This is a genomic window from Paenibacillus sp. 8b26, from assembly GCF_050626875.1.
In the GTDB taxonomy this organism is placed as follows: domain Bacteria; phylum Bacillota; class Bacilli; order Paenibacillales; family Paenibacillaceae; genus Paenibacillus.
Genome location: NZ_CP192445.1, coordinates 5,854,460 through 5,912,130, shown reverse-complemented (window position 1 = coordinate 5,912,130; position 57,671 = coordinate 5,854,460). Strand labels below are relative to the sequence as shown.

At 47.8% G+C, this 57,671-nt stretch carries 36 protein-coding genes (2 of these 36 running past the window's edge); 7 read left to right on the top strand and 29 right to left on the bottom strand.

The annotated features are described in order from the left end of the window. From ACQ4MX_RS27410 to ACQ4MX_RS27360, 11 genes are all read right to left on the bottom strand, one after another. Positions 1–674, bottom strand: partial view of a YdcF family protein gene (locus ACQ4MX_RS27410; RefSeq protein WP_431088414.1) — the 5' portion only. 22 nt of this gene lie to the left of the window's left edge; only the first 674 of its 696 coding nucleotides appear in the window; its start codon is at positions 672–674; its stop codon lies off the left edge, out of view. Continuing rightward, a complete protein-coding gene (locus ACQ4MX_RS27405) occupies positions 671–1,228 on the bottom strand; it encodes a DUF402 domain-containing protein (RefSeq protein ID WP_354453162.1) in 558 nt (185 codons plus the stop codon). The genes ACQ4MX_RS27410 and ACQ4MX_RS27405 overlap by 4 nt, the downstream gene beginning before the upstream one ends. Positions 1,229–1,395: 167 nt before the next feature. Next, a complete protein-coding gene (locus ACQ4MX_RS27400; RefSeq protein WP_431088413.1) occupies positions 1,396–4,041 on the bottom strand; it encodes a PBP1A family penicillin-binding protein in 2,646 nt (881 codons plus the stop codon). Positions 4,042–4,229: 188 nt separating this feature from the next. Continuing rightward, positions 4,230–4,475 (bottom strand): RNA chaperone Hfq, encoded by a 246-nt coding sequence (hfq, locus tag ACQ4MX_RS27395; RefSeq protein WP_023989043.1) that lies wholly within the window; start codon positions 4,473–4,475, stop codon positions 4,230–4,232. Between the two features lie 20 nt (positions 4,476–4,495). Continuing rightward, positions 4,496–5,476, bottom strand: coding sequence for a tRNA (adenosine(37)-N6)-dimethylallyltransferase MiaA (miaA, locus tag ACQ4MX_RS27390; RefSeq protein WP_431088412.1), 981 nt, complete (start codon positions 5,474–5,476; stop codon positions 4,496–4,498). Next, a complete protein-coding gene (locus ACQ4MX_RS27385; RefSeq protein ID WP_431088411.1) occupies positions 5,460–6,311 on the bottom strand; it encodes a class I SAM-dependent methyltransferase in 852 nt (283 codons plus the stop codon). Before ACQ4MX_RS27385 ends, miaA begins: the two co-directional genes overlap by 17 nt. 12 nt (positions 6,312–6,323) lie before the next feature. Further along, positions 6,324–8,513 (bottom strand): DNA mismatch repair endonuclease MutL, encoded by a 2,190-nt coding sequence (gene mutL / locus ACQ4MX_RS27380; protein WP_431088409.1) that lies wholly within the window; start codon positions 8,511–8,513, stop codon positions 6,324–6,326. A 60-nt stretch (positions 8,514–8,573) separates the two neighbouring features. Further along, a complete protein-coding gene (gene mutS, locus ACQ4MX_RS27375) occupies positions 8,574–11,318 on the bottom strand; it encodes a DNA mismatch repair protein MutS (RefSeq protein WP_431088408.1) in 2,745 nt (914 codons plus the stop codon). Between the two features lie 108 nt (positions 11,319–11,426). Next, the gene (locus tag ACQ4MX_RS27370; RefSeq protein WP_431088407.1) at positions 11,427–12,650 is read right to left on the bottom strand and encodes a putative amidoligase domain-containing protein; all 1,224 of its coding nucleotides are present in this window, start codon (positions 12,648–12,650) and stop codon (positions 11,427–11,429) included. Between the two features lie 133 nt (positions 12,651–12,783). Next, positions 12,784–13,341, bottom strand: a complete 558-nt coding sequence (locus tag ACQ4MX_RS27365) for an outer spore coat protein CotE (RefSeq protein ID WP_014281435.1) — start codon at positions 13,339–13,341, stop codon at positions 12,784–12,786. 126 nt (positions 13,342–13,467) lie between these two features. Further along, on the bottom strand, positions 13,468–14,364 hold the full coding sequence (locus tag ACQ4MX_RS27360; RefSeq protein ID WP_431088406.1) for a LysR family transcriptional regulator: 897 nt from the start codon (positions 14,362–14,364) through the stop codon (positions 13,468–13,470). A gap of 115 nt (positions 14,365–14,479) precedes the next feature. Here ACQ4MX_RS27360 and ACQ4MX_RS27355 point away from each other — a divergent pair, with 115 nt between their 5' ends. Then, the gene (locus ACQ4MX_RS27355; RefSeq protein ID WP_431088405.1) at positions 14,480–15,790 is read left to right on the top strand and encodes an amino acid permease; all 1,311 of its coding nucleotides are present in this window, start codon (positions 14,480–14,482) and stop codon (positions 15,788–15,790) included. 30 nt (positions 15,791–15,820) lie between these two features. Here the strand turns inward: ACQ4MX_RS27355 and ACQ4MX_RS27350 are convergent, their stop codons facing one another. From ACQ4MX_RS27350 to ACQ4MX_RS27330, 5 genes are all read right to left on the bottom strand, one after another. Then, positions 15,821–16,777: an aromatic acid exporter family protein gene (locus ACQ4MX_RS27350; protein ID WP_149094966.1), complete on the bottom strand. Its 957-nt coding sequence runs from the start codon at positions 16,775–16,777 to the stop codon at positions 15,821–15,823. 111 nt (positions 16,778–16,888) lie between these two features. Next, positions 16,889–17,722 carry an ABC transporter permease gene (locus ACQ4MX_RS27345; protein WP_431088404.1) on the bottom strand — a complete coding sequence of 278 codons (834 nt, stop codon included), beginning with the start codon at positions 17,720–17,722 and terminating at the stop codon, positions 16,889–16,891. An 8-nt stretch (positions 17,723–17,730) separates the two neighbouring features. Further along, positions 17,731–18,543, bottom strand: a complete 813-nt coding sequence (locus ACQ4MX_RS27340; RefSeq protein ID WP_431088403.1) for an ABC transporter ATP-binding protein — start codon at positions 18,541–18,543, stop codon at positions 17,731–17,733. Next, positions 18,540–19,628, bottom strand: a complete 1,089-nt coding sequence (locus ACQ4MX_RS27335) for an ABC transporter substrate-binding protein (protein WP_431088402.1) — start codon at positions 19,626–19,628, stop codon at positions 18,540–18,542. Before ACQ4MX_RS27335 ends, ACQ4MX_RS27340 begins: the two co-directional genes overlap by 4 nt. Positions 19,629–19,773: 145 nt before the next feature. Beyond that, positions 19,774–21,291 carry a carboxypeptidase M32 gene (locus ACQ4MX_RS27330; RefSeq protein ID WP_431088401.1) on the bottom strand — a complete coding sequence of 506 codons (1,518 nt, stop codon included), beginning with the start codon at positions 21,289–21,291 and terminating at the stop codon, positions 19,774–19,776. A gap of 258 nt (positions 21,292–21,549) precedes the next feature. Here ACQ4MX_RS27330 and ACQ4MX_RS27325 point away from each other — a divergent pair, with 258 nt between their 5' ends. From ACQ4MX_RS27325 to ACQ4MX_RS27310, 4 genes are all read left to right on the top strand, one after another. Continuing rightward, positions 21,550–22,113 (top strand): beta-class carbonic anhydrase, encoded by a 564-nt coding sequence (locus ACQ4MX_RS27325; RefSeq protein WP_431088399.1) that lies wholly within the window; start codon positions 21,550–21,552, stop codon positions 22,111–22,113. A gap of 248 nt (positions 22,114–22,361) precedes the next feature. Beyond that, positions 22,362–22,928 carry a PadR family transcriptional regulator gene (locus tag ACQ4MX_RS27320; protein ID WP_044647777.1) on the top strand — a complete coding sequence of 189 codons (567 nt, stop codon included), beginning with the start codon at positions 22,362–22,364 and terminating at the stop codon, positions 22,926–22,928. A 156-nt stretch (positions 22,929–23,084) separates the two neighbouring features. Beyond that, positions 23,085–23,540, top strand: a complete 456-nt coding sequence (locus ACQ4MX_RS27315) for a hypothetical protein (RefSeq protein ID WP_044647776.1) — start codon at positions 23,085–23,087, stop codon at positions 23,538–23,540. 3 nt (positions 23,541–23,543) lie between these two features. Then, positions 23,544–23,822, top strand: a complete 279-nt coding sequence (locus ACQ4MX_RS27310; protein ID WP_134914723.1) for a YxcD family protein — start codon at positions 23,544–23,546, stop codon at positions 23,820–23,822. A gap of 105 nt (positions 23,823–23,927) precedes the next feature. Here the strand turns inward: ACQ4MX_RS27310 and ACQ4MX_RS27305 are convergent, their stop codons facing one another. From ACQ4MX_RS27305 to ACQ4MX_RS27245, 13 genes are all read right to left on the bottom strand, one after another. After that, the gene (locus ACQ4MX_RS27305) at positions 23,928–24,806 is read right to left on the bottom strand and encodes an STM4011 family radical SAM protein (RefSeq protein WP_431088398.1); all 879 of its coding nucleotides are present in this window, start codon (positions 24,804–24,806) and stop codon (positions 23,928–23,930) included. After that, positions 24,803–26,227, bottom strand: a complete 1,425-nt coding sequence (locus tag ACQ4MX_RS27300) for an STM4012 family radical SAM protein (RefSeq protein ID WP_431088397.1) — start codon at positions 26,225–26,227, stop codon at positions 24,803–24,805. Before ACQ4MX_RS27300 ends, ACQ4MX_RS27305 begins: the two co-directional genes overlap by 4 nt. 69 nt (positions 26,228–26,296) lie before the next feature. After that, positions 26,297–27,079 carry an STM4013/SEN3800 family hydrolase gene (locus ACQ4MX_RS27295; protein WP_431088396.1) on the bottom strand — a complete coding sequence of 261 codons (783 nt, stop codon included), beginning with the start codon at positions 27,077–27,079 and terminating at the stop codon, positions 26,297–26,299. After that, positions 27,076–28,413 (bottom strand): STM4014 family protein, encoded by a 1,338-nt coding sequence (locus ACQ4MX_RS27290; RefSeq protein WP_431088395.1) that lies wholly within the window; start codon positions 28,411–28,413, stop codon positions 27,076–27,078. The genes ACQ4MX_RS27295 and ACQ4MX_RS27290 overlap by 4 nt, the downstream gene beginning before the upstream one ends. Positions 28,414–28,471: 58 nt before the next feature. Continuing rightward, the gene (locus tag ACQ4MX_RS27285; protein ID WP_431088394.1) at positions 28,472–29,314 is read right to left on the bottom strand and encodes an STM4015 family protein; all 843 of its coding nucleotides are present in this window, start codon (positions 29,312–29,314) and stop codon (positions 28,472–28,474) included. 248 nt (positions 29,315–29,562) lie between these two features. Then, a complete protein-coding gene (locus tag ACQ4MX_RS27280) occupies positions 29,563–31,029 on the bottom strand; it encodes an efflux RND transporter periplasmic adaptor subunit (RefSeq protein WP_431088393.1) in 1,467 nt (488 codons plus the stop codon). A gap of 70 nt (positions 31,030–31,099) precedes the next feature. Beyond that, positions 31,100–32,617 carry a DHA2 family efflux MFS transporter permease subunit gene (locus ACQ4MX_RS27275; protein WP_431088392.1) on the bottom strand — a complete coding sequence of 506 codons (1,518 nt, stop codon included), beginning with the start codon at positions 32,615–32,617 and terminating at the stop codon, positions 31,100–31,102. A gap of 15 nt (positions 32,618–32,632) precedes the next feature. After that, the gene (locus ACQ4MX_RS27270) at positions 32,633–33,286 is read right to left on the bottom strand and encodes an HlyD family efflux transporter periplasmic adaptor subunit (protein ID WP_431088391.1); all 654 of its coding nucleotides are present in this window, start codon (positions 33,284–33,286) and stop codon (positions 32,633–32,635) included. Between the two features lie 361 nt (positions 33,287–33,647). Then, complete coding sequence (locus tag ACQ4MX_RS27265) at positions 33,648–34,466, bottom strand: hypothetical protein (protein WP_431088390.1); 819 nt, start codon at positions 34,464–34,466, stop codon at positions 33,648–33,650. Between the two features lie 20 nt (positions 34,467–34,486). Continuing rightward, a complete protein-coding gene (locus ACQ4MX_RS27260) occupies positions 34,487–34,945 on the bottom strand; it encodes a flavodoxin (protein WP_043922447.1) in 459 nt (152 codons plus the stop codon). Between the two features lie 207 nt (positions 34,946–35,152). Further along, complete coding sequence (gene araA / locus ACQ4MX_RS27255) at positions 35,153–36,634, bottom strand: L-arabinose isomerase (protein ID WP_431088388.1); 1,482 nt, start codon at positions 36,632–36,634, stop codon at positions 35,153–35,155. Positions 36,635–37,010: 376 nt separating this feature from the next. Continuing rightward, a complete protein-coding gene (locus tag ACQ4MX_RS27250) occupies positions 37,011–38,276 on the bottom strand; it encodes an MFS transporter (RefSeq protein WP_431088387.1) in 1,266 nt (421 codons plus the stop codon). Between the two features lie 12 nt (positions 38,277–38,288). Next, positions 38,289–55,154: an amino acid adenylation domain-containing protein gene (locus tag ACQ4MX_RS27245; RefSeq protein WP_431088386.1), complete on the bottom strand. Its 16,866-nt coding sequence runs from the start codon at positions 55,152–55,154 to the stop codon at positions 38,289–38,291. 1,103 nt (positions 55,155–56,257) lie between these two features. Between ACQ4MX_RS27245 and ACQ4MX_RS27240 the strand changes: the two genes are divergently transcribed. Continuing rightward, positions 56,258–57,121 (top strand): class I SAM-dependent methyltransferase, encoded by an 864-nt coding sequence (locus ACQ4MX_RS27240; RefSeq protein ID WP_014281993.1) that lies wholly within the window; start codon positions 56,258–56,260, stop codon positions 57,119–57,121. Positions 57,122–57,129: 8 nt separating this feature from the next. Beyond that, positions 57,130–57,671: the 5' portion of an RluA family pseudouridine synthase gene (locus ACQ4MX_RS27235; protein ID WP_431088385.1), read on the top strand. It continues 205 nt past the right edge of the window; only the first 542 of its 747 coding nucleotides appear in the window; it begins with the start codon at positions 57,130–57,132; its stop codon lies beyond the right edge, outside the window.

Below are 57,671 nucleotides of genomic sequence, written 5' to 3'. Positions count from 1 at the left end.
CCAAGCCACCAGCGTTGCAGCGTCCATTTGGTGTAAGCCAGCACCTCTCTTGACTGGTGAAGCGGCATATTCAGTACTTTGGATTCCGCCAGAGCCATCTGGGGATGATCTAAATTCAAAAATCGGGCAATCTCCAGCGCCCGTGGACCATGATAGCTATGTGTAATAATCACGGTTGAGGTCCAACCATACTTCTTCATGATACGCTGGCTATATAACAGGTTTTCGTAGGTGCTAGTTGCATGATTTTCCAAGACAATATGCTGCGCTGGAACACCTCTGTCGACCAAATAGCGTTGCATCCCCTCAGCTTCCGTATAGGGGTAAGTTGGTTTGTCCAATCCCCCGCTTACAATCAGATGCTTCACTGTCCCGTTGCGGTATAGCTGCAAGGCTTCGTTCAACCTCTCCTTCAGCCCAGGACTTGGCTCTGCTCCCCACATGGACGCCCCAAGTACAATACCTACCTGCGCCTGCTGAAGCGGAGTGGTAGAGGCTGCGTTATTCATATTCCAAAATCGAATACCCACCCATACCAAACCGATGATAAAGATGACCAGCAGACAAAGTATAAGACGTTTGGCTACTGTAAACTTTTTCTTCGGGCGGCTCAGCCCGCTTTTTAATTCAGATTCTTTTCGCCCGGTGCTTCTCATCCACTGCAAAACCTTCACCGATCCCTCTTAAAATCACCATTGTGAAACCATTCTTCCCGGTGTTTCAGCGACATTTTAAAATAGGGGAATGTATGGGCATCTATTCGTCGTAAAACGTCAGCCGCCGTACGATTAGCCAATTCTGCCTCCTGTGCCGAGATATGCCCGCGCTGTAACGCATCCTCCAGCTCATCCTCGTCCACCAAAAAGATTTCGCCATTTTTAAGTACCACCACATCCAAATACAAATCGTCAAACCAGGGAACTCCCTGATCGGTCACACCCTGATTACGGCAGGTATCAATATACCATTCCACAATCTGCTCCCGATTGTCGAACATAGCAGTCACAACATAATGCTCACCCTTCGGATAATATTGCAACCAGGAATAACCTTTATCCGCTATGCAAAACGTATGACCGCCGTAGCTTTTCCATAACGGCTCCTTGAGACTCAAAATGGTATACAAGGTCACATATCCTGTAAACACGTCACTTTCCACATACCGGCAAGCAAACTTGCGGTTCGTTATTCTGCGCCAGTTGGCCCGGTCTCCGAATTTGCGCTTCATATATGATGTTCCTCTCCAACATTGGTAAAACCAGCTTACCATATTTAAACTGTACACTCAAAAATAACACTCTTCATCACAGCAAAAAAGGTATTCTCAGACCATGAAATGGTCCGAAAATACCTTTGGTTTGAGACAAATTCAACTTTGCATACAACATACGCCTTCTAATTTCGATTGCGATGTCCACGATTGGAGTTCGGCTGACCGTTGGAATTGGTTTCCTGACTTCCATCCGTTGTGGTTCCTGTGGTAGGTGAATCCGTGTTATCTGGATTCACCGTTGTATCACTATTGAAGGTACCTGCATCCGGTGTTGTTGTCTGGCCATTCCCCTGACTCGGGTCACTTCCGGTGCCAGAGCTACCAGTATTATTACCTGTACCGCTAGTGTCTCCAGGAGTCGTGGGAACCTGTCCCGGGCTGGTGCCATTATCGGTACCTCCAGGGAATGTATTCCCCTGATCGGTGCCGTTCTGACCATCTGTAGTCCCGCTGTTATCCGGTAATGTTCCATTCTGATTCGGATCGGTTCCCTGCTGAGGATCTACCGGAGTGGTCTCTGCCGGAATTTCCACACGGATTGTATTCGATGGACCAGACTCCTTACCATCCGCTCCATAAGCCGTTACATAATAATCATACTTGGCTCCGGCTAATGGAGATGTATCTTCACCGCTCGTGCCTTTCATCGCCTCCATAATCGCCGTAAAGCCCCCTTCGGAAGCCTCCTTGCGATACACACGGTATTGCATATTATCTCCCGCCGCGGCATTCCAGGACAGCGATACAATTTGGGTGTCCTGACTATAAGACCCGCTCAGTCCGCTTGGAGCGGTAACCTGAACTGGCTCATCTGGCTTCTGCTCAACTGGCGGTTCATATCCCTTCGGCTGGCTGAATTGCGTAACCGGGTGCCCCTTGAGGGCTTCACCCATGACCCTTCCGAAAAAGGCTGCCGACTGCCCACTGTAATTTCTCAGCATATGCTTGCTGTCCGGCTTGTCATAGCCCATCCATACCGCACCAGTATATTCCGGCGTATAACCGACAAACCAGATATCACGGTTGCCACTGTTACCGCTGATTCCACTCTGGGTTGTACCCGTTTTACCGGCTACAGGCCAATCAATACGGGCTTTACGACCAGTACCGCTATTGACGACATTTTGCATCATCTGCGTCATTTCATAAGCTGTTTTCTCACTCATTACGGTTTTAAATTCTTCTTTGTGAGTGTAAACCGTTTTGTCATCACTATCATTAATTTGCTTGATAGAATAAGCCTTTTGGAACTGTCCGTTATTGGCAAAAGAGCTGTACGCCTGTGCCATTTCAAGGGTATTCGTTCCTTTGCTTAATCCACCTAAAGCGATAGCGAGCGAGTGATCATTTTTGTCCATCGGAATTCCTACGCTCTCTGCGAATTGAACTCCTTTTTCCACACCAATTTGGTTCAGCAGCCATACTGGCGGGATATTTTCAGACTTGGTAATCGCATCAGTCATACTGATGGTCGAAGAGTAACCGTGCAAGTTTTTCGGGCTGTACCCGTTAAAACTCTGTCGCTCATTACTCAAAGGTGTATCCATTGTAAATTTGCCAGATTCGAGAGCCGGCGCATACGCCGCAATAGGTTTAAAGGCCGAGCCTGGCTGTCTACGGCTTTGTGTTGCGCGGTTAAAGGTTCCCTTTTTGTAATCCCGTCCGGGTGCCATCGCGGCAATTCCGCCCGTCTGGTTGTTAATGATGACCATGGAGCCCTGAACAGGCTGATCGTCCGGACTTTTTTCGAACATATCATCATCTGCCATCGCCTGATCCAACGCATTTTGGGCCTGGGCATCCATCGTCGTATGAATTTTATATCCACCAACGATCAAGTCGTCTCCGCTGACTTCTGGCAGGGCTTCCTCCGCCTCATTCATCACATATTCCATAAAATTCTGATACTTTTGAACTTTTTCCGGCTGCTTGTAATTATAATCTATAGCCTTGGCTTCTTCCATTTCCTGCTTGCCAATCATTCCCTGCTCGAACATCAACTGGAGAACCACTGCACGTCGTTCCTTTGAGTTTTCCGGATTACTAATTGGATTATATTTGGAAGGCCCTTTTGGAATAGCTGCCAATGTAGCGATCTGCCATAACTTTAATTTATTTAAGTCTGACACTCCAAAATAACCTTCCGACGCCGCCTTGATACCAGAGTAAGAGCGACCAAACCAAATACGGTTCAGATAAAGCGTAATAATTTGTTCTTTATTCAAATTCCGCTCCAGGGCCATCGCAATGGATACTTCGGTCGCTTTACGGAAAAAGGTCTTGTCACGCGTCAAAAACAGGTTTTTCGCCAACTGCTGGGTCAGCGTACTGCCGCCCTCAACTGCCGAACGGGCTACGATGTCCTTAACAGCCGCCCGGCCAATGGACCAAATATCGACACCCTGATGCTCATAAAACCGTTTATCCTCAGTTGCCACAAAGGCCTTTTTCAGCAGGTCTGGTATTTCTTTACTTGTGACAGGATCACTTTTTTGTACGGATAGCTCGCCCATGAGCACGCCGTTACGATCGTAAACCTTCGATGTCTCATTCACTGTAATTTTGTCTTGATTGGCCTTATAGATTTTTTCACCATTAACCATGACAAACAAATATCCACCAAGTGCGCAAAATATGGCTAACGCCGCCGTAATAAACAGTGTCCATCCAATTTGCTTACCTGTAATTTTCTTTTTCTTGCCCTTCGGCTTCTCTTTAGGTGTGTTTCTATTGCGATTGCCGGATCTGGACAATGAATCGTTTGGCATTCCCCTGACTCCCTTTCGCGAATAATCATATGTTGCCGAAAGTATATATTGCTTGCTGTCGGCAGCATGAAAGCAAACGGAATGAAAAGAACAACCCTGTTCAGGTTGCTCCCGGTCACATTCCTATACGGTTAGACGAGACGGACGCTTGAAAAGTTTCATCAACCCGGGCGACCGTCAGGCCGTAATCAGTTATCGCTTGCGTTATCTTGTTGCTGCACAAGCGACACATTGCGCTGCGGTGTAAAAGTGGAAATAGCATGCTTGTAGATCAACTGTTGCTTTCCATCCGAGTCGATAACAATTGTGAAGTTGTCAAATGCTTTAATCGTTCCCCGCACCTGAAATCCATTGATCAGGTACACCGTTACCGGTATAGAATCCTTGCGCAATTGATTCAGAAACGTATCTTGGATATTAATGGACTTGTTCATTTTAGCCGTACCCCCAATAATCATTTGGATTGTTTTGAAGTATATTCAAGGTCTGTCCGGAACTTTCCTGCTATAATTTCGTGTATTCGGGCTGCATGAGCAGAAAAATTTCCGAAATCGGTGACATCTACCCACTGGATATCCTTCATATGGCGAAACCACGAGAGCTGCCGCTTCGCAAAATGACGCGTATCCCGTTTTAGCCAAGTCACCGCCTCTTCCAAAGACACCTCTCCTCGCAGGTAGGAGGATATCTCTTTATAGCCTAGACCTTGCATGGAGATGGCATCGCTTCGCACTCCCCGTTCCATTAAGGAGGTTACCTCAGCAACAAGCCCTTGATCGAGCATCCCGTCAATTCGGTCTTCAATACGTTTATATAGCATTTGCCTATCCATTGTCAAACCTACGATGCATAGCTGATAAGGAGATTCCTTTTTTTGATTGGCCAATTGCGAGCTAAGAGTCGTTCCGCTAACATGATAAATTTCCAATGCTCGAACGACTCGGCGACGATCATTGGGATGCAGACGACGTGCACTTTCGGGATCAACCGCCTGTAGTCGCGCATGAAGCGCCTCGGCTCCAAATTTCTCGGCATAATCAAGCTGTTCCTGACGAAAAGCTTCATCAGCTCCAACCTCGGAAAACTGGTATTCATAGCAGACAGACTCCACATACAAACCAGTCCCACCTACGATAAACGGTAGTTCTCCTCTGGCATGAATATCCGGTATAAGGCGACGGCAATCTTCCTGAAATGCAGCTACCGAATATGGGTATTCCGGCTCATGAATATCAATCAAATGGTGCTTAATTCCTTCCATTTCCTGTTCGGAAATTTTGGCAGTTCCAATATCCATATGACGATACACCTGCATGGAATCTCCGGAAATAATTTCCCCGTCAAATTGCCGTGCCATCTCGATGCTTAATTTTGTCTTGCCGACCGCTGTCGGGCCAACAAGAACAAGTAGTTTAGGCTTAGATGCCGCTGTCAATATCAATCACTCCGTACACTGTTTTCGTTGTGCCCCGTTGCTCCACACGGAAGCCGAGGCGGGCAAATTCCCCGCTGCCCCGTTTTTCCTTCAATACAATTGTTTTCCTTGCAATCCGTTTTGCCTGAGCAATACTTTCCTCATCCAGCGCATCCGGGTTAGCCAACCCTCTCAATGGACCGATGGCACTGGAATCGAGCAACGGATCACGGAACATCGGGTCAAAATAGATAATATCCACACTGCGATCCTGCAAGCTCCGCAAATAGTCCAAATGATGACCAAAACGAACATCAATGCCGGAAAATGCCGCATCTACCGCTGCGTTACCGGAACGGTAATGCCTCATTCCATCCTTGATTAAAGCATAGACAGGAAAAGAACTTTCCACAGCAATTACTTGTCCAGAGCTTCCTGTTCCAATTGCAAACAGGAGGGAATCCGTTCCGAGTCCTGCGGTGCAATCCAGCACGGTGTCCCCCGGAACGAGCCGAGCGGCGGTCAACATCGGATCAGGCTCCCCTTTCAACACCCGCTTGGCGCGGATGAAGCCCATACTTGGGTGAAAAGTCATCGGTGGTTGTTCCGGACTAATCAGCCTCACCCCGCCCTGCACTAGCACCAGTGCCTGACGAACTTTATGAGCAGCAGTCAGCCTTGCTACCGATATACCACGACGGGGGGCGTACAACACCCCCAGCTCGGCTGCAAGCATTTCCGCCCGCTGCACAACCTCAGCCGAGGGAGAATCCCCCGTCGTCACCAGTAAATCGGCTTGTTCCTTCCGAAGCCTTGCCTGCTTTTCTTCTTCACGGTTTTCCCGATCCTGCAACATATATAAACTCCCTTACATTACTCTTTTAAACAGCTTCTCCAAATCATATGTGGAAAAGGATACAACGATAGGTCGCCCATGCGGGCAGGTGTACGGCTGTCTGCACGCTGCCAAACGCTCCAGCAATACGACAGCCTGTCGGTCGGTCAGCTTCTGGTTCGCTTTAATCGAAGCCCGACAGGAGCACATGATCGAGGCTGCCTCCCGTAGCTTGGCAAGATCAATTGCTTTTTCATCCAGTACCCATCCTGCCATTTCCTCAATAACATCCGATTCTTCTCCTTGAGGAAGCCAGTAAGGATAAGAGCTAACCCGGAAGGTTTGACCACCAAAATGCTCCAAATACACTCCCGCCTGCTCAAACCAGTGTAGCCTTGTTTTCAGCTTTTCCGTCTCTGAAGGCGTAAACTCTAATGTAATCGGCAGCAGTAGCTCCTGCGATACGGCCTCGGGATTTCCAAATTTCTCATAATAAAATTCGTAGTTAACCCGTTCATGCGCTGCATGCTGGTCAATTAAATACAGCCCCTGATCGTTCTGCGCAATCAAATAGGTTCCATGGTGCTGACCGATCAAATTTAGCTCAGGAAAAGCGGGCAGTTCGGGAGCCTCACCCGATACCACCGCCAACTGCTCTGCATTCAGTCGTGACTGACGTGGCTTCTGATCCGTGAAATAGCGGGAATCTACAGCGTTTCCTGCACCCGGTGAAGCAGAAGGCCGATATGCCACAGAAGCTGCCGCTTCCTGTACTCCGCCGCTGTACAAGGAAGATGAGCCCGATCCGGCTCTACTTCCTTGTATTTCTTGAGTATTGAGCGTCTGCCCGGCAGCACCATCAGGCAATGGAGCGCTCCCTCTAACGCCATTTCCATCGTTTCCATCCACAAAATCTGCATCTAGCTCTTCGTCACTGGCACCTTGCCCAGAAGGCGGGTTCACCCGACCAATGCCAGGGAGCCTCTCCCTATCTTGACGTTGCTCACGATCCGCCCCATGCCCACGGTTCTCCTCATTTCCATCCAACCGAATAGATTGGCGAGGGTCACGGCCCTCTGGGTAAGCTCCGGTAAGCGGCTGTGCCTCCACTCGGCTCTCGGCAGCAGAAGAATTTCCTTCCATACCGTTTCCCTTCGAGAAATGAAACTGCTCCTGCACAAACGAGCCGCTATCCTTGCCGCCGATTTCGCGCTTGACTGCCTTCGGAATCAGCACCTGCTGTCCTAGAACAGCTTTTACCGAATCCTCAATCAACTGAAACAGCTCTGCTTCTTTGCTGAAACGCACCTCCAGCTTGGCGGGATGAACGTTAACATCCACCAGTGAAGGATGCATCTCCAACTGGATCACAGCCAGTGGAAAACGATTGATCGGCAGCAGCGTATGATACGCCTTAAGCAACGCCTGATTCAGCCCATAGCTGCGCACAAAGCGTCCGTTCACTACCGTCGAGATGGCGTTTCGATTCGATCTGGTCCACTCCGGGCGGCTGACATAGCCGCTAATACGGTAATCGAGACTTTCTCCTTCCAGCAGCAGCATGGATTTGGCCGCAGAAGTTCCGTAAACAGCAGCAATCACCTGAAGCAAATCACCATTACCCAGCGTTTGAAGCAATGTATTCCCGTTATGTCGTAAAGTGAAGGCAACTTCCGGGTGCGAAAGCGCCATTCGGTAAAGCACATCCGAAATGTGCCCCAGCTCCGTCTGGATCGTTTTCATATATTTCAGTCTTGCAGGTGTATTATAAAACAGCTCCCGGACGGTAAAATCCGTCCCTTGCCGGGCGGCTGCATCCTCGTGCAGTACCAGCTTGCCGCCCTCAATAATCAATTTGCGGGCACGTCCGTCATCTGCGGCTGCTGTGAGCAGCTCCACTTTCGATACAGCCGCAATACTCGGCAGCGCTTCTCCACGGAAGCCCAGGCTCGTGATCTGGAACAGATCGCGTCCATGTCCGATTTTGCTTGTCGCATGCCGATAGAACGCCGTTTCCACATCTTCAGGCTCAATGCCACTGCCATTATCCGTCACCCGGATGCTTTGCAGCCCACCTTCTTCCACCCATACATCTACGCGCGTACCGCCCGCATCAATCGCATTTTCCACCAGTTCCTTCACGACGGAGGCTGGACGTTCCACAACCTCACCGGCAGCAATCTGGTTGGCAATATGCTCATCCAGTACCCGAATTTTAGACATCCTTTTAACCTCCCCCTGACCTCAAAGTGTGATGAAAAACTAGTAGTATAATATTGTTACCTACAGGCCGTTAGCCTTGTTTTTCAGTTCATTTAACAACTGCATCGCCTGCAAAGGTGTCATGTTCATGACATCGGCATTTTTCACCTTGCTCAAAATCTGGCGTACAATCGGATTAACCTCGGCCGTCTCCGGCTGCGGCTTGGCAGGAGCAAGCTCTTGCTCTCCGAAAATGGACAGTTGTACGACTCCGGTAGCCGTATGGTCCAGCACACTGGAGTCTTCCACAGCCTGCTGAGTGTCTTCTTTTACAACGGTGGCTTGCTGTGACACAAATGGAGCCTGCAATGCAGCTTCTCTTACAACGTTTTCCCTCGCTGCTGCAACAACCTCGGTGCCTGCCGTCACTTGGGCAGCCGCGTGCTCAAAGCCGTGCAACAGCCCGTTCGCGCGTTCAATGATATTATCCGGCAAACCTGCAAGACGGGCACAATAAATACCGTAACTGCTACTGGCCGCACCCGGTATGAGCTTGCGCAAGAAATTCACCTTGTCGCCGCTTTCCTGTACTGCCATAGAGTAATTCCGCAGCGAGGACAGGCTTTGCTCCAAATGAGCCAGCTCATGAAAATGCGTAGACACTAGCGCCTTACAGCCGATCGTATCATGCACAAACTCGATGACCGCCTGCGCAATCGCCATCCCTTCACTGGTGGACGTACCGCGTCCCAACTCGTCAATAATGATGAGACTTCGCGGAGTCGCCTTGTCTGTCATGACCTGAATATCAGCCATTTCCACCATGAACGTACTCTGTCCACCGATCAGATCATCCGCTGCACCAATGCGCGTAAAAATGCGATCCAGCATCGGCACTTTGGCATGTGCAGCCGGAACGAAGCAGCCGATCTGCGCCATGATTGCGATAAGCGCGACCTGACGCATATACGTGCTTTTCCCGGCCATATTCGGACCGGTGATCAGCAAAATATGCGCATCTTTTTCTTCCAGTGCCGTACCATTGGCGATAAAGCTGCCATCCTTCATCACGGCTTCCACAACGGGATGCCGCCCCTGCTCCACCACGAAATCATATCCCGTGTTCAGTTCAGGCTTCACGAAGCCACGCTCTGCGCTGACCGATGCCAGTGACTGGTACACGTCAATTTCAGCCACCCGCTCTGCCAGCTTTTGCAGACGTGGAATTTCAGTATTTAGTTTACTGCGAAGCTCGGAGAAGAGAGAGTATTCCAGATCTACCATCTTATCCTCGGCTTCCAAAATCAGAGATTCCTTTTCCTTCAGCTCCGGTGTAATATAACGTTCCGCATTCGCCAGCGTTTGCTTGCGTTCATATCGTCCTTCCGGCAATGAAGCCAGATTGGATTTGGTTACCTCGATATAATAACCAAACACTTTGTTGTATCCGATTTTGAGCGATCGAATGCCAGTCGCTACACGTTCCTTGGCCTCCAGCTCGGCGATCCAGCGCTTGCCGTTCACACTAGCTTCCCGTAACTCGTCCAGACGCTGATGGTAGCCTTCCTTAATGAGGCCGCCGTCCCTTACGGAAATAGGCGGCTCATCCGCCACGGCTTCCTCAATCAACGCGCACAAGTCTGTACAGCTATCCAGCGTTTGGGCAATTCGGCGCAGTGTCTCCGATTCCGATTCTGCGCATAACTCACGCAAAGCCGGAATCCGGGTCAATGACAGCTTGAGTGCAATCAGGTCGCGTGCATTGGCGCTGCCAAAGGCAATTCGCCCAACCAAGCGCTCCAGATCGTAAATTTCCTTGAGCTGTGCACGCACATCCTCCCGAAAAATAAACTGATGGTACAGCTTGTCTACCGCTTCCAGCCGTTCCTCGATCAGATTACTGCTAAGCAGCGGCTTGTCGATCCAGCGTCGCAGCAACCGCGCTCCCATCGACGTCTCCGTCCGATCCAGCAGCCACAGCAACGAGCCCTTCTTAGAGCGCTCACGAACCGTCTCCACCAGTTCCAGATTACGGCGGGTAAATGGATCAAGAATCATAAAATGGTTCGGCTCATAAGCAGAAATCTGTGTCAACTGGCCTAACGATCTTTTTTGCGTTTCATTCAAATAAGCAATCAAACGCGATACACAATGCCTACGTTCCTCGTTGAGTCTGGCCCACGTTGCTTCACCAAATTGCCCACGCACAAGATCATCCTTAGACTTGTCCCAAGCTGTGTATACAACACGCCGTCCTACGGGTGACATTCGGGAGGTCACAAAATCGAGCAGATGACCATCCCCTAGCATTTCTGATGGCTCATAAATATTAATTTCATCCAATAGCCATTCCTTCGAATCCGGTACAGAGGTCACATACAGCTCACCTGTGGACAAATCGCAAGCCGCCAGTGCCAGCATCCCGTCCGTCTCGGTGACACATACCATGTAGTTGTTGGATTTGTCACCCAGCACCTTGCCTTCCATTACCGTACCCGGAGTGACGACACGGACAATATCTCGCCGTACCATCCCCTTCGTAACCGAGGCATCCTCCATCTGTTCGCAAATGGCAACTTTATAGCCCTTTTCTATAAGGCGCTGTATGTAATTTTCCGCCGAATGATAAGGCACGCCGCACATCGGAATTTTTTCCGTGCCGCCACCCTCACGTCCGGTAAGTGTAATCTCCAGCTCCTTGGATGCAAGAATCGCATCATCAAAAAACATCTCGTAAAAATCCCCCAGGCGGAAAAACAAAAACGCATCCTGCGCCTGATCTTTTATCGATAAATATTGCTCAATCATTGGTGTATATTTGGCCATACCTTTTACTAACCCCCATACATTGTTCCGTTTAAACTTACATTACCTTTCATTATAGCAAAAATGACAGTCGATAACATGAAAGCATCGCAGACAACGTTACACATTTTACGAAAGCTTCCAGAACGGGCGCAAATCCCGCGATTCATCCCATTGTTTTCCCTGACGCAGGCTGTCCAGCAATGGACCGACATAAGCTTCATATTGAGGATATACATCCAGTGAAACGATATCCAAAATAAGAGGTTTCATATACTCCCCCAGCACGATCCGATTTCCTTCATAAAACGCTCTATGAGCCTCTTCCTCATCCAGCGGCCTGCGCTGCAAACGCGGATATTGAGACGCGATGAGAAATGCCATTCCAATCACGCCCTTCGCAAGCTGCGGCGAAACGAGAAAGCTGGGTAGCGTACGGTATTCAAAACCTCCGTACGGTTGGCGACGAAAATCGCCCAAATTGCCGTAATTCGGTCTGCGCCGAGCTGCTCGTTTATCTTCTAACAACGCCAAAGGCAGCGCTAAATAATTGTCCAGCGCACGCAACAGTGCCCCGTTCAGCGGAATTCCGCTAAAATGCAGATGCCCTCCCAGCGGAAGACCCGACTGCGGCATCCCGCCCGCTTGCCAAATCAGCGTACGGTCGGCAATGCGCCGGGCTGCCGCCGCAAAGGCATGGCGTAAATGTGTCAGTAAAAGGGCCGGATCGCCACTTGGCGTGGGTCGAAGCTCAGCGACCGGGTATAATGTCCGCCCCCGGCGCGTAACCGCATCGCATCCTGCCACGCCAAGGCGGCCCAAATATTGTGAAGCCGGTACGACCCGTCCTTCCGGCATGCGGACCAGCACAAATTCAGGGTCCATCCCGATTAGCAGCTGTTTATCCCCTTGTGCTGCTGGAGGGTCTTGTTCTTCACGAGCTGCGGCTTCATATAGCGTGTCTAGGCGTCTATCATTTAGCCATGGCTGCGCCACGACTTCACGTACCTGACAACTGCGCTCGCCCAGCAGTGTCAGCGCCACTTCACCGCTGTCGAGGCCGAGTGTGTACAAAGTACGTACAGCCAATCGCTCCATTCTGATGGACAGTTGAGAGCTGCTATCCAGCGCAGTCGGATCATAAGCGCGGACTTTGGAGTGTCCTTCAATTGTGCGTCTTCGAATTTCCAGCATTCGCAGTTGATGGATTTGCACTGCATAGCCTACCGCAAAATCTGCTGCGTTGTCGTCAATCCAGCGAACCGATATGCCGGAACGTTCCAGCCTGCGCTGCTTTTCATCATCCGGCATCTGTCTGAAGCGTCTAAACGCCCGTCCCGCCTGCTGCATCATCTTACCCCTCCCTACCAGATTACGGACGACTGGAAAATTCCCCTTCCCTATAACAAGAAAAAGGAGGGCCTTTGCCCCTGCGCAGTCTCAGCCGGCGCAAAGAGTAAAGCGGCCCTCTTTTTGGTTACTTCCGTCAGAGCTCGTCGTCGATGAGGTCGGGGTCGAGCTCCTCATAGTCCCCTTCTTCCGCTCCAAAATCATAGTCCTTGTCAAAATCGTCACTGCTGCCATTCGGGAATACTTCTACAACAATCTTCGTTTCCGCCACCAGCTCCACCGCAAATTCCCGCTCGACCCGGATAATTACGCTACCGCCCCCTGAAGACACACTGGCCTCAACGCAGCTTGGCTCCTGTGTCGCCTCGGCGGATACTTCCACTGTAGACGCCCGGTGTTTCGGATCAAGATACGAGAGCGGCACATTTTCCACATACGACACCGTTTCCTTAGCCACATCGGTCTGCGAGTTTTTATCGTATGAGTACCAGATATTGATATCATACGTCCCCACGACCTCAATGCCGTCTCCAGCCGCCACAGCCTCATACTGGTGGTTAATAATCCACGCCCCCAAAATGCTGGTCGGATTATTAGGCGGAGTTACGGTATGGGTTACGGTAGAGAATTTGCGACCTTTACCGCAGATCGCTTTTGTAATAATCTCTCTACGATTTTTATGACTCAATGCCATTCTTGAACCTCCTCCATACAATCAATCATTCCATACATATGTATGCAGTAAGTAGGCGAATGTTGAGTGAATAGGCGAAAAGGAAAAAATATTATTTGTATAAGCTTATGCTCTAACGGCTTGAACTCATGCACGCCAATGTGTTACATGCTGCTCGACAATCCGCAAAAATTCGCTGAGCACCGGGGATTTCCACTTTTTCGTGTGATAGGCGACCTGGGTAGCCACCTGCTGTTCGCTGTCATCCCAGCTTAAACGCGCCATCTTCCCTTCACGCAATTCATTTTGCACCGTAACCAGCGGAAGCAGCGCAACGCCCAATCCGGCCATGACACATTGCTTGATCGCTTCAATACTCCAAAACTCCAGACTCGGGTCTGCAAAAATACCGTGTCTATTCAAATATTGCTCAAAAAGGATACGATAGGTGCAGCCCGCCTCTGTGTGCAAAATGGTTTCGTCCTTTAAGTCAACGGGCTCCACGTTATTATAGGAAACTAATGGATGACCCAGTGGCGCGACCAATGCCATCGGCTCGTGAATGAGTGTAGTGACATGCAGTTCTCTATCCTCCGTCTCCGGCTGAAGCAAAAAGGCCAAATCCAGCTCACCTGAGCGGGTCATATCGCGCAATTCCCAGCATTCTCCCGGTTTAAGCACGATTTTCACCTTTGGGTACCGTTCCCTGTACTCACGGATCAGGCTCGGCAGGCGGAAAGCCGCCAGCGACTCTGGCGCTCCGATTTTCAGCGTGCCCGTCAGCACGGTTTCCGAACGTAGCGCATCCTTGGCAAGGGCATGCATCTTGGAAATTTCCTGCGCATAGGGCAGCAAGCGTCGTCCGGCATCTGTCAGCATGATTTTCTTACCTATGCGGTCAAAAAGAGGTGTGCCCAGCTCCGTCTCCAGCGTCTGAATTTGGGCAGTTATACTTGATTGTGCATAGTCTAATATACGCGCCGCCCGGGTAAAGCTGCCTGCCTCAACCACATTTAAAAACGTAAACAAATGCCGTGATTCCATAAATTGCTCCTTCGATCGTTTTTTTCGATACAAGCCATCGTTATATTCCGTTTTTCCGATAGATTGATTATCTGATAAGCTGAAGGAAATGACAAGAGAAAGAAGGCTTACCTGAATGACAAATGAACATAAACTGCAATCTACCATTGGTCTTCCACAGGCCATTGCGCTATATATCGGGGCGGTGCTGGGTTCGGGGATATTGATTGTGCCCGGTCTTGCCGCCGAAATGGCGGGTCCGGCCTCCCTATTGGCGTGGGGCTTTATGACCCTGCTCATCTTGCCGATGGCTCTATCTATGGGACTGTTGTCCGCCAAATTCCCGAACGCTGGAGGAGTATCGCATTTTGTCTCGCTGGCTTTTTCGCCGCGTGCAGGCTCTTATATCGGATGGTTTTTTCTGATGTCAGTTCCGATTGGGGCGCCTGTTGCCGCACTCACCGGAGCTGGCTATATGACCGCCGCCATGGGCTGGGGAGAGGGAAGCCGGATGGGATTGGCCGCCGCCATGCTGGCGGTTGGACTGATCATTAACTGGATCGGTATGAAGGTTGCGGGACGTATTCAGATCGCCGTTGTCATTGCTATCGTTGCTGTCCTTATCTTCGCCATTGTCGCAGCGCTGCCACAAATGAAATCGGTACACTTCACACCGTTTGCTCCGCACGGCTGGCTTCCTGTTGGTCAGGCGGCAGCAATTCTGTTCTGGTGCTTCATCGGTTGGGAGGCTGTCTCCCATTTGTCGGAGGAATTCACCAATCCACAACGGGCGGCTGTTAAGGGTGTCACCGTTGCAGCCGTTATCGTCGGCTTGCTTTATTTTCTTACTGCACTGGCTACAGTCGGGACGCAAAGCTACCTTGCAGGCGGATCGGACGCTTCGCTCGTATGGGTGATTAGCCGGGCCATTGGTCCGTGGGGCGCGGTGATAGCCGGCTTGACAGGCATCTTTATATGTACAGCTACGATTATTGCTTATGTGGGTGCTGCTTCACGCGTCGCGTATGCTTTATCCCGGCAAGGCCATGCCTTCCGCTGGATGGGTCTCTTGTCCCGGCGCTTTCATACGCCAATTGGGGGTATCGCGTTTCTCTTCCTTTGTTTCGTCGTCATTATGTCCTTTTACGGTAGCGGTACTGTTTCACTCACCAACCTGATTCAGTTCCCGAACGCCACTTTTATCCTGACCTATCTGGGCGGGTGTGCTGCGGGTATCAAGCTGCTACGAGGTAATCGCTGGGGTGTAGCCATCAGTTGGGTGTCGTTCATCTCGACTGCGGTGGTGTTTCCTTTTGTCGGCTGGGCCATGCTTTATCCTTGCCTGATCACCGTTGCCTTATGGATCGCAGGTCGAATTCGGCACAAACGCCCCCTTCCTGCTCCGCCCGTCATCACTGAACAAAAAAAAGCTACTGTCCATCGTTAGACAGTAGCTTTTTAGTTGGGGCCCTAGACTCTAAGCTTTGACTGGAGTGGGGGCCTTGTCCTTTTTGGCGATTTTCAAATACTGATGTAATTCATGTGTAAGCTGTAACAATGCCGAACGAATTTCGAATTCCTCCCGGGTTGAGGGGAGCTCCATTTTTTTGAATTCCTCACGTACCTGCTCCAGCAGCTTCTCCGTCTGTCCCGTATAATGTCCGGCCAGAACGTCATTGCTGAGCTGATCAAATAGCTCGGCCAAAAGTTTGGCCTGCGGCATATGCTGGTACATCTGCGAGATCAACTGCATCATATTTTGAATGGATTCCAGCTGCTCCCTGCGCATATAAAAGTACACATTCCAGCCCTCTTGCGGACGAAGCATCTGGTTTTCCAATGAACGCCCTGCCTCGGTCACCCCTCTGGCTATGACGCTGTTTGCCTCTATAACTTCCTTGCCATCCCATATGTATGCCGGACTGCGTAATGTATTGGCCATATTTCTGAATATAATGGAAAACGTCCGGTCTACCTCCTGCCGGATTTGCTGCATGGTGTTATCGGAGCGCGGCATGTAGGCCAAATTGACAACCATCGCGGACCCTAATCCGATGACCAGCAGACACAGTTGGGTCAGCAGCACCTGCATATCAATCACACCACCGCTGAACACGCGGAAAACCACGACCGAACCCGTGACGATTCCTTCCTTAAAGCCCACCCGTACAATGACCGGAAACGCCGTTAAAATATATAATGCCAGTACCCAATCATGGAATCCGAATACAACAAACAAAACACAAGCAAAAAGAAGCCCCACGACGGATGCAAAAAATCTCGCCGAAATGGTACGGAGGCTTCTCTTGCGCGTGACATCCACCCCCAAAATAGCCAAAAGCCCTGCCGAGGTGGCTCCATGAATGCCAAAACCATCCGCAATGAGTACGGCCATTAATGCGGCAATAGCCGTTTTAATCGTACGAAAGCCCATGAAAAAATTCTGTCCTCTCTGGATGAAATCTGTTTTCGTAAATTTTGAATCATTTTCATTTTCATGGTACTTTATTTTCACGTTTTACACAAATGTATAGAAGTTTGATTTCTATCGCTGAGGACGATCAGACAGCAACAGACGCTCGACATACACGACCGCCTGATACATCAGTGTCGCTACGACCGCAATGATAAGCAGACTGGACATCACCAGGGTAAAATTAAATACCTGGAAGCCGTAGATGATCAAATAGCCCAACCCGTTTTTAGCCACCAGAAATTCACCGACGATCACGCCAACCCAGGCCATGCCGACATTCACCTTCAGTGTAGAGACGATAGCCGGAAAGGATGCAGGCAGAATCACCTTGCTAAACGTATCACGCCGCGATCCACCAAATGTGCGAACCACCTTGATCAAATTCGAATCGACTTCCTGAAAGCTGTTATACACGACTAACGTCGTAATAATGACCGTAATTGAGAGGGTCGTCATTAGAATAGCGGTAAATCCGGCACCGAACATGACGATAAAAATCGGTCCCAGTGCCACCTTGGGCATACTGTTGAAGACGACCATATAGGGGTCCAGTACCTTCGACAAAAACGGTGACCACCAGATCAGCACAGCCAGCAGTGTTCCCAGCAACGTCCCGAGTAAAAAACCCGCTAGCGTCTCTCCTACCGTGACACCGACATGCCCCCACAGCTCGCCGCTGACCGCATCCTTGCCAATTTGGATAAATATTTTGCTTGGATAGCTAAACAGCAGTACATCAATCCATTTCATCCGACCCGCAATTTCCCACAACACGAATAAAAACACTAAAATAGCTGTCTGTACACCCGTTACCAACCGCCGCTCCGAACGCCTTCTGCGTCGATACTCCTGATACAGCCCTTGAATCCAGTGCTGTCCAAGCCGGTCCGCTTCGTCCTTCATCCTTTGATTCACTCCTTTGCTCCCGAAGCCTCCAGTTCACCCCATATTTCATGAAAAAGCTCATTAAAGCCCGGCTGCTCGCGCGCATAAAAAGGCTGAACTTCCCGGATCGAATCCGGAATTTCAAAGGTACGCCGGATGTGGCCCGGATTTCGGCCCAACACAATTATCCGGTCGCTGACCGCAATCGCCTCGGCCAAATCATGTGTGACCAAAATAGCCGTCTTCCCCCGCTCACGCAAGGTTTCGGCAATCAGATCTTCCAGTTGGAGCTTGGTCTGATAATCCAGCGCGGAGAACGGCTCATCGAGCAGCAGCAGCCCTGGATTGGTCGCCAGTGTCCGTACCAGTGCCACACGTTGGCGCATCCCCCCGGATAACTGGGACGGATGCAGATGCTCCTTTCCTCCCAGCCCCATGCCTTCCAGCAGCAGTCGGGTCCGTTCACGCGAGTCCTCATCTACCCGGTTGCCCAGCTCCAGACCCAGCAACGCATTATCCATGATCGTACGCCACGGAAACAGATAATCCTGCTGCAACATGTAGCCGACCTCCGTACTCGGACCGCTTACAGGTCGGCCTTGCAGCAGCACCTGACCCGCCGCCGGGCGCAATAGACCGGCGATCATGGACAGGATTGTCGTCTTTCCGCAGCCGCTCGGGCCAACCAGACTGATAAACTCCCCTGACCCTACCGCAAAGTCTATATTCTCAACCGCCAGCGACGCCTCACGGTCCGTTACATACACATGCGTCACTTGCTTCAGCTCCACAACCGGGACCGTTGCAGCCGAAGTGAGACTACTCCGTTCTTCGATCATGGCGAGCCTCCGGCATCTACGCCTGTATCTGTGACTCCACTTGTTCCCGCTTTTGCAGGCTGGTCAGCGTTCCCCGATGAGTCTGTTGCAATCGCCTTCTCTGCAAAGCTCCGATTCACCAGTTGATCCAGCGCAACCGGACTTTTCAATTCACCCGCCGAAGCCATAACACCCTGCAAATTTTCCCATTCTTTTTCCTCAATTATCGGGTTCACAGCATAGGTGCCTTGTTCCTTGTAACGCTTGACACTACTGGTCAGGACAGCCAGATCTGTATCCTTGAAATAGGGCGTAATGGCTTCGGCAATTTGCTCCGGTGAATGCGTAGCAATCCACTGTTGTGCCCGGTATACAGCCTTTGTAAATTTTTGCGTGGCCTCACCATTTTCGTTTAGATAGCTTTGTTTCGCCATATATACGGTATAGGGTAGCTCGCCGCTCTCCACACCAATGGAGGCCACTACCCGTCCCCGACCTTCTTTTTCGAAAATAGATGCCTGGGGCTCGAATAACTGCACATAATCCCCCGTACCGGAACCGAAAGCAGAGGCAACATTGGCAAAATCAATATTTTGAATCAGCTTCAAATCCTTGTGTGGATCAATGCCGTGTTTGCGCAGCGCAAATTCCAACGACATTTGTGGCATTCCGCCCTTTCTTTGTCCAAGAAAATTTTGTCCTTTCAGCTCTTCCCAGTCAAAGCTACCCTGCGTTTGCCGGGCAAACAGAAAGGTTCCGTCCGTCTGCGTCAGTTGGGCAAAATTAATGATGGGGTCCTCTGCCCCTTGCTGGTACACATAAATAGATGTTTCCGCACCGATAAGCGCGATATCCGCCTGATTGGACAACAACGCCGTCATCGTCTTGTCACCACCGGGAATCGTCGCCAGTTGGACATCCAGTCCCTCCTGAGCAAACATCCCCTGGCTCAAGGCTACATACTGTGGCGCATAAAAGACCGTTCGGGCTACTTCGCCCAGTCTGATCTCAATCGTTTGCCCCCCTTTGGGTGCGCACCCACCGAGCAGCAGCAATCCGAGCAGTGCCGCAGCCGCCACAGCTTTGAAACGAGCGCCGATGTTCATCCCTGTTCCCTCCCCACCTTTTTGCATTATAGACTTCATATATTGTTATGCGGCTGCCTACTCAATGGTTAATCGCACACAAAAACCCCACGTTCGCCCAGGAACGCGGGGTAGATGCACAAATGATGATGTTATAGCTTGTAAATCACAGCTTGTAAATGGAGGTATATTTTTCTTCCAGATAATCAGCCAGATAATCCGGATTCAGATCCTCACCTGTAATGGCTACAATCAGCTCGGACGGCGTCCGGCTCTTGCCGTAACGGTAGATCCGTTCAGTCAGCCATTGCTTGATCGGCTCCAGCTCGCCGGCAGAAATCAGCTCATCCAGATTTGGCAGCTCCTTGTGCAGTGTCGCCAAAATTTGTGCTGCATACATATTGCCAAGCGAGTAAGAGGCAAAATAACCAAAATCACCACCGGACCAGTGAACATCCTGTAAAACGCCATGCCCGTCATCTGGCGGGAGAAGTCCCAGATATTCCTTATATTTTGCATTCCATACTTCTGGAAGACGCTTCACATCCAGTTTTTCGTTAAACAGCATTTTTTCAATTTCATAGCGGATAATGATATGTAAGTTATATGTCAACTCATCCGCTTCAATACGAATCAGTGAATTTTCCACACGGTTAACGGCCAGGTAGAATTGCTCTGCTGTAACCTTCGCCAGACGGTCTGGAAAATGCTTTTGCAAGTCAGCATAATACCGATCCCAAAAAGCACGGCTGCGTCCAATCATATTTTCCCACAAGCGAGACTGGGATTCATGAATCCCCATGGAGGTTCCTTCGGAAAGCAGCGATCCTGCCAGCTCAGGCGCAATATTTTGCTCATACAGCGCATGACCACCTTCATGCAATGAGCTGAAAATTGCGCTAGTCACATCATTTTGCAAATAATGTGTTGTTATGCGCACATCACCCGGATTTAAACCTGTCGCAAAAGGGTGCACGCTCTCATCCAAACGACCTGCGTCGAAGTCATAGCCCATCTGTCTCAGAATGAACAGGCCGAACTTCTCTTGCTGCTTCACATCAAACACACCGTCCAGAAAGCTCTTATCCGGCTGGTTTGGTGAAGCCTGGATTTTAGATAATAGCGGCACAAGACGCTTTTTGAGACGATCAAACACAGCATCCAGCTTCTCTACCGTCATATCCGGTTCATATTGATCCAAAAGCGTATCGTATTCCGTGTTCTTGACTCCCCAATAACCGATAAACTCTCGCTTCATCTCTACGATTTTAGACAAATAAGGCTCGAATCCGGCAAAATCGCTATGTTCCTTGGCATCCTCCCATTTGCTCTCCGCCTGAGCAGCGAGTACGCTGTATTCCCGATAGCGGTCAGCCGGAACCGAGCGGTTCAGCTCATAATTTTTGCGGCATTCCTCCACCAGTCTGCGATCATTGTCCTCCAGTTGCTCCAGTTTGTCTTCTGCGGCAAAAAATTGCAGCAATTGCCCCATTTCATCCGAAATAACCAGCTTGAACATTTCAGTAGACAGCATCCCCAATGTTTCCGAACGAATATCAACGCCCTTGCGCGGAGCACCTGTCCGTAAATCCCAATGTAATAAGCCTACGGCTTCACCATAACTTCTGATTTTGTGTGCTAATTCTTTTAAAGCCGCCAATTGATTCAACATCTGTTGCGCCATAATCGAGGTCACCTCTTTATCTTAAAATGGATAAAACTTTATACTTCTTAATACTTGATGATACTTATATTAAAAAGTATAATCAACACACAACTTGTACGACCAGCTCCTGGAGGCTTTGGAATCCGTCGGATTGTACATATTTTCCAAGGAATAAAGCCTGATTGTCGGTCTGTGTGGATCGGAATTAGGCTTCTTCCATGCTGGTCTGCTACAAAAAAATGGTTCAACATTAAATAGTATACGGAGGGAACAATCGTGGATCACATCAAAGAGATTTTGGAATACAACCGCGTTTTCGTGGAAAACAAAGAATACGAAGCCTATCGTACAGGCAAGTTCCCCAATAAAAGAATGGTCATCATTACCTGTATGGATACGCGTCTGACCGAACTGCTGCCCAAAGCCATGAATCTGCGCAACGGCGATGTCAAAATCATTAAAAATGCGGGTGCAATTATTTCCCAGCCTTTTGGAAGCGTTATGCGTAGTGTGCTCGTTGCTCTGTATGAGCTGGAAGCAGATGAAGTGCTTGTCATAGGCCATTACGAATGCGGTATGGCCGCGCTGAATGCCGACCACATGGTCAATGAAATGCTGGAGCGTGGGATTTCACAAGAGGTACTAAGCACTTTGGAAAATTCAGGGATTAAACTAAACAAATGGCTGAAAGGTTTTGATAACATCGAGGAAGGGGTTAGAAGTACCGTAAAGCTTATTAAAAACCACCCTCTTCTCCCGCCTAATGCACCTGTACACGGTATGGTCATTCATCCGGACACTGGGGAGTTAACGCTGATTGTTGATGGAAATAAGCAATAAAAGTCCCATAATTAACATTAAAGAGGGTATCTTTAGGTCGTAATATACGACCTGGAGGTACCTCTTTTTTATGAAAATAAGCACATATGAGTGTATGTTGACCAGATCTAATTTTGGCTAACCTGTGAACGGCCTATCTGAAAGTTGTCAAACCATACAGTTTCAGTGTACACTTTTCATGAAGCGGCAGAACACCTGCCGTAGAGCCGCTATAACCGTTACTAAGATGGATGAAGGAGATAAAATCTATGAATTTACTATCGTATGGTCTGTTGGGCCTTCTCGCCAGAGAAGAATCCTCCGGCTATGATCTGATGCTGCGTATCCAGCCTTTTTGGCAGGCTAAGCACAGTCAGATCTATCCACTGCTAGCGCGTATGGAAAGCAAGGAATTGCTTGCTTCCCGCTGGATTCAGCAGTCCGACAAACCTGATAAAAAAATGTATACCATTACAGACAAGGGAATTCATATGCTTCAGCAATGGTCCCAGGAATCACTGGCCGCTCCGGTCACACGGGACGAATTAAGTCTTCGGCTGTTCTGTCTCTGGCTGACGGACAAAAGCAGTGCCAACCGTATGCTGGAGGAACGCAAGCGTCATTTTATTCAGCGAATACGGCACCTTGAGGATATTCTGAACGACATTCCCGACGAGGATCTGCATTTTGGCAGCAAAAACTTCGGCGATTACATTCTCGTGCAAAAAGGGCTTATGAATGCAAAAGCGGGTCTGGAGTGGTGCCAAATGGTACTGCGTATGTTGCTTGCTGGCGATGTAAGAGCGGACACTAATCCATTTTCACTTAAACCATAAGACTGAATGCTTTAGTCCAATCATGCATAGGCTTTATATATCAATAAAATTTGAATGTTTTAAATTTTTTGAAACCCTTTTCTATCCGTTTCGTATTACTGGTAAGCGGCTGTTTGACCTATATCAAACCAACATACCAAGGGGGATTATATTTACATGAAAAAAACATTTACTTTGAAAAATATGATGATGCTGATGATGGCTTTTACCCTGCTGATTGTTATGGTCGCACCATCTACAGCCGACGCGAGGCGAGGCGGCGGATTTAAATCCGGGCAAAAAACGTACCAATCTACACCGAGCAAGGCCACTAACAGCAACGGTGTCAATAAGTCCGATAGCGGCACCAAATCCAGTGCAACTGCGGGTAATACAAGCAGAACGGGTGGATTCCTTGGCGGTGGCGGCGGATTCCTGAAAGGCATGATGCTGGGTGGTTTGGCAGGTATGCTCTTCGGCGGATTGTTCGGCAACATGGGCGCACTGGGAAGCTTGCTTGGCCTTGCGGTCAACGTTCTCGCTATATACGTCCTGATCATGGTTGGAGTAGGTATCTACCGTGCCATTAAAAATCGTCGCAGACCTGATGATTCCCGTGGAGGACGTTACTAAGCTATGATTTTAAGTATGGATGAAATTGTAAACGCCATCTGTCTGCATATGGCTGAACGCAAAGGCGTCCAGCCCACTGATGTGACAGTAGAATTAAGCTGGGAAGAGGATACAGGATACTCGGCAGAAGTCCATGTACAGGGTCGCAGCCAGTATCTGGTGGAAGCCAACATGATCGAAGCTATCCTGAGATACCTGCATTCCGAGTACAATATCCGTGCCTATCGCGAGCAAGTCAGACTGGATCTGGACGAAGAAATCACTGCCATTGTCCAAACTTGATGGAATAACGCATAGGGACATCTAACAGAATATGCAGTGAAACGGAAGAACCGACCTTCGCTTGATGCAAGGGTCGGTTCTTTTTTTGCGTTCTATAGGACATAGCTAAATGTGTGGAACTGAGAATACCGGAACCTGGGGCGCCCTTTCAAGCAGACCACTGCCGTACATTTCCCGAAATGGCTGCTCCTCCATATGAATGTACCCAATATAACAGCCGCATTCCTTCATCCGGCACGGACGCTTGGCACTTAGTCCTTCAAGGCCATCTCTGTACAAGTGACCCAGCACTCGCCGATCCTGATAGCAATGTTTTACACGCCCATCACCCTGTACGTAAAATACATCCTCTCCAGCGCGACACGCCCGTCCCTGACTACTATAATCATGCAAATTCCATTGGAAATAGGGATCTATAGCCGTTAATTCATCAATCTCGGCTTCGGTATAATAATGTGGTCGATCTTTATAGGCGTTAACCCACAAATAAACATCCTTCGGAAGCTGTGATCTCAAGGAATGGATAGCGGGAAAAGCCTGTCTCAGTCCCACGGTGCCGACACTATAGGAAATACCAAGTTCATATAACTTCATTCCTTGAGATATAAAAACCTGCTCCTTCGTCTCTCCCGGATGATACGTCGCCCACAGCGCAGCCGTCTTCGGATTCAGTTCCCTGGCCCAATCCAGCTTAGTGGACAGATTCGTCTGTACAGCCACTTTATCCACATGCGCCATATGGGAAAACTCAATCATGGTCTTGCGGTACCAGGAATGAATGAGAGCTTCTCCATACGGATTAAAGAATACGGATAGTCGATGCCCCAAAGTTCCCTGCTCCCGTACCCAATCGGAAAAACGCTCCAGTTGCGCCCGATCCTTGTCCAATGTTTCACGACTATCCACGTTTTTGCTGAACGGGCAGTAAAGGCAAGCATAGTTACAGGAAGTCAACGAGCCACGATAATACAGGGTTGCTCTCATGCGCCTACGTAGCCTTCCATGCGCTCCCGTACTGCCGTGGAGATCATCCAATCGCCAATCGCATCGGAATAAGCCATTCCTTCCTCGGTCAGTCGCAGTGTGCCATCCACAACCAGCGCCATACCAGATTCCAATAGCAAGGACATTCCTGCAAAATCGTCCGCCAGAGACGCATCGAAGCGCGCCGCATAAGCAGCTAGCTCCAGACCTTCCCGATGGAGAAGCGCCTTAAGAATAAAGCGCCGCTTGCTCTCCTCCACATTTAAAATAAAGCCGTAGTCAGCCAGATCATGACGCTCCGCGGCGACATAATCAGCAATAATGCCACGCGTTGCCGCTGCACTAACACCGTATCGACTGGCATAATGGAAATTACGCGTATAAGAACGCGCACCGCAGCCCAGACCGGCCATGCCTTCCTCCTGACAGCTATATGGCAGCAACTCCTTGCCGGGTGCATCCTCATTTTTGGCAAAACGGCGCATGGAGTACTGCACATATCCCGCCTGTTGGAGTCTTTCACGTGCTACTTCGTACAAGCTCAGACGAATATCATGCTCCAGCCCGGTATAGCCCGGCTTTAAAATCGTATTTTCCCGAATGTATAATGGATAAATAAAAATTTCACCCGGTTCGTATGATAACGCCTCTTCCAGAGAATACAGCCAGGTTTCTGCCGTTTGACCGGGGAGACCATAGATTAGATCTACGTTCAACAGCGGAAAATCGTACTCTACCAGCCGCGCAAGCGCTTCGCGTACCAGCTTGGGCTTCTGAGGCCGGTATATGGCCGCACTCTCCGACTCCACAAAGCTCTGGATTCCCATGCTGACACGGTCCGTTCGGCGGCGCTTGAGCACCTCCAGCCGATCTTCGGTTACCGTATCCGGCGACGTCTCCACCGAAATGGAAGCATGTTCCGGGTCTAAGCCCATTATATTCTCAGCAATATCAAACAATCGTTCGACCAAAGGAGCCTCCAGCAAGGTTGGCGTACCGCCGCCGATCGCAAAGCGTGAAAACGGCCGACCGCCCATAATTGGTGCCCATTGCCTAGCTTGTCTTTCAAGCGCATTCACATACTCCTTATGCACATCCAGCCGCTTGTCCGGCAAAGTGAACAGATTACAAAACCCGCAACGAGCCGCGCAAAACGGAATATGCATATACAAAAAATAGCTCTCCAGCTCCTCCTTCTCCCACAATTCTTGCAGTGAGAGCGGTGTATCAAACGACCGATAGGCCGTTTTATGCGGGTAAGAGTACAAATAGGAGCGGTAGGGAGCTTCACGGATCGTGCGTGCCCATTCAACAGGGTTCTCAGGCCATGAAGACCTTGATTTCGAGTTTGTGTCCAGCCCCGCAGGGGTATTGGCTCCTGCTCCCGTTAGAAGCGAATGATTCAGATTCATGGCTTTCATTTCTGCTCCCTCCTCGCGCTGGATTGATTTCTTTACATTTTACCAGTGCAGTCTGTCATTTCTTTTTCCCTACAATACAAATTCGCGATAAGGTACATTCCATACTACCTCATGCGCCAGACGATGCCCTTTGTAGCCGTCTTCCCCATAAGCCGTACCATGATCGGAAAAGGCCATGCAAAACGTCTTTCCCCGTTCTCGTAATGCGTCGAACAAACGTCCAAGATGCCCATCCACATAACGCAAGGCTGCGCGTTGGGACTCCACCGAATCCTTGGCTGAGCCCTCCAGAAAATAGTGATTAGGGCCATGAATAGCTGACACATTCAGGAACAAAAACAGCCGCTGCGCCGGGTCTGCCTTCTCCAGCAGCTTTAGGGCATGATTCACCTGATGCTCGGTTGAACGGTGATTCGTAACGCCGAAGGTCATACGCCAGTAGCTTTCCTGAAAATACCCCGGCAGCACCTTAGCAAGCTTGTTTTTTTTCGTAAAAAAAATAACACCGCCGATGCAAATAGTCCGGTAACCTTCACACGCCAGCCCGGATACAATATCCGGTGCATCAAACAGCCACGTATGCGGATGTGTACGCAGTCCCGTATCTTTAGTATGAAACAGCCGTATGTGAGAAGCCTTATCCGTATTAGCCGGTGTAGGCAAGAATCCGCCAAAAAACGCATGATGTGCAGCATAGGTAAAGCTGCCCGGCGTATGGCGTTTTTCCCACGGCCCGGAGCCACACAGGTTCGGGCAGTTTTCTTCCTCCAGCTTGGCAACATCGTAACGCAGCGTGTCAAGCGTAATCATGACAATATCATGAGAACCGACAATCTGGTTCATATCGGTCATAATAAGCCTTTCCTTTCCAAAGTTGCAGTCCCATTGGCGAGATGCAACATTTCCCATTCATATGGATTCCACCCCTGATGTTTCACCCGGTATAACAGATCGCCGAACGGATTTACATCCAGCACGTAGGGACGACCACCATGCGCAGGAACCAGCACATCCAGCCCGGCAACCATAGAGGCCGGAAAAGCGCTCATCGCGGCTTCCGCAATTTGCCGAACCGATTCTACCGTATCCTGCAGCAACCCGGCGTCCTCCAGCAACAGCCGTTCATTGCGCAAATGCAGATTCGTAATTGGGCTTCGGCTTAAACGTAAAACGGCATGACAAGCCTCTGATCCGCAAACAAGCTGGCGTACATCGTAAACACGTCCGTTCAGACTCGCTTTAGGTATCCAGCGTTCCACATGCACCCCTTCCGAGCATAGCCAGCCCAGGATAGCATGAATATCCTGCTTGTCCGTATAACGGCGCAAGCGTCCCGCATTGTAATACACACGCTGTCCGTGTACGATTTCCGTTCCAATGGTGGTCACTGCCAGCTCTGCCCGTGTCCGCGGATGTACCTGATAGGCCATTACACCGGAAGCACCGGACCCGCAAAATATTTTCACAAACAGGCGGTGAATCCCGCTCTCCTTCATCGCCGCGTGCAGATCAGCAACATCACGAAAGGTACCCTCTGATGATACAAGCACAGGTGGTACCCTTATACCCGCCTTGTCCAATACGATGCTGCAACGCCGTTTATCGAACATCACAGCCACTTCCGCCGGGTCATTCATCCAGCGCGAGGAGGGCCATAGCAGGGCCGTTTCATACCGCAGCCACGCCAGCAGACGGCAATAGCCCCGGAACCATTGGGCCGGGTGCCAAATACGACCGTGCTGCTCCAGCAGGGCTCGCGCTTCTGCCGAAGATATACTTGTGCCATGTGCTGATTCTGCACACAGAAACAAAGAATCGTCTCCTTCTGCATCCGAGGCGCCCAAAGCGATCAATTCACGCTCTACCTCAAAGCTTTCACCGGGTGCATCCAGACGAAGCAGCGGACTAATGTCCGCCCTTCCCGTCTGTAACTGGCGAATGCTCTCTTGCACATAAACAGTAGCATTTACGCTGTCTGGCGCAGCCTGTGCAGCTATTCGGGCCAACAACTCCCCCAGACTTTGCTTCTCCCGGATGGCTTCCAGCACATTTTTATAGGAAATCTCAACAGCGGGCGGCAGCTTCAATCTACTTCGCGCCTCCTGTAATCCTGTGGTCCGCCGATTTCCCGGATTGCCAAACAAAATAAACGGCTCGCTGATATTGCTGTCTGATATCCCAACCATAAAGACGCCTCACTTTAATTTTTGAATAAGCTTGATCGTAAAGAGTCCTTTTTATGGATTACTCGGTCAACGATGGATAACGCCAATCATCTTCCTCGTCCGCTTGCTGCTGATCTTCTACATTCACAGACAGTCCGGAGTCTTTCCAACGTTTTACCATTTCATCCGACATATAATGATAGCTCAAATCCAGATGCTTTAGCCCTTTGATACTTTCACTAGCGAGCAGTGCCTCAGCCCCTTTATCAGACAACGTGCCTTGAGACAGATCCAGTACCTCCAGTTGTCCAATCACAGGTGCGTTTGCCGCAGCAATCGCGATTTCATCCTGTATTTCACTATCCTTCAGCCCCAAATAGGTCAGCTTTGGAAAAAGATTGTCATTCAGAAACGGTAATACATCCTTCATACCACCGTCAAAACCGTATTGATCCACGCCCAAATACAACTCCAGCTTGCGCAGCTCAGGCAGCTCGGCATTACGAATTTCCTGAAGGACACTCGCAGGTAAACCTCCGCAAATAATAACCAATTCCTGAAGGTTTTTATGCCGTAACGGCTCCAGGCTCAGGTCCTGACTTCCTTTGACATAAAAGGATTCCAAAGCTGGAAACGCCTCCAACAGCGGAGACAGATTCGTCTGGTTAATCCACGAAACCTCACACTCATCATATTCCATATCCCCGATAAACAGCTTACGCAGCTTCGGAAATTGATCTTTGTGCTTTACCAATACCGGAATAAAATCCTCCGGTGATTGTTCATAGGCTCCGCCCCAGTCTCCAATAATCAAATCTGTAATTTCCGCGCTCTCTGGCTTACCTGCCTGTTCTTCAATAGACTTAGCCATCGTTTGACCATTCTCATAAGCTTCATAATCCACAACCAGCTTTACTTCCATCTCGTAATACCTCCGATCACTGATCTGAAAATGTAATAAATCCCTATCTCGTAAACTATCTATTTCCAGTTTAGTCTATCCTATCATACCAATGTTCGTCAAAAATAGACCCCTGACGACATCAATCCTATGTAAAATGTAAGCGATGAAATTAAACAAGGCAGCCCGGTAAAACTGCTCCGGTCTGCCCTGCGCTTATACTCCCTAATAAATCTCTACTATATAATACAAGAGATTTTGAAGCCGAATTATTGGCTAATGGTGATCGGTGAGTTATCAGACAGCAACGCCAGATTATTCACGATTACATTCTCTTCGTTGCTCAAGCCACTGGTAACCAGTGTTTGTGAGCCTGTCGTCTGAACCGTCTTCACTTCCTTGCGTTTCGCATGGTCACCATTCACAACGTATACATATTGTTTACCTTGATCCTTTTGAATCGCTGCGGTAGGAACGACAATACCTTCTTGCGCATTTGCAGCGACAAAGCTGATATCAGCCAGCATACCGGATTTCAGTTTCACGTCCGGATTAGCCACCGAAATTTTCACAGGATATCCTTTTCCACTTGCGTCCAACGGGCTTACATTTTTAACGGTACCTGTTGTCACAATATTGGAAGCTGCTACACGTACCTGTACCTTGTCGCCTGCTTTTACATTGTTGATTTGCTCAGCCGGTACATAGATCAGTGTATTAACTGTACTCAGGTTGGCAATGACCAGCGCAGGCGCCTGTGCGGATACCATTTCGCCTACTTCTGCATTTTTCGTACCTACTATACCGTTAATCGGTGATGTAATTACTGTATCGTCAAGTGCGTCCTGAGCGATGCTCACATTTAGCTGAGCCTGATTGAGAGACTGTTGGCTGGACTCGATAACCGCTGTATTTTGAGATACCTTCAGTTGATTTTGTGCATTGCTGTAGCCGCTGTTAGCATTACTGTAGCTGTTTTTTGCTGAATCGTAGCTGTTACGGGCCGTAGTGAGCGCCTTCTGAGCAGCTATCAGTTGGTCCTGGGCATTAGCCTGTGCGTTTTGCGCATTATTGTATGCCGCTTCAGCGTTCACAACGGCTGTTTTTGCTTGTTCCAATTGTGCTTGAGTACTCGCACCCGCATCAAACAGGCTTTGAGTACGCGTTACATTTTTCTGAGCATCCGCCAGCGCTTGCTGCGTTTGCTTCACTGTATTGGCGGCCGAGGAGACGCCGTGTGTCGCCTGTTCTACGGCTGTAGTAGCCTGATTAATGGCTCCCTGCGCCTGATTGATTGCGCTTTGGGACTGAATCACGCCGCCTTTGGATTGTACTACGCCCGAGTTGGCTTGAACCATCGTCGATTCGTGAGACGCCTGAGCAGAGCTCACTCCTGCTGCTGCCGCGGCTGCGGCGGCGCGGGCTTTCGCTACATTATTCCGCATGTCCTTGTCATCAAGCTTGAACAGCACTTGACCTTTTTTGACCTCTGAGCCAATATCCACAGGCAGTTCAACTACTTTACCACCCACTTTTGGCACAATATTCACCGTCTCCGAAGGTGTTACCGTTCCTGTATAAATGTTCCCTTGCCCAATGATACCCTGCTGCGCTTGGCTAATCTTGACAGGCACGACCATATCCTGCGCCGCTCCGCTATTACTGGAGCAGCCTGCCAGCACTGCGCCGCCGAGCACCAAGGCCGCTAATGTACTTTCTACTCTCAATATTTTCATGATAGTTCCCTTTCTTTCTGTCCGTGGAAATAATGTAAGCCATCCAGTCGATATTTTGTAGTTCTTTTGATTAAGCCTCCGGCTGTGTCTTTGCTTTCTTCCTTTGAATAAACAAAAAGATCAGTGGAATCGTGCAAAACAGCGGTATGGATGAAATGAGGAACGTATCCCCAATCCCTCTCGATGTGGCATCCAGCGTGATTAAACCACTTATAGATGACATCCATGAGCTGCCCAACGACGCTTGCAGCGCATGAGCCGCGTCCGGTGTAACAGTCTCCGAAATTTGTTGGGCATGAGCTGCCGAACGGCTTTGCATGATCGCGGTCAGCACCGCAATAGCCATAGCTGAAGCAACAGTACGTACCAGATTAGATGCAGTAGATGCATTGCCTACCTTGCTCGGATGAACAGCGTTCATGCCGACCGTGGACAATGGCATCATACAAATACCAATTCCCAGCCCCCGTAATGACATTACGATTTCCAACCAAGCATGCGAAGTATCTGGCGTAAGCTGATGAAGATGATACGTCATAAAGCTGGTTAGTGTCAGACCGACAAGTCCCAGAGGCACAATACCGAACTTATCAAACAGCCGCCCGGCAATCGGCATCATAACCGCCATGGCAATTGCCTGTGGAATGAGAATAATACCCGTATCAATCGGCGACACACGCTGAATATTTTGCAAAAACAACGGTGTTAAGAACGTTCCTCCGTACATCCCCATCATGACAAGACTAGAGGCAATAACACTAATCGTAAATCTTGAATTCTTGAATAATGAAATTTCAATTACAGCATTGTCTTTTCCGCTTTCTACATAAATGAGAAAGACAAGCGCCCAGAAGGCGACGAACAGTAGAGATACAATTTTAAAAGAAGTCCAGCCATCATGCTGACCGTTTGTCAATGCGTACAAAAGTGTTCCTGCACAAGTTGCGGCCAGCAAAAAACCAGGCAAATCAAACGGCTTCGGTGTTGCTTTAGGCGGCTCCTTGATCAGAAGAATAACCATTAAAATTGCAAATAAAGCTACCGGCACACTGACAATAAACAAGAACCGCCAGTTAAACCACTCAATTAAATATCCGCTTAGCGTAGGTCCTACAGCAGGTGCTGCCATTGCGGCGATCCCCCATATCCCAAGGGACATACCGATTTGTTCACGCGGCATGATTTTGTAAATAATCGTCATACTCAGCGGCATAATGACACCGCCTCCCAGACCAGCCAGCACTCGTGCTGCGATCAGGGAAGAATCACTCCATGCAAAAATACATATTCCCGTTCCCAGCGAGAACACACTGAGCGCAAGTATTAAAAACTTTTTGTATCCGATGCGCTGCTCCATATATCCGGTAATCGGGACGATTACACCAGATGCAAGCGTGTAACCTGTAATAACCCACTGAATACGTGTCGTCGTTGATCCTAAGTCTGTCGTCAATCGAGGAATGGCGACATTGATCAGACTGTTGTTCAGAATGGCGACAAAGGCGCCTAAAACAATGGCAAAAAAAGCAAGCCAGCGTTCTTTGGAAGAATCTGTCGAAGGAGCAGCAGCAGTTTCATTGGCAGCCACACGGACCCCTCCTTTTTAAGGTGTATGAATTTTAACTTCCACATTCGTTCCTGGAATGAGCTTCATATCCTTCGGCTTGTTAACAGCAATTTCTACAGGCACACGCTGGGTCACCTTGTTAAAGTTACCGCTTGTGTTTACCGCAGGAATGAGCGAGAACACCGCATTCGAGGCTTCGCCCACTTTGCGAACTTTTCCTTGGATCGTCTTGTCACCTGCAGCATCAAGCGTAATGTCAACAAGCTGTCCCGGTTTAATGCGGTCAATATCGGTTTCTTCAATATTCGTGGAGACATACAGGCTGTTCATATCAACCATGGTCGCAACAGCGCTGCCCGGAGAACCGATTTCATGCTCCTTCGAATAAATCTTAATGACGGTACCGTTGATCGGCGCACGCAGTACGGATTTGCTGATCATGCTGGAATCCAGCCCCGATACATCCTGCTCGGCAATCGGTTCATTACGCTGAAGGACATCGCCTTCCTCCACATCAATGTGTGTAATCTCTCCGGAAATTTGCGGCATTACCTTATACTGATCCGCTTGAATGCGCGCATCGTCACTCTTAACAAAGTGTGTTGCCTGATACCAATAATAGTAGCCAATGGCTCCACCGCTCAGAACGAGCAGTACGATGAGAATTGGCAGTACGGTTTTCTTACTCACTTCTTCCACCCCTGTTGTCCAAAAAATTTTATTATTCAACGCTAATATTTTAATTTTGAAATATTAGGCCATCAAACCAAACCGAGAACGTAAAATAAGCACATGGCAGCATACCATGCAAAAAGAAAGAACATTATCTATGTACATAGGCAATCCTTGTCTATGCTCACACACCGTCTCCTTTTATATTTAAATATTTTCATATAAATATCGTACATTGAAATATTATAGTTACATTTATCTATTCAGGCAATATAAATTTTCAGTTTTTCAAAAAAATTTTCATAAAAAAGAGCCTTGGGAAACAAGGCTCTTTCAACGAAAAGGTATTACTTACATTTAAAGGGTTTCAAAAAATAAACTAAGAGAAAAGCAAAGGTCCCCCTGACCGTTCTTTACGGTTTTTGGCCTCCTGCTGCTCTTTTTTGTTCTTATCCAGCCTGTTGCTATTGCTCTGTGATCGTTGTTCCCCCAGGCAGGCTCCGCAACGACATCGTTCTGTTGTCGCGTGTACATCCTCTCTGGAATCCCGCAATAGCCGAACGTAATCCAGAGATTGCTGTAAAGAAGCAGGACCCGGGATAAAGCGGATTTTTTTGCCTTCCAGCAGACAGTAGACCTCAATAAGCTGCGGAAGAGCGCCAAATGCATAATAACAAAAAACATTCGTCAAATGTTGAAATGTATGAATAACGTTGGGATTATAATCCACGATGTATTTCTGAATCAGCAAGGAATCGGCTCCGGCTGACAGTTGCCAGGCAGCCTGCACAATAAGCGAAATGTCGACCTCAAGCTCAGGGATCGGCGTGCAAAATTGCTCATACAATATCACCGGCACTGACAAGTCCCTATTTAATGCACAAATTTTAGACAGCTCGCCTGACACTTTATTTTTAACGTCCCAGTAATGGAACAACGATTCGAAGCCGGTTGGTTGTTTGGGCCACCATTTCTCCAGCACGTACTGGACGGGGATTTCCCGCCGCACCTCTACTTCCATTCCGAAGTATTCATTTAGCGCATGCCCTACCGCATATTGAACCCGTTGCCTCCAATTCCAGCCTTCACGCCCGCGTTTTCCCTGCGATTGACGGGTAGACTGCGGAGTTCTCCACATCTCCTCAAGCTGATAGTCGTGCAGAAGAGGAAAGCCGCTTAAGCTATCGCTATTGCGCATACCTATCCCTCGCTCTCTTCTCAGGACACCCCAATACCAGCCTGTGCAAATTGTCTTCCGTAAGCCCGGCAATTTTCCTTCTCATCGTCCAGTGGGTTGAATTCGATCTTCAAGCTCTCCTGAATAACAGTTGCGCCGCGTTCTTTGACTTTTTCCTCTACCAGGTCAACCGCGCCGCAGAATTGTGTATAGGATGTATCTCCGCTGCCAAATACAGCGGTCTTTTTACCGGATAGATCAAGCTCATCCAGTTCCTCGTAAAAATCTAAAAATTCATCAGGAAGCTCACCATCTCCCCATGTATATACACCCAACAGGAATCCGTCATAACCGAGCAGTTCCTGCGCGCTGCAATCATACGAAGCCTTCAACTCCGCCTCATGTCCTGCCTGGCGGACGCCTTCGGCGATCAATTCCGCAATTTCCTCTGTATTACCAGTCATACTGGCATAAGCAATCATGATTTTACCCAAGTTCATCCCTCACTTTTGTTTGGCATATGGAATGCATTCATTCCTACTACTCAAATAATATTTGATAATGATTCTCATTGTCAAATATTAATTTTAAAAAGTGTTTTATACTTGCTAAAACATACGCAAAACAGCCGCATAACATGCGGCTGTTCGCTGATAAATCCTATGAATAAGCTGCTTTAACAAGAAGCTTGTTATTTATTGCAACCATTATTTATTACGCCAGTACAGTTCATTCCATTGCAGCTCCTGACGGAACTGACGGATGTTCGTGTTGTTGTCAATAACGACGGCTTCTATGCCTGTCAGCTCTGCATAATCCAGCAACTGCTCAGTGGTTACAGCATAGGACAACACCGTATGGTGTGCTCCACCCGCATGAATCCATGCTTCCGCAGATACTTCAAGCGAAGGCTCTGGTTTCCACAACACGCTGGCTACAGGCAGCTTCGGCATTTGCTTTTTATTTTCCACAGCTTGGATTTGGTTAATGATCAGACGGTAACGTCCTCCCAGCTCAATGATGGATGCTACGAGCGCCTTACCCGGTTTGCCTTCAAAAATAAGACGAGCCGGATCGGCTTTGCCGCCAATACCCAATGGTTGAACATCAATACGCGGTTTGTTTACAGCAATCGTCGGACAGACCTCCAGCATATGAGAACCCAAATTCAGCTCATTGCCCGGCTCCAAATGATACGTGTAATCTTCCATAAAGGAAGTATCCACATTGTTGGCCATCAGCTTCATCAGACGCGTTAACGCTGCCGTTTTCCAGTCACCCTCGCCGCCGAATCCGTAACCTTGGGCCATCAAACGCTGAACCGCCAAGCCAGGCAATTGTTTCAGACCATGCAGGTCTTCAAACGTTGTCGTAAAGGCTCCAAATTCTCCGTCCTGCAAAAACTTTTTCAAGCCCAGCTCAATACGAGCCTGCTCCAAAATAGAATCACGTACTGCACCCGGCTGCTTGGCTTCTGCGGACAACTCATACAGGTCATGGTATTCCTCGAACAGAGAGTTGATATCCCCTTCTGACACGTTATTAACGACCTCAACCAGATCACCGACACCATAGCCGTTGATCGACCAGCCCAACTGGGCCTGAGCAGATACTTTGTTACCGTCAGTAACAGCTACTTCACGCATATTGTCACCAAAGCGGGCTACTTTGAGATTTTGGCTTTCGCTATAAGCAGCAGCCGTGGACATCCAGCCGCCGATGCGTTTCTGAACGCCTTCTTCCTCCCAATAGCCGACAACAACTTTACGAGTTACACCCAAACGGGCACCGATAAAGCCAAATTCACGGTCACCATGCGCGGATTGGTTCAGGTTCATAAAGTCCATATCAATACTATCCCAAGGGATATCACGGTTAAATTGAGTATGCAGGTGCAGCAAAGGCTTTGCCAAACGCGTCAAGCCAGCAATCCACATTTTCGCTGGAGAAAATGTATGCATCCAGGTAATAATCCCTGCGCACAGGTCATCCCCGTTCGCATCAATAATAAGACGGCGAATCGCGTCAGAATTCGTCAGAACCGGCTTTAATACCACTTCAAATGGTAAATGACCACTTCGGTTCAATCCCTCTACAATTTGACGAGAATGCTCTTGTACCTGATCAAGTGTCTCGGGTCCATACAAATGCTGACTTCCTGTAGCAAACCAAAATTTAAACGGTTTCATAATTAAAAATTCCTCCTGTCAGGAAATAAGTATAATTGTAGCTGTGTTAACAGATAAACTATTATGTACGTACAATCCAATCTATTTCTCATAATTATGATGAAAAATGATTAGTTGTACGTACAAGTGGGATTGATTTCATTTTAATATGGAAGCGCTCTAATTACAAGTGTATTCGGCAAAAAAATATTTTTCATCTGGAAACTGAGCACTTCTCCTAGGTTAATGTCCTAAGCATCTTGGTAAACAAGTACGTAAGCCCTTCATGACATATCAAACAATGCCAAGCCCTATAAGTAGGACTTGGCATTGTTGTGAGGAAACTTCCACACAAAGTTGATCATCTATTTTACATGAAAAACAGACATTAAAACTTTTAACTTACTTCATTTGTTGCATGAGGATGCTCCAACCCACCTGCCTTCTCTAATGGAATTTCAAACTGACGAACTGTCTTGATAAAGAACATGATTAATCCAGACAATACGGTAGTCAGGGCGCTAAAAAACAAGACCTCAGGCAGTGAGAATCGCAAAGCTAACGCGCCGCCAATCAGAGCTCCCAGCGGAAGGGCCGCATTCGAGAGGGTATTCGTAAAGGCGATCACACGTCCTAACAGCGGTAAGGGAGTAATAATTTGGATCAAAGACATTTGCAATACATTAATTATGCCTGTAAAAGCACCTATTAGGAGAGTCGCCAGTAGTTTCATCCACATCTGGGGCATCACGGAAAACAGGAAAATGGCAAGTCCTGTAGCTACCCATGCAGCTGCAATAGTAAGACCGTTCCTTTTAAGCACATTTACCAAAAAAGAACCTACAAAAATGCCGATGAAATAAGAAATATACAGCAAACTGTAATAGATTGGCGAACCGTAATCGACAGCTATGGAGGGCATAGTAATAATCAGAAAAGCCATTGAAAAGTTGGCAAGAGCAAAGAATGGCAACATAATTCGCAAAAAGGTGTGGCGTTTTACAAAGGTATATCCTTCTTTCAGTTCTCTCCAATAGTGCCCTAATGTTAGCGAGCCCTCGCTATGTGTCCCTTCCGTTGAATGAGTGTCGAGCTGTTTGCTGAGTCTAATATATACGACACCTGCAAGGAACAGCATACCGCTAGCCAGTAAAAAGGTGTTTTGCATGCCCATAGCGATAATGAGCGAAGCTCCAGCCAGATAACCAGCGATATTAATGATCTGGTCCGACGATGAAATCATAGAGTTCGCCCTAATAATTAAATCTGGTGCACGAACAAGTTGAGGCAGCATTTTACTGTTAGCCGGATAGAACAGCATGGAGAAGCAAGACGCTATAAAAACGATCGCGAGGATAATTATCAAATTGGTCATCCCGTCTCGAATAAGAAACGGGACAATCGAAATTAGAATCGCCTGCGCAAACAAAGCAATGCTGGCCAAGCGTGCGGGTGAATAACGATCTACGAGTGGCCCAACAAAAAAGCTGAAAATAGATGCTGTAGATACCGCCGCATACGTGAAGCTGGTAAATGCCACTGACTGCGTCGATTGCTGAACAAAATATAACAACACAATGGAATAAATGCTATCCGCTATATTTGCCACGGTACGTGAAGCAAAAAAGCGGACAAACCGATTGTCTTTGAACAAATGATTCACGTTTTCAGCTCCCTACTGCCGTATGGCTAGGTCAGAAATAATCTTATCGTTAGCAGCTTGCAATATTCGATAGATATCCTCATGTTTCTCTTCATATGGTAGGCGCAGGAATATTTGAAGTACTGCTCCAGTATGGGCAGCTTCAAAGAAAATTACTTCTTCTCCGTCAACTAAGGTTGTACTTCTGTTTAAGGTGCTCAACATCTTCGAGGCCTCTTGCATTTCTCCCAGGTAATTGAACACGATTGGTAATTGTCCAAGTCCCTTTTTTAGCATACTGCTTGCTTGTGGATACATAGGCTCCATTTCTTCATTAAAAATTAAATTAAAGAAGTTTAAATGATGATTTGCAGCAACGCTTAATTGTTTTTTGATCACCGCATGATAAGATAGCATTTCTTCCTTATGGAGTAACACGGGAATATGATCAATGTATTCTCCCACGGATTCAAAGTAATTCCGATCCCCATACTGTCTTCCATACTGCGTTAACCATAACGGAATTTCGGATTTTCGGAAATAAACACCAAAAAATTGGAATGCCATTTGTAGCGAAATATCCCATAGGTTTACAGAATCATTCTGCATTGAAATACTCGGTAGTGCTATATCCCATTGATACGTTGTCATTTGTCCATATTTGAATTCCCGGGTCAGCTTATAAATTTGACTTGTACTCTCAACAAATGACTGGAGCTTATATTGCTCAACAATTTGCTGATCACTTATCCCCTGTGGTCCTTGACGAATATGTTTGACATAGTCCATATAATGGACTTCCTCTGTTGTATGCTCCAGTTGTGGATCCTCATATTCTTCAAGTAACTGACTCTCCAAAATCATGCTGCTCGTGCCATCGAAAATAATGTGTGAGCACGGCAGAAGCAATAAGTGTTCACGCAAATTCAAGCGAATCAATGTAATTCGGTATTGCAAAGATTTCGTCTGCTCATACGGTTTAAAATAAAGATGCGACATGATAGACGAAAGGAGCTTACGCTGGGTTGGTATCGGATATGCCGATAAATCCACCATAGGTAAAGATAAGTTCTCCGGGATTGATCGGACTTCCCAAGCCCAACCCCCGTCCGATTGAATCAGTACGCTACGCAGTAATTCATGCCTGCGCATGAGCTGCTGAACAGCTGTGGACAGACGTTGCTTATCTACATAGTGATTCAGATGAATCACCGTGCCAGAAGAAGCAGGATGCTGCAAATGATAATGTTGAGCAGGTGCCAGTGGAAACTGTCCGATCGCCTCTGAGCTTAGCAGACTACCATTCCTAGTTGCATTCATTTCATCAATTATTGAAATAAATTCCATTGATTGAGAGTGAAGAACGTTTTCCTGTTCATCATCTGTTATTGTAATCATCGTGAGCAGAGCTTCAATCGATTGGCCTGCATCCTCTCCACCCATAGGCACAATGTAATGCGGATGCAGGTCAGGATGTACATGAGACGGAATGAAAGCAACGATCTTATCAACCTGATCTGCTCGAAATGGATGTACTTGTAGAAACAGATAGTCTTGCTCATCAACCGTCACAAATTGAAGCAAAGCTTGTACATCAAAAGTGTTGCTAATCCACTGTTCAGCTTCCAAGATACTGGAAATCCATGATGTGTTATGGTGTGTGTCACAACGTTCAGCTTGCAGCAAATCAGACAAACCACGAATAGTTTGATGTTGTAATACCTGATGGATTCCTAGATAGATACCTTTTTCCTGTGCTTTAGAGACAAGCAGTATAGCCTTTAGAGATTGACCTCCGAGTTCAAAAAAGTTATTGTCAATGCCTACCTTTTCCGCGCCAAGCACCGTTTGCCAAAGCTCTACAAGTTGTTGTTCTAATGCATTTCTCGGGACAACGTATTCTTCATTCCAACTACCTGTCCCTCTCGGTAAGGGTAGCGCTTTGCGGTCGATTTTCCCATTCGGGGTCAGGGGCATGTACTGCAACTGCATAAGGTATGAAGGAACCATGTAATTGGGTAACTTTTTCAGCAACGTGTTACGCAGTTCGCTTACACTTACTTCACGTTCTGCCACATAGTATGCGACCAGTTGGTGTGGCCTCTGTTCTTCTGCATTTGCCAGCACAATGACCTCTTGCACAGCCTCCATTTTCAAAATTTGCGCCTCTACCTCGCCCAATTCAATCCGATACCCTCGGATTTTCACCTGATGGTCGATCCGACCCAAGTACTCAATGTTGCCATCCGGCATCCATCTTGCCAAGTCACCCGTTCGGTACATCCGTTCATAACTTGCTTCTCCACTACTAAACGGATTTTTCACGAATTTTTCAGCAGTCAACTCCGGACGATCCAGATAACCCCGCGCTAACCCCGGACCGGATACGCACAGTTCACCTGGTACACCCACCGGCGCTAGACGACCATGCGCATCCACCATGTACACGCGATGATTTGGTATAGGACGCCCAATTGTAATTAGGTCCTCAGCTCGCGGATCTTCAGACACGGACCATACCGATGTCGCGACCGAGTTTTCTGTTGGACCGTAAGCATTGTAATATGCCACTTTCTCCTTCCACTTAAGCACCAGCTCTATTGAGGCTGCTGAGCCTGCTGTGACCAAAATGCGTAAGTCTGGCATACGTGCTGGTTCTAGATACACCGTATAGGTAGGTGGGAGTGTGGCCACTGTAATTCGATGTTCCGACATGTACTTCTCAAACCGTTCATAATTCAAAATCGTCTCTTGTGTCGCTACGTACAATGTCGCTCCACTGAATAGCCCCTGGAAGATTTCCCAGCAGGATGCATCAAACGAATAGCTGGCGAATAACAACACATGATCTGATGAGATAATCTGTAGCGTTTGATCAAAATACGTTTTCAGATTGGACAATCCTCGGTGTTCCAGCATAACTCCTTTGGGTTGTCCCGTGGTTCCCGATGTATAAATAACATACGCGAGGTTATTTGAACCACTTACCGAATCTAGGTTTGAACCATCCTTGTGATATATGGATGTTTCCCCATTCAGGATCAGCACCTGACCCTCAAACATCCCTTTTTCCACCAGATGACTTTGCGTCAACAGCAGTTTTGTTCCGGAATCTTCCAGCATGTATTGGATTCGCTCCTGCGGATACGTCGGATCAATTGGCACATAAGCACCACCAGCCTTGAGCACTGCCAATATGCCTACGATCATCTCAATAGAACGTTCAACAAGTAGACCAATTCGCTGATCTGACTGCACACCATAAGATCGCAGCGTTCTTGCCAATTGATTGGCTCGCTTATTCAGCTCACGGTAGGTCAACTGCTCTCCTTCGAAATACAAGGCTATCTGCTCTGGCGTCTGCAACACTTGCGCTTCAAACAAGCCGTGAATCGTCTGCTCGTGCGCGTACTCTGCTGCCGTATCTCCCCAAATCGCCAGAATTTGTTCGCGCTCCTGTTCCGTCACAATGTCCAACTCGCGCACTCGAATGTCCGGTTTCGCCACCACTTGCTCCAGCAGCTGTACTAGATGGCCCTGAATTTGTTCTACACTCGCACGGTCAAACACCAATGCATTGTAGCTAAAGCTCATTTGGATCGTTTTTCCTGGCAACACCGCCAGATTAAAGTCGTCGGTCGTTGACTTGGCTATCTTTGCTGTCCATAGGCGGAGGTCGCATTCTTTACCATCACTCATATGCTCCACTTCTTCCTCCACCAGAACATCTGCAAAAATGACGCTATGGTTGATCCAATCCTGAATGAGCTCAGTTAGTCCCTGAATCTCATGGGGTGGATATGTGGCATGCACACATGCATACTTGAGTAACTTTTCGTTTTGCTTCATTAATTCTGTGAACAAGCTATTTTCTCCGCCTTGGATACGCACAGGCATGGTGTTTATGAATGCCCCTGTCACTGCTTCTGTATTTGCCATATCAGCCGTCCGACCTAAATGTACGCTGCCGAACACGACGTCCTCAGTTCCGTTATATCTTTGCAGTAAAATCCCCCATGCCGTCTGTAGTAACGTACTGACCGATACCTCTTCCTGCTCGGCGATTTTCCGTATTCCGGCGGTCAGCTCCATACCCAGATCCAGGTTTACATACTCCGCCTGATATGTTGTCTGATTCTGCTTTTTAGCCTGCGGTAAATGGGCTTGTTCCTCGTACCCGGCCAGATAGTTGCTCCAGTAGCGTAATGCTTTTTGGCGTTCTTGATGCTCTTTCAGAACAGGCACCGTTTCTTCCGTTGTGACCCATTCCAGCTCTCCAAGTGTTAGATCCGGGTTCACCACAACAGTCTCCACCAATCGTACAAAGTGGCGCGTCATCTGCTCTACTGTTTCCCGCTGATATAGCGATGTCGCATACTCTAATCCGAACCGAATACCCGCTTCTCCCTCACTGGCTTCCAGCGTCAAATCAAACTTTGCCGGGGCTTGCTCCATCCCATATGGACGGAAGCTCAGGTCAGCCAGCTTCAACTCGTTTTGCTCCGTGTTTTGCAACACAAACATCGTATCAAACAGCGGATTGCGGCTCATGTCACGCTTCATCATCAGCTTGTCCACCAGTTCCTCAAATGGATAGTCCTGATGCTCGTACGCCTTCAATGCATGTTTCTTCACATTCTCCACATAGCTACGGAATGTTTGCCCTGCGGTTGGGTAATTACGCATAGCCAGCGTCCCAACGAACATTCCAATGACTGGCTCCAGATCCGCATGTGGTCGTCCGGCTATCGGGCTACCTACAATAATATCCTCCTGCCCGGTGTACTGATGCAGCAATGCTGTGTAGGCTGCCAGCAGCACCATGTACAGCGTCGAGCCTGTTTGGGCTGCCAGCTCTTTCAGGCGCTGGCTGACTTTCCCGTCCAATTCGAATTCCACTGTAGCCCCTGCTGTACTTCGCACCTCTGGACGAGTAAAATCGGTCGCCAGGTTCAATACGGGTAACTCACCATCAAAGGTGTCCAGCCAATACGCTTCCTGACGTTTTATCCACGCTTGCTGCGCTTCATTCTGCTGCCATACAGCATAATCCTTGTATTGAATCCGTAGCGGAGACAGCTCCTCTCCGCTGTACAGACGTACAAACTCGTCGGTCAGCACCCCTGCTGATACACCGTCCGAAATAATATGATGCATATCCAGCATTAAGAAATGCTGCGCTTCTTGCTTTGTTCCATGTTCCCCAAGGTCCAGTAAAGCCACCCTCAGCAGCGGAGCCGTTTCTAAGTTGAATGAGCGCACAAAAGCTTGAATCCGCTCTTGCACTTTCTGGTTTACAGCCTGCGCGAATGCAACATCGCGGGGGTCGCCTTCTACCCGTATCTTCGCATATTCTACTTCGAACGACACCCCGTCCTCAATAAACTGCACAGGTTCGTTCCCTACCATTTCAAAGCGGGTACGCAAGGATGCATGTCGTTCAATTAATTGACAAAACACTTCTTCCACACGCTCCACATTAAGCGGTCCACTTACCTGAAGCACAGCCGGCATATTATAGTTCACATTGTTCGATTCCAATTGTTGGAGCACATACATCCGTTTCTGCGCCGAGGACAGCGGATAGAACGTGCGCTCTTCCGCCACCGGAATGGACGCGTATGCCAGCTGATCCAAACCGTCCATCACTTCCGCCAACTGCTCAATTGTTGGAGCTTCAAAAATGCTGCGCAGTGGAAGCGACTTATTCATTTCTTTATGAATTTTCGAAACCAGCGTCGTCGCTCGCAGAGAATGCCCACCTATTTCAAAGAAGTTATCTTTCACGCTGACCTGCGCTAGATCTAAAATTTCCTTCCAGATCATCGCTAACTTCGATTCTACCCACGTCCTAGGTGCAATATGTTCTATTCCATCTTGCAATTTGCCCTCTGGTGCTGGCAGTGCCTTCCGATCAATTTTGCCGTTCGGGGTCAGCGGGATGTGCTCCAGTTGTACAAAGTACGTAGGCACCATGTAGTTTGGAAGCTCTTTAGCCAGCAAGCTACGTAATTCACTTGAACTGACTTCCCGCTCCGCCACATAATAGGCGACCAGTTGGTTTTCTCCCTGCTTGTCCTCATGAGCCAGCACGACGGCCTTTTGCACATCTTCCATTTTCAAGATTTGTGATTCAACCTCGCCAAGCTCAATTCTGAACCCGCGAACCTTCACCTGATGATCAATACGTCCAATAAATTCCAGACTACCATCTGGATTCCAGCGAGCAAGATCCCCCGTTCTGTACATTCGTGTTCCCGGTGAAAACGGGTTGTTCACAAACTTCTCCGCTGTCAGATCCTCCCGATTCCAATACCCACGCGCGAGGCCTTTCCCTCCGATACATAATTCGCCAGGAATACCAACCGGTTGCAATCGACCCTGCGTGTTAATGATGTATATTTGCGTATTAGCGATGGGGCGCCCAATATCAATCCGGTTCGCAGTCGTCAATTCTTGAGTCGTCGAATACACCGTCGTTTCCGTCGGACCGTACATGTTATAAATACGCAGTCCGTTAATAGATTGCAGTCCGTTTAGAAGCTTCGGAGGAATTGCCTCACCCCCGACTAAGACCTCCTGTACACCTTGTAGCGCATGAGCCCCTTCATCATGATCAAGTAGCATTTGCAGCCGGGACGGCGTCATTTGCAGCATATCGATTTGATGAGTGACGATCAACTCCCCAAGCTCCTGTGGGTCTGTCTGATGACGACGGTCACCAATTATAACTGTCATTCCACTAAGCAATGGCAGGATTGTTTCCAGCACGAAGATATCAAAGGAAATCGTCGTTAGCGATAAAATTGTTTTGTCTGCTGTGATGTCAAGGACTCCGTGCATCCCTGTTATAAAGTTCAGAACCGACCGATGCTGAAGCATGACCCCCTTCGGATTACCAGTCGAGCCTGACGTATAGATTACGTAAGCCAGGTGATCTGGCTGAGCCGTTACTTCCAGATTCGTTGTTTCCCCTTGGTACAACTCTTCATCTTCGACAAAATAAGTGTTAGCCCTATAGCTATGTCCTTCAACCAGATCACGGGAAGTTAAAAGTACAGTAGCTCCACTGTCTCCAAGCACATATTCAATTCTAGCTGACGGATATTCAGGATCGATCGGCACATAAGCACCGCCTGCTTTAAGTACAGCCAGCAGACCGATCATCATCTCTGCCGAGCGCTTTACCATCAAGCCCACCAATTTGTCGGGTCCCACTCCTTGTGTTTGAAGCACCCGTGCCAGTGAGTTGGCGCGCTCGTTCAACTCGCGGTAGGTTAATTGCTCTCCTTCGAAATACAAGGCTACCTTCTCTGGCGTCTGCAACGCTTGCACTTCGAACAAATCGTGAACCGTCTGCTCGCGCGGAAACTCCATTGCCGTATTTCCCCATACCCTCAGGATTTGCTCGCGTTCCTGGGCCGTCACGATATCCAGCTCATCGATCTGAATATTTGGGTTCGTCACCACTTGCTCAAGCAGTTGTACCAAGTGGCCTTGAATTTGCTTTACACTCGCGCGATCAAACGCCAGTGCATTGTATCCAAAGCTCATTTGGATCGTTTTACCTGGCAGCACTTTCAGGTTGAAGTCATAGTTAGTCTGTTCCACCGACTCAACTCCGGTAATCGTGAAGCTTGCCTGCTCACCATTACCCAGCTGTTCGATTTGTTCTCCTACCGGATAGTTTTCAAAAATGATAATGTGATCGATCAAATCTTGCTTGAACTCGGTCAACGCCTGAATTTCATACAAAGGGTACGTATCATAGGCACGTGAGGCGATGGATTGCTCCTGAATTTGTTTTATTACATCCAAGAAACGACTTCCCCCGCTGCTATTAATGCGCACTGGTATTGTATTTATGAACAAACCAATGATATGTTCCACATTTGGAATGTCGGCTGGTCGTCCAGAAACCACACTGCCGAATACAACATCATTTGTACCGTTATATTTTTGAAGCAAAATCCCCCATACGGTCTGTACCAGCGTATTTACCGTGACCTGGTATCGCTTGGCGACTCGCTGCAGCGCAGCCGTCAGGTTCTCGCCCAGATCAAAGTCAAGCTGCTCCGGCTGATACCCGTTCCCTAGTACTTTAGCCTGTGGCAAACGGGACTGCTCTTCATATCCGCTCAGATATGTGCTCCAGTATTGTGCCGCTTCTTCATGATCTTGCTGCTCCAACCATTCGATATATTGACTATACGGCGTCACAGGTGTCTGCTTAGGCTGGTCTAGGGCCAAAATGGCAAAGTAACTCGTGAACACTTCATTAGTCAACAGCGACATGCACCAGCCGTCCATTACAATATGATGGAAACTCCATATTAATCGATATGTCTCTTCACCTGTGCGTAAAATCGCCACACGTATCAACACATCTTGGTCCAGTTTAAAGCCTCTTAGCTTATCTTTACGAGTGAAATCGAGGATATGTCGACCCTGTTCATCTTCTTCCAGTTCACGTAAATCCTCCACATACAGTTCAGTCCGCTTATTCCTGTACACGATCTGAAGCGGTTCATCCGTCACACCGCTGTAGAAATTCGTCCGCAAAGACATATGTCTTTGCACCAGCAGATCCAGACTTGAAGCAAACGAAGCCGTATGAAAATGCCCATTCAGGTCAAAAGATACCTGCTCAAAATACGCGCTGGACTGCGAATCCATTAAATTATGAAACAACATTCCCTTTTGCATTGGTGTTAGAGCGTATACATTTTCCAGCTCGCCAGTCTGTGCAACTTGCTCAACCAGTTGATCCAGTACCCCGATGGTCAAGCCCTTGAAGGATACATCGCTTGTTGTCAGCTCAGGCCGCTCTTTGGCAACGCAATGCGAGATCACCTCTTGCAGAGCTGATTGTAACAGCCCAGCCACGTGTTCCATCGTTTCTTTTCGATATTGTTTATTGCTGTAGGCGATCGTCAATCGCAACGTACCTTCTGAAATCATCGCGTTCAAATCCAACGTGTGCAGCAACCTCGATTGAGCAGCATCTGTTTTACCTATACCGTAGGAGGAAAGGGTAATTCCGCTGTTTTGCAGATCTTCCTGATCAAGCTGACCTAAATAGTTAAAGCTGATTTCCGGTTCTGTGAAGTAAGGACGGTTTCGAGTTTCGGCAGAAGCCTCGGACAGATAACGCCATGTACCATACGTCAAACCTTTGTGCGGAATAGCACGCAGTCCTTCCTTTGTGCTTTTGATACGTTCTCCAAGTGTAAAATCACCATCAATTTCTAACAAAACAGGATACAAGCTGGTAAACCAACCCACAGTACGTGTTATATCTACTTCCGGTATGATAGCTTCCCGACCATGTCCCTCCAGATGCACCAGCACACAATTAGTACCTGTCCAGTTATGAATGGCCAAGCCTAACGCACTTAGCAGCAAATCATTAATCTCGGTATTGTAGGCCCGGTGTACTTGCTTCAACAATTGCTGTGTTTCTGCCTCCGTCCATTCCAGCGTCAGCACTTCGCTATCTGCATTCAACGAACCAGTATAGGAAAAATCCTTAGGTAGCGGAGTAGCTCCCCCTTGAGCCTGTTCAAGCTGCTGCCAGTAAGTTTCGTCAGACTCGGCCGCTGAGCTGTTAGCATAAGTTGACAACTCATGCGCCCAAGTTTGAAAGGAATCTGTTTTAAACGGTAATCTTACCGGCACGCCCTTCAGTGCTTGCTCATAGCCTGTGGAGAAATCCTCGAACAGAATCCGCCATGATACTCCGTCTATGACCAGATGATGAATAGCTATAAGCAAATGATCGCCTTCATTTGTACGGAATAAACCAAGCTTCACCAAAGGTCCTTCGGACAGGTTGATACTACTTTGAATTTCAGTTGCTTTCGCTTCTAGCAGGTCGGTAGCCGCCGACTCTCCACGTAAATCCGCAATTTCGAGCGTATATAATGAGCCTTCCTCCACACGGCGTGTCCATGCTGTATAACCAGATGGATGCTTGCGGAAGACTGTACGCAGGGCATCATGATGCTCCACGATCCAGTCCATTGCCTGGCGCACAATCCTCTCATCAAAACCTTCCGTCCTGTGCAACATCACCGCCTGATTGAAGTGCTCCGGACACTCAAGCTCCTGCGAAAAGAACCATTGCTGGATCGGAAGTAACGCAGTTTCTCCGCTGACCTCCCCTTGATCAGCTATATGCACGGCCTCACACATATGCGGTGCCAGTGCCACTACCGTAGGATATCGGAACATATCCTTAACTTCCAGCTTGTAGCCCGCCTGAAATAATCGGGATGAAATTTGAATTGCCTTGATTGAATCCCCACCCAGATCAAAGAAATTGTCTAAAATCCCAACCTTTGGGGCTCCCAATACTGATTCCCAGACCGCCACCAGAGTCCGTTCCGCCTCCGTACGCGGCTCAGCATAATCAGCTCCGCTTTGCAGACTGCCTTCCGGTGCTGGCAGTGACTTCCGATCAATTTTTCCGTTCGAGGTCAGTGGAATATGCTCTAACTGTACGAAGTATGCAGGCACCATATAATTTGGAAGTTCCTTAGCTAGCAAGCTGCGCAATTTACCCGCATCCACATCTTGTTCAGCTACATAATAGGCAACCAGTTGGTTTTGTCCTTGATTGTCTTCATGGACTAATACGACGACCTCTTGCACATCAGCCACCTTCATCAGGTTGGTCTCAACTTCACCCAATTCAATCCGATAACCCCGAATTTTCACCTGATGGTCAACCCGGCCCAAATACTCTATATTCCCATCTGGTAGCCAGCGTGCTAAATCGCCTGTCCGATACATCCGTTCATAGTTCGCTTCTCCACCAGCAAACGGATTTGGCACAAATTTTTCAACCGTCAGCTCTGGTCGGTTCAGATACCCACGGGCTACGCCAACACCGCTGATACATAGCTCACCGATTACCCCTATTGGTTGAAGCTTCCCATGCTCGTTCAGAATATATGCGCGCGTATTGTGAATAGGTTTACCCAAATTTACTGCTATTTCTGGTTCACACACGGAAGCCAGCACATCAATGGTTGTTTCCGTCGGTCCATAATGATTATTCAGAATGTATCCTTTGCTCACTATTTTTTCCTTTAATGAATCTTCCAACCGTTCACCACCGCAGATTAACGTATCTAAGCAAGGTATTTTGGAATCTTCAGATAAAAATGCTCTCATCAGGGCCGGTGGAATGTCTAGTATCCTGATATTATGAGTCTTAATATATTCGGTCAGTAGCTGCTTACTCAGCAGCGTTGTACGCCGGATACAATGCAGCTTGCCCCCATGCAGCAACGTCCCAAAGATCTGCTCAATACTTGGATCAAATGTATATTCTGCCGTCAGGATCATATCAAGTCCACCACTTATTGCGTAACGTTCCGAAAACCAGCTCACCGTATTAATTGCACTACGATGGTTGACCATGACCCCTTTCGGCTGTCCAGTCGTTCCTGAGGTATATAGAACGTATATCAGATGATCCACCCTGTCTGTGGACATCATCAAATTAGAGCCATCTGCAAAATATATTCTGGAATCATCCAGTTCAAGAGTAGTCCCTTTAAAAGATATTCGTTCAGTAAATGCCCGTTGTGTCAGTACAATCTGCGCATCGAAGTCCTCCAACATATAATGGATACGTTCTGCTGGATATTCCGGGTCTATCGGTACATAAGCACCACCTGCTTTGAGAACTGCTAGTATACCAACAATCATCTCAATAGATCGTTCCACAAGTAGTCCAATTCGCTGCTCTGGCTGTACACCATAAGAACGGAGTGTTCTTGCCAATTGATTGGCGCGCTCATTCAACTCACGGTATGTCAGCTGTTCACCCTCAAAGAATAAGGCTACCTGTTCTGGCGTTTGCAAGACTTGCGCTTCGAACAAACCTTGAATTGTTTGCTCGCTTGGATATTCCACCGCCGTATTTCCCCAAACACCCAGAATTTGCTCGCGCTCCTGTTCCGTCACAATATCCAGTTCATTCACCAGGATATCCGGGTTTAGCACCACTTGCTTCAGCAGTTGCAGCAAATGTCCCTGAATTTGCTCCATATGTTCGTGATCAAATACCAGGGCGTTATAAATAGCTCTCATTTGTATCGTTTTTCCCGGCACTACAACCAGATTAAAGTCATAATTTGTCTGCTTCATCCAATCAATTTCGTCAATACAAAAGCGATTCTCATCGCTACCACCCATTTGCTGAATGTCTTCCTCTACTGATACATGATCAAAAATAAGGATGTGATTAATTAAATCGTGATTTTGCTCTGACATTGCCTCAATTTCTTCGAGTGAATACACTTTATGGGCAAGGTTAAGCATTGAAAGCATTTGTTGTTGCTTGATCTCTTCCAAAAATCGACTATTATGACTAGTTCTAATGCGCACAGGTACAGTTTTTATTTGCAGATCGAGGGCTTGCTCTTCATTCCGTACCACAGATGTGCTTTCAAGAGCCACACTACCAAACACTACATCATCCGTACCGTTATATTTTTGCAGCAGAAGTCCCCACACCGTTTGCACCAGTATTTGGATGGTTACCTCATATTCCTGAGCAATCCGTTGCAGCCCGCCTATCATGTCTGCATCCAAATGAAAGTCATGATATTCGGTCTGACGACTCCATGTCTTATTCATTCGAGCCTGCGGTAAGCGAGATTGGCCCTCGTACTCCTTCAAATACGCTCTCCAGTAATTCAAAGCGGCATCATGATCTTTGTAATCTGAATAATCAATATGTCTACTTTTGGCTAGTGTATTAAGTGTAGACATTTCATTTAACCTTGATAAAATTAACTGTTCTTCATTATCAGACAAAATATTCATATCAGCCAATCGTAATCTACTATCCTGGGTGATTGTCTCCAAGATCTTTATATAATGTTCTGCCAACTTCCTGATTGTCTCTGGCTTAAATAACTTAGTAGCATATTCCCAAACAAGGGTCACTTGATCTTGTTCTTCAGTCACAAGCAATGAAAAATCGACCTGGGCTACGCCAGCATTATATTCCTCCGGTTTAAATCGGACCCCCTCGACCTCCAAAGTGTCCATCCCGACATTTTGCAAACTGAACATCGTATCGAACACAGGATTTCGGCTGACATCACGAACCAGTTCAAGTTGATCTACCAGTTCATCAAATGGATATTCCTGATGCTCCAGTGCCAACAACGTGCTTTGCTTGACCTCCTGTAAAAAGGATTGGAACGTTAGTGTCGAATGCGGGTAATTCCGAAGCGCCAGTGTATTAACGAACATCCCGATCATCGCTTGCGTATCCACATGTTCTCTTCCAGCCACAGGCGAACCTACAATGATATCTTCTTGACCCGAATACTTGGCCAGCAATACGTTATACGCTGCTAAAAGCACCATGAAAAGCGTTGATTCGGTATTTTGGGCTAGTTGGTATAAGGATTTTGTCAACTTCCCATCCAATGTGATCGTCAAACTGTCCCCTTCAAAACTTTGTGTCTGCGGTCGCGAAAAGTCAGTAGGCATTTGCAGAACGGGAAGCTTTCCATTCAAGGCCCCTAACCAATATGGTCTATACTCATTCCATTTACTGCCATTTATTTGCTGCTGCTTCCAAGCCACAAAGTCCTTGTAATGAAGCTGAATGTCAGCAAGCTCTCTGCCCTGATAACGCTGGATGATCTCATCCATCATAATGGTCATAGAAAAACCGTCCGCAATGATGTGATGCATATCCACCAGGAGCATAAAACCGCCCTGAATAAGTTCGAACAGTTTAATGCGGAGCAAAGGAGCTTTATCCAAGTAAAAGGGCCGAATAAACGAGATTCGGGCCTGCGCTGCCTCTTCTTGCAGAATTCGTGAGAACGGTATTTCAAACGTCATCGTGTCCCGAATTTTTTGTACAATCTCCCCAGCCTGCAGTTCAAAATATGTCCGGAAGGACTCATGTCTTAAAATAACTTCCCTAGTAGCTTCAATAAACTTTGAAACTTCCAAGTCTCCTTCTATGAGGAGCTGACCTGAAATATGGTAGGCTGTTCCGCCACCCAATTGATCCAGTGCGTACATCCTTTTTTGGGCTGAAGACACCGGGTAAAAAGGCTCGGGGGGCACAGGAACAATCGATTCATATGTTTGCTGCTGCCCTCCGACAATAAATGCAGAAAGTTCGGCAATCGTTTGCAAATCAAAAATGCGGCTGAGTGGGATGTGTACACCCAACTCCTTGTTCACTTTGGACAAGATGACGGTCGCTTTTAACGAATCCCCACCCAAATGGAAAAAGGATTCATGACGGTTAACTTCGGACACATTCAAAACGTCCTTCCAAATAGTCGTCAGCTTCTCCTCAGCGGTTTGTACCTCAGAACCAACATCCTTTGCTGCATTAACACTTGCTTTTCCCACTTCTAGCAGGACCTGCAGATCCGGCTCTCCATTTGCTAAGAGAGGAATACGATCCATCTTAATGCACCAACGAGGCCGCGTATAATCCGGAAGGAGTCTATTCACAGCTTGCTTCAGCTCGGATTCTTCCCAAGGCTTTGAAGCGGCTGCCACAAGAAAAGCGGTTAAATGCAATACTTCACCGGCTTCATTCGTTTGCGGGGTAATAAAGCAATCACTTAGTTGGAAAGTTTGCAGCAAGTGTTTCTCCAGTTGTTCCAAATTCACTTGATGTCCGCGGATGCAGATGTTTCGGTCCAAATGACCGATATGTAAAAGCTTCGCTCCACCTTCCACGTAAGCCCATTCCCGGGTCGTTCCCAAAATTCCGCTGACTGCCGAGGCCTGATAGACCTCCCCTGCTGTTCCGACAGGTGCTGGTTGCTTGTATGCATCAAGCACGCAAGGATAAATACCGTTAGAATCGACGTAATCAGTCCATGTAGCCCGAAGCCGTTCCTGTCCCACAACATCAAGTAAAGAAATCGAGGATACACGAATTTCCTCATTCTCCACAATTAAATGCAGCAGGTGAAGGAAGTATTCTGACCACGTTTTAACGATATTTTCTTGAAAAATATCTGTATTATAGTCAAAGTCAAGACGCAACTGCTTCTGTATCTCCGTAACGTTCAAAAACAGCTCGTATTTACTGAAAGATATTTCGTTTTCAAGCACTTCTACATCCAATTGGTGGAAGTAAAAACGAGGAATCGGCCGATCCATATTAAACACAACGTTCATTACTGGCAAATATTTTAATCCTAGTGGGGCCAGTCCGGCAAAGCTGTATTTCTGGTAGGCTTCCAACTCATTCATTTGGTGTTTGACCGTTTGGGCAAATGAATTAAATGAAACGTCAGAACACACTTCGCTAATGACCGGAAGCATATTCACACAGTTACCAATCAGCGAAAAAACATCCATTTGCGCTTGTCCTGCTGTCGGTACGCTTACCATCACTTCTTTTTGGCCTGTCAGGCGATGCAGAAAAAGCTGAAATGCAGATAAAAGGGTGATGAATAAACTGTTTCCGAGTTTGATACTTACGTTTCTCAGCCGTTGAACTAACGGTGCCTCCAGAATCAAAGTATGTCTGCTTCCTTGGGAAGATGGCATCTGTAGCCCACGCACCGGAGAAGGTAAATCTAGCACAGGCAGAGACCTCTTTAGTACAGCCGACCAAAACGTAACAGCCTCCTCTCCTCCAGACCTCAACTGATCATGCTGCCAAACGGCATAGTTCCGAAATGATACCGGATCGGGTAGAGTAACAGCTTCATTGCGGACTAACGCGGAATAGATGTGCTCTAACTCCCGCATGAACACTCCCATCGACCAGCCGTCCGCAATCAAATGGTGGAAGGTAAATACACCAATATGCTCTATGACTGATATTTTCAGCAATTGAACACGGAATAATGGCTTATAAGGTATTAATGGGAACGGAATTGTACTATCCTTGGCCAGCCAATTTCGGACGTGCTGTTCCTGTTCATCTGGCGAGTAGTCGCTAAAATCATGCAATGGAACGCTAATCTTCATTTCAGATGTAATCACTTGTGTCTCTCCATCATCATTCATAAAGGTACGCAAAGCTTCGTGGCGGTTCACGATGGTATGAACTGCCTCGGTAAAAGCTTCGGGCTGAAGCGGGCCACAAAAACGTAGCAAAGCGGTTTCATGTAAAGATTGTGAGTCATTTCGTTCTGAAACCGTAGCGAACCAAAGCTGCTTTTGATCCGGGGTCAGTGCAATAACAGTTTCCTGAGCGCCCCATGTCCCCGTTTCCGGAGGCATGGATACAGCTAAAGCTTGCTTTTCCAGACCTGGGCCGCTTCCGTTCGACGACAGGTCGGGTAGGAAGGCTCCTTTACGAAGGTCGCTTACGCTGTCCTTGACTGCTTGTACGATCTTTGCACTGTCTTCCTCGGGGTGATGGTGATATACAGTGGTAGTGTTCACATGTGCTATGGTATGATCCCGCAGCACCTCAAGCTGATGTGACATTAAATGAAGCTGTTGCTCCAAAATGCGTTCTAAGCCCACAGGCGCGGACATCGAAAGGTTCTGTTTTTCATACGTTTGTAACACATAAGGGGCCGTATGTTCTATCCCGTTACCTGGGATCTCCACAGAACTTTCTACCACCTTCTGATTCGTAGACTCAATGGGGATAACTACTCTTTCTGCCACATGATTTGTCAACAATTCCAGCGTGGTTAGCGTATCAAAAAACTCATTCATAGGTATGTCAAATCCAAACGCATCCTTGATGCTATGACGGACTTGAGATAGAGTAATGGAATCCAGCCCTAGCTCTAAAAAATGCGTTTGTGGCTCTATTTCATCTTCGTTAAGTTGGGTCACATTTCCAATCATCTTGACTAGTTTTTGTCTAACATGAGCTTTGTGCTGGTTAAGGGCTGATTCTGTCGTGGAATACTTGTTCGCCATATTTATATACTCCTTTATCGCTGATTTTTTAGAAGCTCGTCTGGCATCTCGTAAATAAATGAGACAATCTTGTATGCTCAATTCGACGTAAAAAATTTCATATCGCGAATTTTTCCCCATATTCAAAGCATCCTATATACCTTCGATAAAATTCAGTAACACACCCGATCCGGCTTTCTGACAAGAAACACCCGTATTCGAAGCTTGTGCCTTGGAGAGTCCGATATATACGCCAACCTTCCAAATTGTGAACGCTCATCGGTCTATGAACACATGATAAAGCTCTAGCTAATTGAGCTCACCTCCATCCGAAATTATACAAACACTTGACAATTCATCGTTAGCTGCTGCTTAGAATTTAAAATATTCGAAAAAAATTTGTTAGACGAAGCGGCCTCACTTTTTTACCACCCCCAAATACAACGGTCGTTCAAAGACTCCCCACGCCTGTTCAACTGTTATGAATGTTTTTTTCTTTATCAAACACCTTTCATTCGACAAGAAGGTGGCAAAACAAAAATGTTTTCACAATTCGAGCGTTAACGTGCATATGTACGGAAATCGTTATTACAGACAGTAGAAAAATCATTTTAATAAAAAACAAGCTTAAAAATGGAATAGAATGATGGAGTAGAATAATGGAATAGCATTTCGTGGTGTGAGTAAAATATTGTGTGATCTTGGAAGTGGGTAAAACTGGAAGTATAGTGAAACCTTATATTTACAGCTAAAGATTTCAGTATCATAGATGAAATTGATAACATAACGTCGAGGTAGGACAGGATGTTTTGATTATTAAATAAGCGTAACATATAACTATTTATTTACATGATAAAATATAAATTCGAAAAATGTCAATGATTTTTAAATTCCTTCAACATAAATAATTTGGAAAATAAACAATTCTGCTTCATAACACTTTTCGCCTATCAAAAGTCGCCATAAAGCGACAAAAAATGCTGGGACCTATAACGGTCAATACCAGCTTCTCCATGGAATCATTCGATTGTTGCTGAGGTTTGTTGTACAATAGACTCCATATGGGGATTTCTGTGCAGAGGACTGCCGGAATCCTGAATTGACTGTTGAAGGATGGATTGTACATGTATGTAGCACAAGAATGGAAAGATTATGAAGTAGTGGATACAGGCGGCGGCGAAAAGCTGGAGCGTTGGGGCGATATTGTCCTGCGGCGGCCTGATCCGCAAATTATATGGCCGTTGTCCCAGGAAACAGCCGAGTGGCGCGATGTTCATGGACATTACCACCGCAGTTCCTCCGGGGGCGGCAGTTGGGATATGAAGAAGCCTACTCCCGAGCGTTGGACGATCAGTTACGGGCCGCTTAAATTCCACATTAAACCGACCAGCTTCAAGCATACCGGTCTTTTTCCGGAGCAAGCAGCGAACTGGAGCTGGATGATGGATAAAATCAAAGGCGCAGGCAGACCGATTTCGGTACTGAACCTGTTCGCCTACACTGGGGGAGCCACTACTGCCGCAGCATATGCTGGAGCAAGTGTTGTCCACGTCGATGCAGCCAAAGGCATGGTGCAATGGGCGAAGGAAAACGTGCAATTGTCCGGTTTAGCTGACCGTCCGGTACGCTTCATCACAGACGACGTATTCAAGTTCGTACAGCGGGAGCAACGCCGGGGAAACCGATATGATGCGATCATTATGGACCCTCCTTCTTACGGGCGCGGACCAAACGGAGAAACATGGAAGCTGGAAGAAAGCCTGTATCCGTTTCTGGAATCCTGCATGAGCATCATTTCCGATCAACCGTTGTTCATGCTGATTAACTCCTATACCACAGGGATTTCGCCTACCGTACTGCGCAACATGCTGAGTATGACGATGCAACAAAAGTATGGCGGTCAAATCAGCGCTGGTGAAATCGGATTGCCGATTACCCGCTCGGGGCTGAATCTGCCTTGTGGTATTCTCGGACGCTGGGAGGCTTAATTCCTCCTATGACTCCAGATGAACTTACCCGGCACGGGCATGCCCAGCCGAATATCCCTGTTCTATATGAGGACAACCATGTTCTGGCCGTTGTAAAGCCTGTCAACGTTCCGACACAAGAAGACGCCAGCGGTGATCCTGATCTGCTGTCTTTACTCAAGGAAGACCTCAAAATCAGACACGATAAGCCTGGTAATGTCTTTTTAGGACTGGTTCACAGACTGGATCGGCCTGTAGGCGGTGCCATGATCTTTGCCAAGACGTCCAAAGCCGCTTCTCGGCTGTCAGAGTCGGTTCGAGGCCGTAGTTTCCGCAAGATGTATGCAGCGGTTCTAAACGGTGTTCCCGCGGCCTCACAAGGCCGTCTGACCCATCATCTGCTAAAGGACAGCCGCACTAACACGGTTCAGGCAGTTCGTCCCGGTACGGCCGGGGCCAAGGAGGCCATTTTAGAGTACCAAGTGCTTGGACAAGCAGATGGTCTCAGTCTTGTACAAATTGAGCTACACACCGGACGCTCGCATCAGATTCGTGTACAGATGCAGGCTAT

Bases quoted from the DNA above. Each gene is read 5' to 3' on its own strand.
- ACQ4MX_RS27385 (WP_431088411.1), bottom strand. From the start codon at position 6,311: ATGTTGCAGGATCGGGAAAACCGTGAAGAAGAAAAGCAGGCAAGGCTT.
- ACQ4MX_RS27295 (WP_431088396.1), bottom strand. From the start codon at position 27,079: ATGACCGATATGAACCAGATTGTCGGTTCTCATGATATTGTCATGATT.
- ACQ4MX_RS27240 (WP_014281993.1), top strand. From the start codon at position 56,258: ATGTATGTAGCACAAGAATGGAAAGATTATGAAGTAGTGGATACAGGC.
- ACQ4MX_RS27330 (WP_431088401.1), bottom strand. From the start codon at position 21,291: ATGGCGCAACAGATGTTGAATCAATTGGCGGCTTTAAAAGAATTAGCA.
- ACQ4MX_RS27365 (WP_014281435.1), bottom strand. From the start codon at position 13,341: ATGGCATTGAGTCATAAAAATCGTAGAGAGATTATTACAAAAGCGATC.
- ACQ4MX_RS27315 (WP_044647776.1), top strand. From the start codon at position 23,085: ATGAAAAAAACATTTACTTTGAAAAATATGATGATGCTGATGATGGCT.
- ACQ4MX_RS27320 (WP_044647777.1), top strand. From the start codon at position 22,362: ATGAATTTACTATCGTATGGTCTGTTGGGCCTTCTCGCCAGAGAAGAA.
- ACQ4MX_RS27355 (WP_431088405.1), top strand. From the start codon at position 14,480: ATGACAAATGAACATAAACTGCAATCTACCATTGGTCTTCCACAGGCC.
- hfq (WP_023989043.1), bottom strand. From the start codon at position 4,475: ATGAACAAGTCCATTAATATCCAAGATACGTTTCTGAATCAATTGCGC.
- ACQ4MX_RS27290 (WP_431088395.1), bottom strand. From the start codon at position 28,413: ATGGTTGGGATATCAGACAGCAATATCAGCGAGCCGTTTATTTTGTTT.
- ACQ4MX_RS27280 (WP_431088393.1), bottom strand. From the start codon at position 31,029: ATGAAAATATTGAGAGTAGAAAGTACATTAGCGGCCTTGGTGCTCGGC.
- ACQ4MX_RS27345 (WP_431088404.1), bottom strand. From the start codon at position 17,722: ATGAAGGACGAAGCGGACCGGCTTGGACAGCACTGGATTCAAGGGCTG.
- ACQ4MX_RS27335 (WP_431088402.1), bottom strand. From the start codon at position 19,628: ATGAACATCGGCGCTCGTTTCAAAGCTGTGGCGGCTGCGGCACTGCTC.
- ACQ4MX_RS27305 (WP_431088398.1), bottom strand. From the start codon at position 24,806: ATGAGAGCAACCCTGTATTATCGTGGCTCGTTGACTTCCTGTAACTAT.
- ACQ4MX_RS27370 (WP_431088407.1), bottom strand. From the start codon at position 12,650: ATGATGCAGCAGGCGGGACGGGCGTTTAGACGCTTCAGACAGATGCCG.
- ACQ4MX_RS27260 (WP_043922447.1), bottom strand. From the start codon at position 34,945: ATGAACTTGGGTAAAATCATGATTGCTTATGCCAGTATGACTGGTAAT.
- ACQ4MX_RS27360 (WP_431088406.1), bottom strand. From the start codon at position 14,364: ATGGAATCACGGCATTTGTTTACGTTTTTAAATGTGGTTGAGGCAGGC.
- ACQ4MX_RS27285 (WP_431088394.1), bottom strand. From the start codon at position 29,314: ATGGAAGTAAAGCTGGTTGTGGATTATGAAGCTTATGAGAATGGTCAA.
- ACQ4MX_RS27310 (WP_134914723.1), top strand. From the start codon at position 23,544: ATGATTTTAAGTATGGATGAAATTGTAAACGCCATCTGTCTGCATATG.
- mutL (WP_431088409.1), bottom strand. From the start codon at position 8,513: ATGTCTAAAATTCGGGTACTGGATGAGCATATTGCCAACCAGATTGCT.
- ACQ4MX_RS27265 (WP_431088390.1), bottom strand. From the start codon at position 34,466: ATGCGCAATAGCGATAGCTTAAGCGGCTTTCCTCTTCTGCACGACTAT.
- ACQ4MX_RS27340 (WP_431088403.1), bottom strand. From the start codon at position 18,543: ATGATCGAAGAACGGAGTAGTCTCACTTCGGCTGCAACGGTCCCGGTT.
- ACQ4MX_RS27405 (WP_354453162.1), bottom strand. From the start codon at position 1,228: ATGAAGCGCAAATTCGGAGACCGGGCCAACTGGCGCAGAATAACGAAC.
- ACQ4MX_RS27350 (WP_149094966.1), bottom strand. From the start codon at position 16,777: ATGGGCTTTCGTACGATTAAAACGGCTATTGCCGCATTAATGGCCGTA.
- araA (WP_431088388.1), bottom strand. From the start codon at position 36,634: ATGAAACCGTTTAAATTTTGGTTTGCTACAGGAAGTCAGCATTTGTAT.
- ACQ4MX_RS27300 (WP_431088397.1), bottom strand. From the start codon at position 26,227: ATGAAAGCCATGAATCTGAATCATTCGCTTCTAACGGGAGCAGGAGCC.
- mutS (WP_431088408.1), bottom strand. From the start codon at position 11,318: ATGGCCAAATATACACCAATGATTGAGCAATATTTATCGATAAAAGAT.
- ACQ4MX_RS27400 (WP_431088413.1), bottom strand. From the start codon at position 4,041: ATGCCAAACGATTCATTGTCCAGATCCGGCAATCGCAATAGAAACACA.
- ACQ4MX_RS27245 (WP_431088386.1), bottom strand. From the start codon at position 55,154: ATGGCGAACAAGTATTCCACGACAGAATCAGCCCTTAACCAGCACAAA.